The following is a 55,442-nucleotide window of genomic DNA, read 5'->3' as shown; positions in this document are numbered from 1 at the left end:
CAGCACCGACAAGCCGGACTTCAGGTGGGGCAGTAGGTAGGCCGCTGAGTCGTCCGCCGTGCGTGGTTGGTGACTGCGGAGCACCGACTCGTGGTGCCCGTGGGTGTAGGTGGGCCCGCGTTCGTCCGTCATGCCTGAAGCGTATCCGTGAATTCATAATATGAAATAAATATCTCACTATATGAGATCAATCCACTGGAACGTTGAGGATCGGACGGTCGACCGCGGCACCGGGGCCGTCGAAATGCCACCACTCCCCGGAGTACGGGGCCAGGCCGCCGTACTTCATGGCGTCCCGCAGCGCCGCCCGGTTCGCCTGGGCGTCTGCGCTGACCCCCTGGGTTGCGAAAGCGTTTGCGCGCGAGGAGAAATCATCGAAGTCGGTGCCCATGTCGGCCAGGCAGAGCCCCTCGGCGTGCAGCCCGGACGCGCACGGCTGCTGTGTCGTCGTCACCGTCACGTCCACTGAGCGCCCCGACTCGTGGCTGTGCGCATACTGCCCGGGCCGGGCGACCCACGCCGGGTTGGGCACGACGTTGAACATCTTGACTTGGACGTCGTGGGGCCGGTAGCAGTCCCAGAACACGAGCAGGTGCCCCTGCGGGCGCAGCGCCGTCGCGGCCGTCGCAAGTCCGGACGCCATCGACTGGTGCACCAGGCATCGGGCGTCGGACGGGTACAGCTGCGTGTGCGTGAAGTTGTTGGTGGTCGCGTAGCGCAGGTCGATGATGGCGTCGGGGACCGCGGTGCGGACGTCGACGAATCCGGCGTCGCGGGCCGCATCGCTCACCGGCGGGACATCTGGACTCGCCTGCGCGGTCCCGATCCCGGAGACCGCGACCGCTAGCGCAAGGATCGGCCGCAATACACGCATCTGGTCATTGTCGCCGTTGAACGCCCCCAGTCGCGTCATCTGCTACGAGATGTCGCCGTGGACATAGCGCTGCAGGTTCGGCGCCATAGCCGCCACCACCTCGTCCTCGGGCATTGATGCGATCGGCTCCATCTTCCAGACGCAGCGCAACAACGCGAAGCCGATCAGCTGGGTGGCGATCAACCCGCTGCGCCGCAGTCGTTCCTCCTCGTCGGCTCCCAGGGCGGGCCCGCCGATCAGGCCGCGCTCCACGATCAGCCGCAGCTTGTCGCGGGTCTTGTCTTCGGCGTCGTCTACGGCGCCTTGGGTCAGTTCGCGGCTGGGTCCATCGTGATCACTGACATCGTGCCCACGATCGAGCGCGCCGTGTACTGGCTGACGAAGGCGCACGAAAGCACCTGCCGTCACCAGTAGCGCCCCTAACACGGACAGGTATCGAACTTGATTCGGCGCATCCCTTTTGGAGTGCGAAATGTCAGCGGAGACTGCGATGGATCGGTTGATTATGCACGGCCAGGGGCGGGATCGAACCGCCGAGCTTGCGCATTTCATTGAAAGGACAACCCATGGCACTTACGTTGGACCAAGCCCGCTCGGTCTACGACCGGATCGGCCGCATGCAGGATTGGCAAGGGTTCTATGAAGACGCGACCACCGAACGGTTGGTGGCCGAGGCGGCCCTGGCTGGAGACCAGACGATTTTCGAGTTCGGCTGCGGCACTGGCCGGTTCGCTGCGCACCTGCTGGCCTCTTTGCCGGGCAGTGTTACTTACCTCGGCGTGGACATCAGCCCGGTCATGGTCGACCTAGCTACCCGTCGGCTCAGAGCCTGGGCTGATCGGGCCGAGGTGGTGCTGGTCGAGGGCACACTGCCGTTACCGGCTGATGACGGGTTCGCCGACCGCGTGATTTCCGCCTTCGTGTTCGACCTCCTCGACGTGCACTATGCCCGCGAAGTGCTTCGTGACCTGCGGCGCATCCTCTCCCCAGAAGGCCGGCTTTGCCTCGCCGGCCTCGCCCACGGCGAAGGTCAGCTCGAACGCGCAATATCACAAGTGTGGGGCGGCCTCTGGCGCGTGGCGCCGCGAGTGGTTGGCGGGTGTCGCCCTATCAGCCTGTCCACGCTGCTCGGCGACGAATGGCAGGTCCAGCATCACTCACGTGTGCATCGCTTCGGGCTCGTCACCGACGTCGTGATAGCGGCGCCCAATTCATGACAATCGTGAGCGCGTGGGCCCAGCGACGGGCACGAAGACGTGTGACGCGAAACTCTAGATTGGTGGCCAGGGGCGGGATCGAACCGCCGACCTTCCGCTTTTCAGGCGGACGCTCGTACCGACTGAGCTACCTGGCCGGAAGGCATGTAGTGCCTCGCCGAGTTGGCGACCCTGACGGGACTCGAACCCGCGACCTCCGCCGTGACAGGGCGGCGCGCTAACCAACTGCGCCACAGGGCCTTGCTGCTGCTCCGCGTCACCGCGTCGCGTACCCCCAACGGGATTCGAACCCGTGCTACCGCCGTGAAAGGGCGGCGTCCTAGGCCACTAGACGATGGGGGCCAGAACCGAATCACTCCGGGGTACTCGCAACATGGTTTCGTTAGGAGCCAAGTCAGCTTAGGTCACGGTGTGCCCAATCCTCAAACGAGCCGGGTTTGAGCCCCAAGTATCCTGAATCTCCGCGGCCCCTATAGCTCAGTTGGTAGAGCTACGGACTTTTAATCCGCAGGTCCTAGGTTCGAGTCCTAGTGGGGGCACCGAAGCGTTTTTTAGCCTCGGTCGATCGGCGCTCAGCGCCCGAGCACGGCGCTGCTGTAGGTGACATCGGCAAAGGCTTGGGCGACCTCGTCGTCAGAGTAGACAAAGCCGTTGGCCGCATGCAGTTCCGCGACGGTCTGCGACGACGTCCGCCAGCCGCGCCGGCTCAGGTGGTCGACGATATGGCTTCGCTCGCCGTGATACACGAGATCGTTGAAGTCAACCTCGAACCCGAGCTCACTCATCCGGTCGTGGTGCGCACGCCAGCGGGGGTCGGCGAAAATGGCGGTGTCGGGCACGAAGTCGAAGGCCAGTCGGCTGCCGGTGGCGCTCAGCGCGGTGATGTTGTCGAACAGCGCGTCCTGAGCCGCCTCGGGCAGGTACACCAACAGGCCCTCGGCGCTCCACGCCGACGGAGCCTGCGGATCGAATCCGGCGCTGCGCAACGCCGTGGCCCAGTCGTCGCGCAGGTCGACGGCGACGGTGCGCCGCTCGGCGGTCGGTTCGGCGCCCAGATCGTCCAGGGTCAGAGACTTGAACTCGATGACCTCCGGCATGTCGACCTCGTAGACAACGGTGCCCGCCGGCCACGGCAGGCGGTACGCGCGCGCGTCCAGCCCCGCCGCGAGGATCACCGCCTGGCCGATTCCGCTCCGCGTTGCGTCCAGGAAGAAGTCATCGTAAAACCTTGTGCGACAAGCCATCCCTCGCGCCATCCGGTGCGGATCGAACTCGGACGCCCCGCCGGCCGGAATCTCGCCGTTCACCAGACGGACGTAGACGTCGATCCCGACGGCACGCACCAGCGGCGCCGCGTAAGGGTCCTCGATCAGCTTCGCATCGGAGGACAGGGCACGCTGGGCGGCGACCATGGTCGCCGTAGCTCCCACGCTCGTCGCCAGATCCCAGCGATCACGATCGGTGCGCGCCATAGTGCTCCCTCATCCCGACCAAATTAAATAGACAATCTAGTCAGTATCACAGGGCGGATCGCCAAGGTCAGCGGGACTACCCTCCGGCCTATGACCGACTACGCCCAGCGGACGATCGACCTGGCCCGGCGCAACGTCACCGAGGGTGGTCGCCCGTTCGCGACCGTGATCGTCAAAGACGGCGAAGTCCTCGCCGAAAGCGCCAACAAAGTGGCACAGACGAGCGACCCGACCGCCCACGCGGAGATCCTGGCCATCCGGGAGGCGTGCGTGAAGCTGGGCACGGAGCACCTGGTCGACTGCACGATCTACGTGATGGCGCATCCGTGCCCGATGTGCCTCGGCTCGCTGTATTACTGCTCACCCAGGGAAGTCGTCTTTCTGATCACCCGCGAGGCCTACGAGCAGTACTACCTCGACGACCGCAAGTACTTCGAGGTGGCCACCTTCTACGACGAATTCGCCAAGAGCTGGGACCGGCGCCGCCTGCCCATGCGCTACCAACCGCAAGACGGTGCGGTGGAGGTGTACCGACTCTGGAACGAGCGAAACGGCGGTCAGCGCCGGTCGACCGTCGTCCCGTCACCCTGAGACGCAGCCGTTGGCAGCGACGCGAAACTTTAATACTGTTTGCGTATGCATGCAGATAGTGGCGAAGGCCGGTTGCCGGACGATCAGGTGAGTCTGGTGGTCGAGGTTTTCCGGATGCTGGCCGACGCCACCCGGGTGCAGGTGCTGTGGTCGCTGACCGACCGCGAGATGTCTGTCAACGAACTCGCCGAGCACGTCGGCAAGCCGGCGCCGTCGGTGTCCCAGCACCTGGCAAAGCTGCGGATGGCGCGGCTGGTCCGCACCCGCCGGGAGGGGACCACCATCTTCTACAGCCTCGAGAACGACCACGTCCGTCAGCTCGTCATTGACGCGGTGTTCAACGCCGAGCACGCGGGCCCGGGCGTGCCCGGTCATCACCGCAGGGACGGTCGACTGAAGGCCGTCGCGGTATCAGCGCCCCCACCGAGCCGGCGCGACAGCGGCACCAAGTGAACAAGGAAGCGGCACAACGCATTCGACCCAAGGAGACGCACCATGACCGAGCAGCACACCCACGACGCGCCCCACGCGCACGAACACGGGCACGGCGACGTCACTCACGCGCACGCGCACACCGCGCACGAGCATGACCACGTCCAGCACGAGCACTCCCACGCCCACGCCGACGGCACCGAGCACACCCATCAGCACGTGCACCAGGCGGGCCTAGAGGAGGTTCACGGTCATCCGCACTAGAGGGCACTAAAGCCGAGGGCAGTAGTGCTTTGGATCGCCGCGCAATTCCTGCGGCGGCAGATTGCGTGCCGGTGTCTGCGGCAGCGGCGCGTCGGGGGGGATGCGCCCGGATGCGCGGTCGAGGCCGGCGCGGGCCCGGGGGTGCTTGCGGTACCTGGGCGGTACAAACGCGAAGATCAGCCGCACCAGGTTGCCAAAGCGTCGGTGCAACCACTCGTCGCGGTCGGTCCACTCAAAGCCCAACCGTTCTCGAACGGCTGGGTGATACAAGCCGACTGTGAGCCAGACGAAGAACGGCCGCGACAGCTTGGTCAGGCCGCCCCACAGCCAATCCGGGAGCCACGGGGCGATCGGCAGCTTGTCATACATGGTCAGGTCGAGCACTGCCCGCGTCGCGTGATTGTCCTCTAACACGTTGCGGCACATGTGGTCCCAGTAGACCTGAAACTCTTCCCAGGTCTTTGGCACCGGACGCATGCTCATGCCGTACATCCGGTACCACTGAATGTGTTCGTCGAAGAGTTGGCGCTTTTCGGCTTCGGTCAGACCGCCGCCGAACCGTTCGGCCACCAGGATCGTGCCCATGAAGAACGTGGTGTGCGCCCAATAAAAGACGTCGGGATTGAGTGCGTGGTACCGACGCCCTTGGTCATCCACACCCTTGATGTCGATGTGGTAGTCGCGGACCTCGGCACCCGTCGTCGGAGCCCGGTCTCCGTCGAAGACCACCCCGCCGATCGGGTACAGCGACCGCATCACCCGCGGCAACGGTTCGGTGAAGAACGTCGAGTGTTGCTCCACAGCGGCGCCCAACTGCGGGTGCATGTTCTGCATGGATCCCGCGAACGGGCCCTGCAGCATGCCGCGCCAGTCGCCGAAGTACCGCCAGGTCAGGGATTCGGGGCCGAGCGGGACTGGAGGCGCGTCGTAACCGAGGGGCGACACCGGGCACCCGCCGGCCACAGCGGTGGCGCCCGAATCGTCGCGCGCGACGTCGCTGGTCAGCGGGCGGGGTCCGGACGTATGTTGAGTCACTATTGGATTCCTGTAGGTATATGCAAAACTGACTACATGCGTTGTCATTTCTAGCTTAGGAGTGGTGTGCAGTCCGGTCAACGACGGGGCCGGTGGACCGGCGTCCCCTTGGGGGATCGCCTGGCCCTGCGCCGCGACGACCTCATCGCCGCCGGTGTGCAATTGCTCGGCAGCGACAGTCGATCGGCGTTGACCGTGCGTGCCGTGTGCCGCAAGGCGGCGCTGACCGAACGCTACTTCTACGAAAGCTTCTCGGATCGTGACGAATTCGTGCGCGCGGTCTACGACGATGTGTGCACGCGCGCAATGAACACGCTCACCTGTGCAAATACCCCACGGGAAGCCGTCGAAAAGTTCGTCGAGCTGATGGTCGACGACCCGGTCCGTGGGCGCGTGCTGTTGCTGGCACCGGCGGTCGAGCCGGTATTGACGCGCTCGGGTGCGGAGTGGATGCCCAACTTCATCGAACTGCTGCAGCGCAAACTGTCGCGGATCGGCGATCCCGTGCTGCAGAAGATGATCGCCACCAGCCTGATCGGCGGCCTGTCGAGCCTGTTCACCGCGTACCTGAACGGGCAGCTCGGGGCGAGCCGCAAGCAATTCATCGACTACTGCGTCAACATGCTCTACATCACGGCCGCGCCGTATGTGCCGGCCCCGGATCTGGGCTAGCTGAGCGGCCGTTTAACGGCCGCAGCACGGCGGCAAACCTAGAGATTGGGCGTTCCACCCGGGCCGTCCCAAAGGTGGCATAGAACCGTTATGCGGCGCGCGGCCAGGCAGCTTGATGCTACCGAAGTGCACAGATATATTGACTGCAACCCGTCGACACAGATAACTGGAGGCCGTATGTCAGCCGAGCTGACAAACCTACAGCTGCTGCACGAACTTGAGCCGGTAGTTGAGAAATGCCTGAATCGGCACGAGAGCATGCATAAGGACTGGAACCCGCACGACTACATCCCGTGGTCGGACGGCAAGAACTTTTACGCGCTCGGCGGGCAGGATTGGGACCCCGAGCAGAGCAAGCTCAGCGATCTCGCCCAGGTGGCGATGGTGCAGAACCTGATGACGGAAGACAACCTGCCTTCCTATCACCGCGAGATCGCGATGAACTTCGGCCTGGACGGACCCTGGGGCCAGTGGGTCAACCGGTGGACCGCCGAGGAGAACCGGCACGGCATCGCGCTGCGCGACTACCTGGTGGTGACCCGCGCGGTCGACCCGGTCGAGCTGGAGAAGCTGCGCATCGAGGTAGTCAACCGGGGCTTCAGTCCCGGCCAGAACCAGCAGGTTCGAGCCGACCTGTTCGCCGAGAGCCTGTTCGACTCCGTCATCTACGTGACGTTCCAGGAGCTGGCCACCCGGATTTCGCACCGCAACACGGGCAAGGCGTGCAACGAGACGATCGCCGACCAGCTGCTGGCCAAGATCTCGGCCGACGAGAACCTGCACATGATCTTCTATCGCGATGTCAGCGAGGCCGGGTTCGAGATTGCGCCCAATCAGGCGATGAAAGAGCTACACAAGGTGCTGCGCAACTTCCAGATGCCGGGCTATCAGGTCCCGGAGTTCCGGCGCAAAGCCGTGTTCATCGCCGTCGGGGGGGTCTATGACCCCCGTATCCACCTCGACGACGTGGTCATGCCGGTGCTGAAGAAGTGGCGCATCTTCGAGCGCGAGGACTTCACCGGTGAGGCGGCGGAGATGCGCGACGACCTCGCCCTGCTGATCAAGGAACTCGAGCAGGCCTGCGAAAAGTTCGAGATATCGAAGCAGCGCCAACTCGACCGGGAAGCCCGCACGGGCAAGAAGACCACGGCGTTCGAGCTGCACCAGACCGCGGGCAAGCTGGCAATGAGCCGCCGGTAACCTGCCTTGCGCATCGGTCCCATCACGCTTGCCAGCCCGGTGGTGCTGGCCCCGATGGCGGGCGTGACCAACGTTGCCTTTCGGACCCTGTGTCGTGAACTGGAGCAGTCGAAGGTCGGCACGGTCAGCGGGCTCTATGTCTGCGAGATGGTGACGGCGCGCGCGCTCATCGAGCGGCACCCGGTCACCATGCACATGACCACCTTCGCGCCGGACGAGTCGCCACGCTCGTTGCAGCTCTACACGGTCGATCCGGCGACCACGTACGCCGCCGCCAAGATGATCGCCGACGAGGGCCTCGCCGACCACATCGACATGAATTTCGGCTGTCCGGTGCCCAAGGTCACCAAACGCGGCGGCGGTGCGGCGTTGCCCTACAAGCGGCGGCTGTTCGGGCAGATCGTCGCGGCGGCCGTGCGCGCAACCGAAGGCACCGACATCCCGGTGACCGTCAAATTCCGCATCGGCATCGACGACGAGCATCCGACGCACCTTGACGCCGGCCACATCGCCGAGATCGAGGGTGCCGCCGCGGTCGCGCTGCACGCCCGCACGGCGGCGCAGCGCTACTCCGGCACCGCCGATTGGGAGCAGATCGCGCTGCTCAAGCAACACGTGCGGACGATCCCGGTGCTGGGCAACGGTGACATCTACGACGCCAGCGACGCCCTGACGATGATGGCCAGCACCGGTTGCGACGGCGTCGTGATCGGCCGCGGGTGCCTGGGCCGGCCCTGGCTTTTCGCCGAACTGTCGGCCGCGTTCACCGACAGCCCGGCACCCACGCCGCCCACGTTGGGCGAGGTTGCCGACATCGTCCGCCGACACGGACAGCTGTTGACAGCGCACTTCGGCGAGGACAAGGGGATGCGCGACATCCGCAAGCACGTCGGCTGGTACCTGCACGGCTTCCCGGCCGGCTCGGAGCTCCGCCGAGCGCTGGCCATGGTCAAGACGCTCGACGAACTCGATTCGCTGCTAAGCCAATTGGACGGCACCGTGCCCTTCCCGGAGGCGGCGAGCGGCCCACGCGGCCGGCAGGGCTCACCGGCCCGGGTCGCGCTGCCCGAAGGCTGGCTCACCGACCCCGACGACTGCACCCTGCCGGCCGGCGCCGACGTGATGCACTCCGGCGGCTGATCGACCGCTCGAAATCGCGTCCGGACCGATAACTCAGTACGATGTGGACCTTGCTGCATTGCGCGTTCCTGCGGCGGATCGGTGACGCGCCGCCGCCCGAGCGCGACAAAGGAGTGCGACCCAAGGTGGCACGGGCCGCAGCGCTGAATAAGCCAAGCGCCTGGGCCGACGTTGCGCACAGATACGCTGACATCCGCATCAGAGCTTCGGAGGCCGGTAGGACATGAGTGACGCCGAGGACGACGCCACTCGCGACGCCCGACGCCCTGCGCTTGGCGCCGCCCCCTGGGAACGGTTCTCGGAGCCGCCGGCCGACTACAGTCGCCATCTCTGGCAACCCGAGACTGCCGTCGAGCCCATCCGCTGCCGCACAGCCGACGAGGAAGAATCCGGATCCCATACCGCGGGCGGAGTCAGCGTCGCCGACCTAATCGCGAAGCTCGGTGCCCCCACGACCGGCCGGTCCACGCACCGTCGTGCCGAGCCGGACGTCGAACCTGTCGAGGCCGAGCTGCCCGTTGAGCTGCGGGAAACCCAGGTGATCGAGGACCTGGCGTACTCGCTCGACGCGGTCTCGGAGCTCCCCGACCTCGATGCCGCCGACCACCCAAGCGGCCAGCAATCCGTATCGGGCGAAGCTCCTGACGCCCGGCGACGAACATCGCGGCGCCGCCGCCGGCCGATGCTGCTGGCCGCCCGCTCGGTGGCGGCTCTGCTCGCCGCGCTCACCCTGGCCATGACCGGCGGGGCGTGGCAATGGAGTACGTCGAAGAACGCCCGGCTCAACACCATCAGCGCCCTCGACCAGAACTCCGACGATATACGCGATCGCAACGGCCAATACGGGGACGAAGATTTTTTGATCGTCGGCCTTGACTCGCGCGCCGGCGACAACGCCAACATGGGTGCCGGCAACACCGACGACGCGGACGGCGCCCGGTCGGACACCGTGATGCTGGTCAACATCCCGGCCAACCGCAAGCGCGTGGTGGCGGTGTCGTTCCCGCGCGACCTGGCGATCACCCCGATGCAATGCGAGGCGTGGAACCCGGAGACGGGCAAATACGGGCCCCTGTACGACGCGAAGACCAAATCGTGGGGCCCGAAGATGGTCTACACCGAGACCAAACTGAACTCCGCATTCGCCTTCGGTGGCCCGAAGTGTCTGGTCAAAGAGATCCAGAAGCTGTCCGGTTTGAGCATCAACCGCTTCATCGCCGTCGACTTCGCCGGGTTCGCCAAAATGGTCGACGCTCTGGGCGGTGTGGAGGTGTGCTCGAAAACCGCGCTGCACGACTACGAGCTGGGCACGGTGCTCGACCACGGCGGCCGCCAAGTCCTGGACGGCTCGACAGCCCTGAATTACGTGCGAGCCCGCCAGGTCACGACAGAAACCAACGGGGATTACGGCCGCATCAAACGTCAGCAGCTGTTCCTGTCCTCGCTGCTGCGTTCGCTGATCTCCGAGGACACGCTGCTCAACCTGAACAAGCTCAACAATGTCGTCAACATGTTCATCAGCGACACCGTCGTCGACAACGTGCAGTCGAAGGACTTGATCCAACTCGGTCAGTCGTTGCAGGGCATGGCGGCCGGGCACGTCACCTTCGTCACCGTGCCGACCGGCATCACCGACCAGAACGGCGACGAACCGCCGCGCATGGCCGACATGCGGGCGCTGTTCGACGCCATCATCAACGACGATCCGCTCCCCGAGGAAAACGACCAGAACGCAAAGAATCTCGGGACCTACGACGACAAGTCGGGACAGACGAAGGCACCCGCCACCAAGAAGGCGCCGGCCCCCACCGCGGCCCCCGAGGCCCGCCACGAGCAGGTCACCACGACCACGCCGGGCGATGTCACGGTGCGGGTCTCCAATGCGACAACGCAGAGCGGCCTGGCGGCCACCGCAACCAGCCAGCTCAAGCGGGACGGCTTCAACGTGATGACGCCCGACGATTATCCGAGTTCGGTGAACACGACGACCGTGTTGTTCTCGCCCGGCAACGAGCAGGCGGCGGCGACCGTCGCATCCTCCTTCGCCAATGCGAAGGTGCAGCGAGTGTCCGGCTACGGGCAGGTCGTTCAGGTGGTGCTTGGGCCCGACTTCAAGTCCGTCGCCACTCCCCAACCGAGCGGCTCGTCGATCAGCCTGCAGATCGAACGCGGCTCGGGCAACGCCCCGGCCAAGCTGCCGGAGGACCTGACCGTCACCAACGCCGCCGACACCACCTGCGAGTAAGCGCATTTGGCGGCGCTCCACCGCACCTTTTCGCCGCCGAGAACGTAGGCTTGGCGATATGCGGACCGCCTACCATGAGCAGCTCTCGGAGTTATCCGAGCGGCTAGGCGAGATGTGCGGCCTGGCGGGCATCGCGATGGAGCGGGCCACCCAAGCCCTGCTGCAGGCCGATCTGGTGCTGGCCGAACAGGTGATCTCCGATCACGAGAAGATCGCCACCCTCAGCGCCCGCGCCGAGGAAAGCGCCTTCGTGCTGCTGGCCTTGCAGGCGCCGGTCGCCGGTGATCTGCGGTCCATCGTGAGCGCCATCCAGATGGTGGCCGACATCGACCGGATGGGCGCGCTGGCCCTGCACGTCGCCAAGATCGCCCGCCGCCGGCATCCCCAGCACGCGCTGCCCGAAGAGGTCAATGGTTACTTCGCCGAAATGGGCAGGGTGGCAGTCGAATTGGGGAACAGCGCGCAAGAAGTGGTGATGTCACGCGATCCGGAGAAAGCCGCCCGGATCCGCGAAGAGGACGACGCCATGGACGATCTGCACCGCCATCTGTTCTCGGTGCTGATGGACCGCGAATGGAAGTACGGCGTGGCGGCCGCCGTCGACGTGACACTCCTGGGCCGGTTCTACGAGCGCTTCGCCGACCACGCCGTCGAAGTGGCCAGGCGCGTCATCTTCCAGGCGACCGGCAGGCTGCCCGAAGAAGAAACGAAACCCGCCTCGCAGTAACCGAATGCACGGGCCGGCTAGCCGAAGCGGCCGGAGATGTAGTCCTCTGTCGCCTTCTGGCTCGGGTTGGAGAAAATCTTCTCGGTGTCGTCGACCTCGATCAACCGGCCCGGCTTTCCGACGGCTTCCAGGTTGAAGAACGCGGTGTAGTCGCTGACCCGCGCGGCCTGCTGCATGTTGTGGGTGACGATGACGATCGTGTAGTCCTGCTTCAGCTCGCTGATCAACTCCTCGATGGCCATCGTCGAGATCGGGTCCAGCGCGGAGCAGGGCTCGTCCATGAGCAGCACGTCGGGTTGCACGGCGATCGCCCGCGCGATGCACAAGCGTTGCTGCTGCCCGCCGGACAATCCGCCGCCGGGCCTGTCCAACCGGTCCTTGACCTCATCCCACAGGTTCGCGCCGCGTAGCGAGTATTCAGCGGTCTCGTCGAGTACCTTGCGATTGCGCACCCCCTGCAGCTTCAAACCGGCCACCACGTTGTCGCGAATCGACATGGCGGGGAACGGGTTCGGTCGCTGGAATACCATTCCGATCGCCCGGCGCACGCCGACCGGGTCGACCCCGGCGCCGTAGATGTCCTCGTCGTCGAGGAGAACGCTGCCCTCGACCCGGCCGCCGGGGACCACCTCATGCATCCGGTTGAGCGTGCGCAGCACCGTCGTCTTGCCGCAACCTGACGGGCCGATGAACGCGGTCACACTGCGGGGCAGGATCGACAGCGTCACATCCCCTACCGCGTGAAACGAACCGTAGTAGATGTTGACGGCTTTGAGGTCCAACCGCTTTGCCACTTAGTGCTCCTACCTATGACTTCCTGGCGCCAAGAAACTTCGCTATCACTCGGGCCCCGATGTTGATGGTGGCGATCACCAGGATGAGGGTTAGGGCGGCACCCCACAACCGATCCGTGGGGACCGGGTTTACACCGGCACCGGCGCTGGTCTGGTTGTACATCATGCCGGGTAACGTCCCCATGAATCCACTGAAGATGTCGAAGCTCATAGATTGCGAGTAACCGACGAGAATCAGCAACGGCGCCGTCTCGCCCATCACCCTGGCCACCGCCAGCATGATGCCCGTGACGATGCCCGAGACCTCGGTGGGAAGGACGACCCTGACGATCGTCTTCCACTTCGGGATGCCCAGCGCGTAACTGGCCTCGCGAAGGTCCACCGGAACGATCCGCAGCATTTCCTCGGTGGCTCGCACGATCACCGGGAGCATCAACAGGACGAGCGCGAGGGACACGGCGAACTCGGAGCGAGGAAGGCCCAACGTCGCCACGAACAGCGCGTAAATGAACAAGGCCGCCACGATCGAGGGCACTCCGCTCAGAACGTCCACCATGAACGTGGCCAGCCTGCCCAGCGGGGTGCCCCCGCCATACTCGGCCAGATAAATGGCGAGCATGAGGCCGATCGGGATGGAGATCAGCGCACATACCAATCCCTGCAACACGGTGCCGACGATCGCGTGATAGGCGCCGCCGCCGGCCACAAAGGCCGTCATGCCCGCTTGCGAGTGCGTCCACCAAACGGTGGACGTGACCGCCTTGACGCCCTTAGCGATCACCGAGTAGAGGACCAACAGCAAGGGTGTCACCGCAATCACCATCGACAGCGAAACCAGCGCCATCGCAACATGATTCGCGACCCGGCGGCGCCGGCTCGGCCGGGAGAGCGTGCGCGGCTTCAGCGGGCGGTCCAACATGGAGGTCATCGGCCGCCGCCCCATCTGGTTCTGGAGGCGGCGCCGCGCGCCAAGGCGTCGACCAGGAAGGTGAGCACGAAGAGCGCCAGACCCGCGGCGATGTAAGCGCCGGCCTTGTATTGGTCGTTGAATTGCGCCACCGTCCCCGCGATCTTGGTCGCGACGGTGGAGCCGCCGTCGAACAGCGACCAGCCGAACGCCGCCTGGGTTCCGCGCAAGATGATCAGCAGCGCGACCGTCTCGCCCATGGCCCGGCCGAGTCCCAGCACCGCTGCGCTGATGTATCCCGACCGCCCGAACGGCAGCACGATCGTCTTCACCACTTCCCAACGGGTGGCGCCGAGGGCCAGCGCGGCCTCGACCTCATCCTGTGGTGTCTGGATGAACACCTCGCGGGTCACGGCGGTGATGATCGGCAGGATCATCACCGCCAGGACGATGCCGCCGGTGAAGATGGTGCCGCCGCCCGCCACCGACGCGTTGCCATCGGCGAACAGGAAGCACCAGCCCAGGGAATGGTTCAGCCAGCTGGCCAGGGGTCGCAGCTGCGGCGCCAGCACATGCAGGCCCCACGCGCCATAAATGATGGATGGGACCCCGGCCAGCAGATCGACGGCGTAGGCCAGGGGGACGGCGACGCGCCGGGGCGAGTACTGCGTGATGAAGATCGCGACGCCCAGCGCGACGGGCATAGCCAGGAGCAACGCGAACGCCGACACGAACATGGTGACCTTCAGCAGATCGGAGATGCCGAAGTGCATGGCCGAGGTGTCGGTGGTGATCCAGTTGCCGCCATAGCTGAAAAAGTTCTCCCGATTGCGCTTCAGGGCCGGTATGGCCCGCAGCAGCAGGAATCCGCCGATGGCCCCGATGACGACGACGATCGACAAGCCGGAAGCCTTGGCCAGCCAACGGAAGGCCCGATCCCCGACGTGTGGGCGCGCATCTCCCCACGGGCTGATCGGAATCACCGACGCCTCCGGAAAGGGCGCGGCGACGGTCGCACCCGAACCGGCGTCGATCGGGTTTGGTGTGGTCACTGTGATCCCCTCACAGTTCTCCCCCTTGAGCGCGGGGCCACTTGGTCACTGCAAGGCGTTGATCGCGGCGACCAGTCGCTCCTTGACCTTATCGGGCAGCGGGATATAGCCGGCCGAGGGAAGATCGGTCTGCCCACTGCCGGCGGCCACCGTGAGGAACGACTTGATCGCGCCGGAAATGTCAGGGTCGGAGCCCTTCGAACACACGATCTCATACGTCGCCAGGACCAGCGGGTAGACGCTCGGCTCCTGCGAGCGGTACATCGAGTTGAGGTCCAGGACCAGGTCGTTGCCGTCGGCCACGAAGTTGGCCGCCTTCACCGCATTGCCGGCCGTCTCGTTGGTGAGCGGGACCGCGACGCCTTTATTGGTCGCGATACGGGCGTAGGGCATACCGCCCTGGTCGGCGAAGCCCTTCTCGACGTAACCGATGGCGCCCGGGGTGGCCCGCACGGCCTGGACGACGCCGGCCGACTTCATGGCCCCCTCGCCCACGCCGCCCTGAAACTCGGTGCCCACGCCTCTGGTCCAGCTCTGCGGCGCGGCGGCCGTCAGATATTTCTGCATGTTGTCGGTCGTTCCGGACGAGTCCGTCCGGTAAATCGGTGCGATCTTGGTATCGGGCAGCACGACGCCGGGGTTGAGGGCCGCCAGGATCGGGTCATTCCAGGCGGTGATCCGTCCGCTGAAAATCTTGGCCAACGCGTCACTGCTCACCACCAACGCCGGGACCCCGGCCAGGTTGTATACCAAGGCGATCGGCCCGAACACCAACGGCAAGTCCCACGCCGGGTTTCCTTCACACCTTGCGGCGGCGGGACCGATCTGGTCGGCGGCCAGCGGCGAGTCGGCGCCGGCGAAGTCGACATGGCCGGCGATGAACTGCTCGCGGCCGGCGCCCGAACCGGTCGGGTTGTATGACACGCTCTTGCCCGGGCAGTACTGCCCCCAGACCTGGTTGAACACCGACATCGCGTTTTGTTGAGCCGTCGAGCCTTCCGCCGTCAGCTTGTCCCTGCCGCTGCATCCCGCCGTGCCCGTCGGCCCGGAGACGGCCGCCGCCGACGCGCTGCGGCGGTTCTGGTCGCTGCCACAGCCGGTCAATGCGCCGCTACCGATTGCCACCGCCGCGGCCAGCACCGTCAGCGCTCTGCCACCACCCCTGTCGAGCCTCACCGATCTCGCTTCCTGCCCCCTACGGGCCCGCGCGTGCCCCGCCGGCCCTCTCCCAACAGGTTGCCAGGTCATCGCGAAAATATGCTTGGTCGCATCCCACGGCTTCGGGGCCGTCTGCATGGCGGTCAGTCGCGAGCGACCGCGTAGGCGGTGTCCACGCTGTAGGTGCTGAAGCCCAAGCGCTGGTAGGTGCGCACCGCGGCGACGTTGTCCGACTCCACATAGAGCAGCACGGTCGGTTCGGCCGCCCCGGCCAGCCGGCGCGCCAACGACTCGATACCGATGGCCGTCAGCATCTGCCCCAGGCCCCGCCCCTGCGTCGACGGGTCGACGCCCACGACGTAGACCTCCCCCAGGCCGGGTTGATCGGGATGCACCTTGGTCCAGTGGAAGCCGAGCAGCTTGCCCGGCTGACCGGTTTCGGACTCGTCGAACGCCAGGAACAGGCCTTCCGGGTCGAACCACGGTTCGTGGCGCCGCTCGGCCAGCTGCACTTCGGTCCAGCCGCCCTGTTCGGGATGGTCGGCGAAGGCGGCGTTGTTGACGCGCAGCAGCTCAGCGTCGTCTCCGGTGCCCGCGTAGGTGCGGACGCGTACGCCGGGGACGGGGCGGACCAAGTCGTGGATGTCACGCAGGGTGCGGCGCATCTGCAGCAGTTCGCGTACCGGGACCAAACCCAGCGCGTCGGCCGTGGCCCGGGCCGGCTCGAGAGTGCCGTGGGCCCAGAACCGGTTGCGTCCGCCGGTCTCGGCCAGGGCCGCACGCGCCAGCGCCGTCCCGAAGCCGTGCCGCCGAGCCCGCGGGTGCACCACGAGTTCCGCCATTGCGGCTTCTGCATCGCGCGTGAGATTGAGGTAGCCGATGGTCTCGTCCGTCTCGGCGATGAGCAGATGCCCGGTGCGATCGTGCGCGAGCTCGCGCAGGACCTGTTCACCGACCGGCGTCACTCCATCGAATTCCGTTGTCGCCGTGACGAGTTCACGGACTCCCCGCTGCTCGTCCGCGGTCAGCGTCGAGCGCCACTCGGGCGCGATCACTGACTGCGCAATGGGTCGCCCAGGTGTTCTTGCATTTCCTCGGAGTCGGACTCGACGTCCTCGGCGGCTTCGTCCCCACCCGGCTCCGCGATTGGGGCGCGGCCGCGTGCCGGCCGGACGGCCTTGTACCCCACGTTGCGGACGGTCCCGATCAACGCCTCGTACTCGGGCCCGAGTTTGGCGCGCAGCCGACGCACGTGCACATCCACCGTGCGGGTGCCCCCGAAGAAGTCGTATCCCCAGACTTCGTGCAGCAGCTGCGCGCGGGTGAAGACGCGTCCGGCGTGCTGGGCGAGGTACTTGAGCAACTCAAACTCTTTGTAGGTCAGGTCAAGCGGGCGGCCCCGCAATCTCGCGGTGTACGTGCCCTCGTCGATCACCAGCTCACCCAGGCTCACCTTGCCGGCGCTTTCCTGGTCGGCCAGCCCGCCGCGGCGCCCGACCACCAGCCGCAGCCTGGCGTCGATCTCGGCGGGCCCGGTGCCCGGCAGCAGAATCTCGTCCAGTCCCCAGTCGGCGCTGACCGCCACCAGACCACCTTCGCTCACGACCGCCAAGACGGGGACCGACCGGCCCGCGGTGCTCAACAGCCGGCAAAGGCCGCGGGCCGACGACAGGTCGGTGCGCGCGTCCACGAGCACGGCGTCCGCCGTCCCAGCCTCGAGCAACGAGGAGGGTTCCGCCGGTGCTGTCCGGACGGTGTGGGGAAGCAGCGATAGCGACGGCAGGACCGGGTCGGGATGCAGCTCCGAGGTCAGCAGTAATAGCTCCAACTAGCCCCTCCAGGTCGGGGGAACGGCATCTTCTCAGTTCGCAACGCAACGACGCGTTAGTTGCCAGTCCACCTAACGATAACTTGCCACCTGCCATTTTTCGTGGCGACGATGCAGTGTGAGCCCCGCCACCGGGGCGGTCCGGGACACGGCACGCAGGGGTCTACGCGACAATGTGCGGGTGCGCAAGGTCCTGATCGGGCTGGCGGCCGCGGCGATCGCCGTGGCCGCGGTTGTGCTCGGCGCCGTCGCCGTCGACTACGGGAGCAGCATCTACGCCGAATACCGGCTGTCCTCCAGCGTGCGCAAAGCGGCCAACCTGAGGTCCGACCCGTTCGTGGCGATCGTGGCTTTCCCATTCATCCCGCAGGCGATGCGCGACCACTACAACCAGGTGGAGATCAAGGCCAACGCCGTCGACCATGCAACGGTCGGCAAGGCCACCCTCGAAGCCACGATGTACTCGGTCGACCTGACCCACGCGTCTTGGCTGATCGGGCCCGATGCGAAGCTGCCGGTGGGCAAGCTGGAGAGCCGCATCATCATCAGCTCGACGCATCTGGGCCGCTATATGGGCATTAGTGACCTGATGGTCGAGGCGCCGCCGAAGGAGACCAACACCGCCACCGGCGGAGTCACCGCGTCGGGCATCTCCGACAGCCACGGGCTGGTGTTCAGCGGCACTCCGCACTCGGCCGACTTCGAGCACCGGGTCAGCGTTTCGGTGGACCTTTCCATCGCCCCCGACGACCAGTCGACGTTGGTGATCACACCGACCGGCGTGCTGACCGGGGCGGACACCGAGAATCAGGCCGTTCCGGACGACAAGCGGGATGCGGTGCTGCGGGCCTTCACCGCCAGGGTGCCCAACCAGCGGCTTCCGTTCGGGGTGGCGCCGAAGACGGAGGGCGCACGCGGCTCAGACGTGATCATCGAGGGCATCAGCCATGGAGCGATCGTGGATCTGAACGCCTTCAAGCAGTCATGACCCCGTCGTCGCCGACGGGTTGCGGTCCAGGCGGCAACCGCCGCTGATTTGATCACTGTCAGTCATTCGGTAAGCTTGCCGACGTGCTAGCCCGCATTGAGCCCCTGCTCACCCAACGCCGCACAGTCGATCTGTGCCGCACCGCGGGCTGTTGCTGTCGCTGTAGCTGCTGAGTCGCCGCGCACTTTCGCGTCGCACTCGGAGCAGTCCCGGAACGTTACCGTGGCTCGTCTCCCGTCGTTCGTTCCCTCAGCAACAGGCGAATCCAGGAGTAGTACCGTGCCGATCAGCAACACCACCACCACCCAGCCAGACACCGTCGACGTGCGCGGCCCTCGCTTTGCCGCGTGGGTTACCACCGCAGTCCTCGTCATCACGCTCATCGTGTCCGCCGCCAGCCCGCTGGCGGCGGCGGTCATTCTGGGGGTGCAGGGCATCATCTTCGCCATCGGCGCCGTCGGTGGCCCGCGCAAGCATCCTTACGGGCGGATATTCGCCCTCGTCGTGGCGCCCCGGCTCGGCCCCGTGACTGAACGCGAGCCGGTCGCACCGCTGAAGTTCGCCCAACTCGTCGGCCTGATCTTCGCGCTCGCGGGTGTCGTCGCGTTCACCGCGGGCGCCTTCTTGATCGGCGTCATCGCCGCCGCCGGGGCGCTCGTCGCCGCCTTTCTCAATGCCGCCTTCGGCATCTGCCTGGGTTGCCAGCTCTACCCACTGGTCGGGCGTTTCCGAAGCGCCGCGCGCACCACATGACCTGTTCATAGAAAGCGATCGAAAGGATCACCCGCATGGCACGCTCCGACGTCCTGGTCTCCGCGGACTGGGCCGAGAGCAATCTCGACGCAGCCGGCGTCGTCTTCGTCGAAGTCGACGAGGACACCAGCTCATACGACACCGGCCACATCCCGGGCGCGATCAGGCTGGACTGGCGTTCCGATCTGCAAGACCCGGTCAAGCGGGACTTCGTCGACGCGCAGCAATTCTCGAAGCTGCTCAGCGAACGTGGCGTCTCCAATGACGACACCGTGATCCTTTACGGCGGCAACAACAACTGGTTCGCCGCCTACGCCTACTGGTACTTCAAGCTGTACGGCCACGACAAGGTCAAGCTGCTCGACGGCGGCCGCAAGAAGTGGGAACTCGACGGTCGCGCGCTGTCCAGCGACGCGGTCAGCCGGCCGGCCACCTCGTACACCGCCGCCGCGCCGGACACCAGCATCCGGGCGTTCCGCGACGAGGTCATCGCGGCCATCAACGCCAAGAACCTGGTCGACGTGCGCTCGCCCGACGAGTTTTCCGGCAAGATCCTGGCGCCCGCGCATCTGCCGCAGGAGCAGAGCCAGCGGCCCGGCCACATTCCCGGGGCGATCAACGTGCCGTGGAGCAAGGCCGCCAACGAGGATGGCACCTTCAAATCCGACGAGGAACTGGCCAAGCTGTACGCCGATGCCGGACTGGACGGCACCAAGGAAACGATCGCGTACTGCCGCATCGGGGAGCGCTCGTCGCATACCTGGTTCGTGCTCCGGGAATTACTCGGCCACAAAAGCGTCAAGAACTACGACGGAAGTTGGACGGAATACGGCTCCCTGGTGGGTGCCCCGATTGAGTTGGGAAGCTGATATGTGCTCTGCCCCGAAACAAGGAGTGACGTTGCCCGCCAGCGTCGACTTGGAGAAGGAAACGGTGATCACCGGCCGGGTCGTGGACAGCGACGGCCAGGCGGTGGGTGGCGCGTTTGTCCGCTTGCTCGACTCGTCGGACGAGTTCACCGCCGAGGTCGTCGCGTCGGCGACGGGCGACTTCCGGTTCTTCGCGGCGCCGGGATCCTGGACGCTGCGTGCGTTGTCGGCCGCCGGCAACGGGAACGCCGTGGTGACCCCCTCGGGCGCGGGCGTCCACGAGGTGGACGTCAAGATCGCTTGAGACCCCGGCTGCCCTGACCGGGATGCCGCGCGGCGAATAGACTTGTCCCCGTGGTGCTCTTCTTCGAGATCATGCTGGTCGTGGCCGTCGTGGTGATCTCATGGTTCGCGCTGTACACGCTGTACCGGCTCATCACCGACGAATCGTGACTCGCGCCAGCGACGATCCAGAGCGCAGCGATGGGGTGGGGGTCCCTCCCGCTTGCGGGGGAGAGTGGCGCACGACTTCTGACGAACCTCTGGGTGCTCCGAGCTCCGGTGATCGCGCGGTGGCCGCCGCCGCTGAGCGCGCCAAGCTGACCGCCGGCCGCAACATTCCCGCCTTCGACGATCTGCCGTTTCCCGCCGACACCGCCAACTTGCGGGAAGGCGCCAACCTGAATGACGCGCTGCTGGCGCTGCTGCCGCTCGTTGGTGTGTGGCGCGGAGAAGGGGAGGGCCGCGGGCACGACGGCGATTACCGGTTCGGCCAGCAGATCGTGGTGTCGCACGACGGCGGTGATTACCTGAATTGGGAATCCCGCTCGTGGCGGATCAGCGACACGGGCGACTTCCAGGAACACGGGTTGCGCGAGACGGGCTTCTGGCGCTTTGTCAGCGATCCCGATGACCCCACCGAATCGCAGGCCATCGAGTTGCTGTTGGCCCACTCGGCCGGCTACGTGGAACTGTTCTACGGACGACCCCGTACCCAGTCGTCGTGGGAGTTGGTGACCGACGCGCTGGCCCGCTCCCGGTCGGGCGTGCTGGTCGGTGGCGCCAAACGGCTCTACGGGATCGTCGAAGGCGACCTGGCCTACGTCGAGGAACGGGTGGACGCCGACGCCGGCCTCGTTCCCCACCTTTCGGCACGGCTCTCGCGGTACGCCGGATAGCCGCCGACCTGTTGTCCGCCTGGGCAACTCGGCGGTGCGCACCGGCCCACAATCATTGCTTCCAGCCGGTCTTTTGCGTGTACTGTTCGACGTCCGAGCAGCCGATACCACGCGAAGGGAGATCGGCGGATGCGTCCCACGAGCGCACCCTCGCCCACCTTGCGCTGGGGCGTATCCGCAGTCGGTCTGCTGCTGATCGTCTATCTGGCGGTGCTGGACCTGTGGCCTTGGATCATCGACTCGCTGCCACCGAACCTCGCATGGTTCGGTCGGCCCGGGTCGATGGCCACGCTCGCAATCGTGGTGGCCGTGCTGATCGCGGCGTGCGTGCTGACCTTCCGCTCCGACCACAGCCACCGGGTGGTGGGTGTTTCGTTCACCGTGATCGCCGTCCTCGTCGGCATGAGCGCGATCCTCGGCCTCAGCTCGTACTGGGGATGCCACGACGCCAACCATCCGGCCTTCTTCACGCCGCTGATGGCGACGGCCAGTCTGGTCAAGGGCGGCACCGGTGACTTCTCGGTGAGCGGGCGAACCTGTCCGAGCCCGACGCCGGTCGGCCTGGAGCTGGCCCGCATCGCGGCACTGTCGGCGATCTTCACCGGGCTGGGCGGCGTCGCCGTGGGGGTTTTCCGCGCCCAGGTGGACCGGCTGCGGGCCAACCTGGCTGATTCCGTCACCGCCATCGTCGGCATCGACGGCGACACCCAGTCGATCATCAGCGCGGTCGCGCGCACCCTGGACCGGCGCGGCACGCTGGTCGTCATCACCGGCGCCAGCGACGACCGCGTACAGCGGGCACGCAGGCAGGGCGCCCGGGTGGTGTTGGTGGACTTCAACAACCCGTCCACCCTGGTATCGCTGCGGCTGTGGCGCCACCTGTCCCGCCTCTACCTCATGGCTCCCGACCCGGCCATCAACCTGATGTGGCTGGACCAGATCGGACGTCGGCTTGACGAGGTCGCCCACAAGCGGCGGTTGCCGCTGATCGTGCGGATGGACGACCCGTGGCTGGCCCAGGCCTGGCGCGCCCAGCAGCTCGGCGGGTCGGACACTCGGTGGGCGGCCGATGTGGTCGGCAAGTATGAGGTGACCGCGGGCAGGCTGCTCGACGGCATCATCGCAACCGGACGGATGAAGCGGGTATTCGTCTGCGGCACTTCACAATTGACCCTGGCGCTATGCGCCGACCTGACCCAACGCACCCTGGAACGCGACTTCTACACCCCGCCGGGCGCGGTGCCGTTGCCCGCGCTCACGCTGGTCGACACGGACGCCCCGGAGTACCTGGCGGATCACGAGTTCTACCGGCAGGAGGCCGGATTCGCCTCGGAGGGGCCGACCATCGAAGCCACGGCCGAGGCGCCGACGGTGCCGACCATGCTGAAGCTGGTCGGTGACGTCGACCCTGCAACGAGCGCCGTGATCTTCGTCGACTCCCATGCCGCGATGACCGCCGCGAGGCTGGCAGCCCGCTTCCCCGACATGCCCATCTACGCCTCGGACCTCAACACCAGCATCAGTGACGACTCGATTCAGGTCGTCGGCCGATTGCAGTCCTACTCCCTGGTGCTGGACACCCAGGACGGCCAGGTGCGGGACGCCTGGGAGCGCGCGGCCAGGTTGATCCACGAGCGGTACGTCTCGACGATCGACGCGGGGGCGCCACGATCTCCGGCCGCGTTGCCGTGGGCCAAGCTCAACGAGTTCTACCGCGGGTCCAACCGGCGGCAGGTGCGCAACGCGCTGTGGATGGTGGAACAGATCGCGGGGCACACCTGGAATACCTGGGGCAGCCCGCCCGCCCAGCTGTCCGGCAACGAGATGGCGAATCTGCCCCCCTTGGAACAGCTGGCCCTGATGGGCTTCGACCAGTATTCGGCGATGAGCATGGCCCGCGCCGAGCACGAGGATTGGTGCCGCTACTACCGTCGCAACGGGTGGAAATTCGGTTCCTTGCGCGACGATTCACGCAAGATCCACAACAAGCTGGTCGACTGGTCGGCGGTCGAGGCCGATTCGGAATTACTCGATGCCGCGGTGCGCAGCCTGGCCGCCACGTTGTGGAGCCTGCGCCAGCTTGGCTTCCGGTCGCGCCCGCTCTGGCGGTCCTTCACCCGGGTGGGCACGGTGGCCGCCGAACAACGAAGCGCCCCGTGGACATGGACCTCGGATTCGGGGCACACCATGCAGGCCGACGCCGGCGACTGGGCAATCCAGGAAGACGGCAGGGTGTGGTCGGTTCGCGACGACATCTTCCGCGATTCCTACGAGGCGGCCGGCGACGGGCGCTGGCAGCGAAGAGGACGGGTCCAGGCCCGTCCGGCCTACCCGGGCGAGACGGTAAACACCTTGGAAGGGCCGACAACCGCAGCGGAGGGCGACTGGGTCGTCCTGGGATCCACCGGCGAGCAGTGGCCGGTTCCCGGTCCCGAATTCGCGCGTCGCTACGCCGAATTCCACCCTCCCGAGGACGCTTCGGCGGTTGACGGCACCCCAGGTTGAGTTTCAGCCGTCACGGGCCGAACGGCGATGAATTTGCGCCGTCTGACACCGCCCGACACTGATACGGTATCGGCGCATGCCCAATAGCCGCATGCGCCGATTCCGCCGTTCGTTTGCTACGCCTCCCCGTAGGAGACCGTGATGCCCCTGTTCATCAGCTACTCGAGCCAAGACAGGGCGGCGGTCGACGCCCTGACTGGCGCGCTTCGGCGCGCGCAACAACAGGTTTGGTTCGACCAAGAGCTCGGCGGCGGCGAATCGTGGTGGAACAAGATCCTCGAGCAGGTCCGCTCGTGTGACGTGTTCGTCGTTGCGCTGTCCAACAACTGGTTGCAGTCCAAACCCAGCCAGGCCGAGTTGCGTTACGCGAGGGCGCTGAACCGGCCGATCCTTCCCGTGCGGATCGGTGACGTCGACAGCATGCGCGTGAATCCCCTTGCCGCGTTGCAGATCATCGACTACCGAGAACCGACCGTCGACGCCGGCATTCAACTCGTGACCGCGGTACACGCGCTGCAAAGCAAGCCGGTGCCCCTGCCGGACCCGCTGCCCGACGAGCCGCCGGTGCCGTTCGGGTACATCACCCGGTTGGGCGACACCCTCGCCGAAAAAGAGCTCAGCCCGCAGGCGCAGACCCAGCTTTTGATCGAACTCAGGCAGGGACTCGACGAGGATGGCGACGATCCCAGCGCCCGCGGCGACATCGGACAACTGTTGCGCATGCTGCGTCTGCGCCACGACGTCACCTACCGCACCCGCACCGAGATCGACAACGTGCTGGCCGAGATCGAGGCCAAGGACAGTTCGTCGGCGGCGGTGAACGAGAGCAAGTCGCAGGCACCGGCGGCGGCCGCAGCACAGCCCGACGCGGTGCCGGCCGGCGGTCCGTCCCCCAGGGCCGCCACACCCACCGAGGCGGGTGGGTCCAACAAGCGGCTGCTCATCATCGGCGGCGCCGCCGCGGCGGTGATCGCGGTGATCGCGATCGTCGTCGTATTCACCACGCAGGGCGGCAAGACCAAGCCCTCCCCCCAAGCGGGCGGAACCCCGAGTTCGGCTGCCCCCGGTGTCCCGGCGGCCGGGAACGCCTCGAAGCTGGACTCCTATCTGCTCGGCCCCGCCGATGTCGGCGCCGTCGTCGGCGACCCGAACCTGGTGGTGTCCGACAAGGCCGAGCAGCTGCGCAACTTCAGGCCGACGCTGTCCAACCCGGATTGCAAAGGCGTGTTCGAACCCATCGAAGAATCGGCCTACCAGGGGGCGGACGGTTACACCGGGCTCAGCGCCCAAGCCGTGCATAGCCCTGGCGAGAGCCAGCTGCACCGCATCTATGAAGCGGTCGTGCAGTTTTCGTCGCCGCAGAAGGCGACGGCATTCGTGCAGGCGTCCACGGACAGGTGGAAGGCATGCGCGGGGCAATCGATCACGTTGACCTTCAACGGCAAGTCCAGCGAATGGAAGTTCGGTGATGTCACGGGAACCGTGCCGAAAATCTTCCAGGAGCGGACGCAGGCAGACGGCACCCGGATCTGCCACCACGCGCTGCATGCGGTGTCCCGTGTGGTCGTCGACTTGTTGCTGTGCGGCCCCGACGCCGAGAACGGTCAGGCGGGCAAACTCGCGGGGCAGATAGCTGCGAAGGTGAGCCAGTAACCGCTCCAGACATGGAGCGGCCCCCGAGCAAGGCTCCTGGTTGGACAGACCGGAAGCTCGGGGGCCGGGTGACTGCGGGGAATTCGCCAGCGCGCGTATATCGCCAGCTCTTCGAAAGCCACTGCAGCTAGCGCGCAGCCACCTCACATGTCCATGAAGCTATCAATTTTCCGGACCACCTCCTTCCCTGTGTACGGCCGACCGTACCCGCGATTCCGCAAGCCGACAACACAATTCAGCGCCTAGCGATCGCTGACGATCGCCGAGTCGACCAGTGCGGCGAATTCGGCGGCCAACGGCGACCGGGGCAGTGGCCGACCGTCGAGCGTGTGCACGCGCGCGGCCAACGTCATACTCGAGACCAGCCAGATCCCTTGTGCTGCATGGAGATCGGCAAGCCGCAACGCTCGATAGTCGCAGTCGTATCCCTTGGCCCGCGCCACCTCGAAGAGCGCTTGCTGCGTGGTGCCACGCAAAATCGGATACCACGGCGGCGGTGTCAGCAGGCACAGGTTCCCGCCCGCCCCCGTCTCGTCATCGGCGGCGATCACCACCGTCGAGCGCGGTCCTTCCAGGATGTAGCCGTCCGAACTGACGAAGATCACGTCACCGGCGCCATGCCGGGCGGCATGGCGCAAAGCGGCCATGTTGACCGCGTAGGACAGCGTTTTGGCGCCGGCCAGCAGCCACGGCATCGCGTCGGCGCCGGCCGAGGGCAGTCCGCGGTCCAACGTCACCGCGGCCAGCCCCTCGCGCCGAACGGCCGTCACTCGTTCGGGGACGGCGGTGACCATCACATAGGCGGTCGGCGAAGTCCCGCCCTCCCGGCCGCGGCTGTAGATGAGGCGCATCGCGCCCTCATCGGCGGTGTCCGCGACCCACTGCCGGGTGGCCAGGTCGATCGCACCGCGCCAGCTCGGCAGGTCCGGCTCGGGCAGATCCATCAGCCTCGCCGATTGGGTCAGCCGCTGCAGATGGGACTCGACCAGACAGGGCCTGCCGTCGCGGACCAACAGCGTCTCGAAGATGCCGTCGCCGCGAACCGCCGCCAAGTCGTCGGCGTGCAGCAGGGGCGCGTCCGGCGGATGAATCGTGCCGTCCAGCGTGACGATCACACCGGTCTCGCCTGCCATGGAGGTAAAGCCTAGCTCGGGCTGTGCAACTGACCGCACGCTCGGCGGAGGGGTCCGTAGAGTTGACGTGTGAATCCAGTTCCTGCACCCGACGCCGGGCCGGACGCGGGCGCCGTCTGGCATTACGGCGATCCCCTGGGCGAACAGCGCGCGGCAGAAACCGCTGCGGTAGTTGTAGACCGCTCGCACCGCGCGGTGCTCACCCTGACCGGCAGTGATCGGCAGAAATGGCTCCACAGCATCTCCACCCAACACGTCAGCGACCTCCCGGAAGGCGCCAGCACGCAGAACCTCAGCCTCGACGGTCAGGGCCGCGTCGAGGATCACTGGGTCCAAACCGAACTCGGCGGCACCACCTACCTCGACACCGAGCCGTGGCGCGGCGAACCGTTGCTGGACTACCTGCGCAAGATGGTCTTCTGGTCGGACGTCACCCCGGCTGCCGCCGACATGGCGGTGCTTTCGCTGTTGGGCCCGCGCCTGTCCGACCGGGCCGTGCTCGACGCGCTCGGCGTGGACGCCCTGCCCGGCGAGCTGACGGCGGTCCCGGTGGCCGGCGGGGGGTTTGTGCGACGGATGCCGGGCGGCCCCGCCGGCCAGATCGAACTCGATTTGGTGGTCCCGCGCGGCGAGTCGGCCAACTGGCGGAAACGTTTGGTCCAGGCGGGGCTGCGGCCGGCGGGGGTATGGACCTACGAAGCGCACCGGGTGGTGGCGCTGCGCCCGCGGTTGGGCGTCGACACCGATGAGCGCACGATTCCGCATGAGGTGGGGTGGATCGGCGGCCCCGGCGAGGGGGCGGTCCACCTGGACAAGGGCTGCTATCGGGGCCAAGAGACCGTCGCGCGGGTGCACAACCTCGGTAAACCGCCCCGGATGTTGGTGCTGTTGCACCTCGACGGCTCGGTGGAGCGGCCCTCGACGGGTGATCCGGTGCTCGCCGGCGGTCGCACCGTCGGCCGCCTTGGCACCGTGGTGGACCACGTGGACCTCGGGCCCGTCGCCCTGGCGTTACTCAAGCGCGGGATCCCGGCCGACACGGAACTGGCGACCGGCCCGCAAGGTTCGGTGGCTGCGGTGATCGACGCCGATTCGCTGCCGCCCGCGGAACAGATCGGCGCGGGACGGCTGGCCGTTGAACGGTTGCGGGGCGGTGCGAGATAATCGTCGACAACGTCCGCCACAGCGGCAGGGGGCACCGACGCCCAACCGTAAGGCACGGTAAACTGTCGGCAGGACAATAACGACACCAGGAGATCGGAGCCGCCTGATTCGGGCCGCTCCGTTATTGCGCGAGGGGGTTCCCCCATGGGCCGCGGCCGGGCTAAGGCAAAGCAGACCAAGGTTGCTCGAGAACTCAAATACAGTTCTCCGCAGACCGACTTCCAGCGGCTTCAGCGCGAGCTGGCAGGGTCGGACGCCGCCGACTCCACCGAGCCGGAGGACGACGGTGTCGGCGACTCCTGGGAAGACAGCGACGACTGGCGTCGCTAATCACGTCGCTGTGCCGGTGCGGTTCGTTTCGGCACCGCGCTAGCCCGGCTCCCGCCTTCTAAAATCTCGGGTGCTGTCCAACCAGCTTTGCCCGTGGGCCCTGTTTACCGCCCTTGCAGACGGTCCCCAACGCCCAGCAGTCCAAGTGGCGTGCCGTCAAGATGGCCAAGGCGCGGTCGGTGTCCTCGGGCGCGACGATGGCGACCATGCCCACGCCCATGTTGAACGTCTTCTCCATCTCCTCGCGCGCCACCCGGCCACGCTGGGCGATCATGGCGAACACCGGTGCGGGTGTCCAGGTCCCGCGGTCGATTTCGGCGACCAGGCCGTGCGGGATGACGCGCTGCAGGTTGCCGGCCAGTCCGCCGCCGGTGACATGGCAGAACGTGCGGACATGGGTTTCGGCGGTCAATGCCAGGCAGTCTTTGGCGTAGATCCGAGTGGGTTCCAACAGCTCTTCGCCCAGGGTGCGGCCGAATTCCTCGACATAACCCGCCAGGTTCATCCGGTCGATCTCGAGCAACACCGAGCGGGCCAGGGAGTACCCGTTGGAATGCAGGCCGGAGGAGCCCATCGCGATGATGGTGTCGCCGGGCTTGACGCGATCGGGACCCAAGACGTCGTCGGCCTCGACGACGCCGATACCGGTCGCCGAGATGTCGTAGTGGTCCGGTTCCATCAGGCCGGGGTGCTCGGCGGTTTCCCCGCCCAGCAGCGCGCAGCCGGCCCGCACGCAGCCCTCGGCGATACCCGCCACGATGGCGCTGAGGCGTTCGGGCACCGTCCGGCCCACGGCGATGTAGTCCTGCAGGAACAGCGGCTCGGCGCCGCAGACCACGAGGTCGTCAACGACCATCGCGACCAGGTCCAGGCCGACCGTGTCGTGCTTGTCCATCGCCTGGGCGACGGCCAGCTTCGTTCCCACCCCGTCGGTGGACGCCGCGAGCAGCGGTTCGCGGTAGTCGTTGCGCAAAGCGAACAGCCCGGCGAACCCACCTAGGCCGCCCCGCACCTCGGGCCTGGTGGCCCTTGTCGCCAGGGGCTTGAACATTTCAACGGCGCGATCACCGGCCTCAATGTCCACCCCGGCTGACGCGTAGGTGATGCCGTGGCTGCCCGGGTTTCGTCCGGGGCTTTTTCCGGGATCCGTCATCGCGATAAAGGCTACCGGGCGCCGCCGACCGCCGTTATCAAACGTCCCGGAAGGGGCGCATCGAGCGTCCGTCAGTGGATGATTGGCACTTCGTCGGGCGCCAGATCATCGAGACCGGCTCCGCGCGCGGCGTTGGTGAGCATGTGCTCGATGACGTTCTTACCCAACGCCGTCTCCTCGGGCAGTTCGATCGGATACTTGCCGTCGAAGCAGGCGGTGCAGAGCCGCGACGCGGGTTGCTCGGATGCCGCGACCAGGCCGCGCAGCGAGATGTAGCCGAGGGTGTCCGCGCCGATGGCATGCCGCACGGCCTCGAGCATCTCCTCTTTGTCTTGCACGGCGTTGGCGATCAACTCGGCGGGCGACGGGAAGTCGATGCCATAGAAGCAGGGCCATTTCACCGGTGGCGACGCGATACGCACATGGACTTCGACCGCACCGGCCTCGCGCAGCATGCGCAACAGCGCGCGCTGGGTGTTCCCCCGCACGATCGAGTCGTCGACGACGATGAGCCGCTTGCCGCGGATGACCTCGCGAAGTGGGTTGAGCTTCAACCGGATACCGAGCTGGCGGATGGTCTGCGATGGCTGGATAAAAGTTCGCCCGACGTAGGCGTTCTTCATCAGGCCCTGCCCGTACGGAATGCCGGACTCCTGCGCGTATCCGACCGCGGCGGGGGTGCCCGACTCGGGAACCCCGATCACCAAGTCGGCGTCGACCGGGCATTCGCGGGCCAGCCGGCGACCGATCTCGACCCGGGTGGCGTGCACAGACCGGCCGGCGATGGTGCTGTCCGGGCGTGCCAGGTAGACGTACTCGAAGACGCAGCCCTTGGGGGTGGGGTTGGCGAAACGCGTGGAGCGCACCCCGTCGGCGTCGATCGCCAGCAGCTCTCCCGGCTCGATGTCGCGCACGAACGAGGCGCCGACGATGTCCAGGGCCGCCGTTTCGGATGCCACCACCCAGCCGCGGTCGAGCCGTCCGAGCGAAAGTGGCCGCACCCCATGCGGATCGCGGCAAGCGTACAACGTGTTCTCGTCCATGAAGGTCAGGCAAAACGCGCCGCGCACGGTTGGCAGCAGGTCCAGCGCCGCCTGCTCCAGGGTGGAGTCCGCCGCACCGTGAGCGAGCAGCGCGCCCAGGATGTCGGAGTCCGTCGTCGCCGGGGCGGGGGCGCGGCGGGCGATCAGGCCCGCGTCGCGCGCGCGGGCGGCGAGCTCGGCGGTGTTGACCAGATTTCCGTTGTGCCCCAGCGCGACGCCGGTGCCCGCGGCGGTGTTGCGGAATACCGGCTGCGCGTTCTCCCAGGTGGTGTCACCGGTGGTGGAGTAGCGGCAGTGCCCGATGGCGACGTGGCCCTGCATCGCCGCGAGCGTCTGCTCGTCGAACACCTGGCTGACCAAACCCAAGTCCTTGAAGACGAGGACCTGCGATCCGTCGGCTACGGCGATACCCGCGGCTTCCTGCCCGCGATGCTGCAGGGCGTACAAGCCGTAATAGGTGAGTTTTGCGACATCCTCGCCGGGGGCCCAAACCCCAAAGACACCACACTCTTCACGCGGCGAGTTCAGGTCCTGCTCGGGTTCCTGGACGGTCACGATTGGGCGGCTCCCTGGGGAACGGTTGGTGACGTAACGGAGTCTACGGGTCCGACGCCCGCGACTGCGAATCAACAGCGCGTGTTGGGCGGCGAAAATTCCCCGCCTAACCCTAAACCTGCAGTTCAGAGTTACTATTCAGCCGACATCGAACAAGGGCAGGCAGTGTTCGATCTCACCCGCCCGAGCGCCGGAAAGGCTCAGCGCGCCGGCGCCCTTCGCAGCTCGGAACGACAGCATCCCGGTGGCCAGCAGCAGCCACGTCCGCGGATCGGTCTCCACCACGTTGGGTGGCGTGCCTCGGGTGTGCCGGGGCCCGGCGACGCACTGCACCGCGACGAACGGCGGGATACGCACCTCGACGCTGGCGCCGGGTGCCAGGGCGGCCAGAGTGCGGGCGGTGAGTCGAACCGCCGCGGCAAGGCCTTCGCGGTCGGGCGGCGCCAGGGATTCGTCCCGCAGCCAGTCAGCCACCGCCAACACGGCCCGTCGGGTCTTTGCCGGATCGGCCTTTTCACGGGCGGCCATACCCTAGGGTCTCAAACTCATGGAGCGTCGTCGCTTGCGGCGCGGGCCACCGTACAAGACAGTCGGCCTCGTGGCGCTCACCATCATGGGGTTGGCCGGGTCGCTCCTCTACCTACAGTTCCGTGGCGAACTCACCCCGACGACGAAGCTAACAGTGGTCGCCACCCGGGCCGGACTGGTGATGGACCCGGGGTCCAAGGTCACCTACAACGGGGTCCAGATCGGCCGGGTGGCAAGCATCTCCGAGACCACCCGCGACGGCAAGCCGGCCGCCAAGGTGGTACTGGACATCACCCCCCGGTACATCAAGATGATCCCGGCCAACGTGGCGGCCGCCATCAAGGCGACCACCGTCTTCGGCAACAAATACGTCGCGTTGACCTCGCCGCCTCAGCCCACCGCCCAAGCGATCACACCGTCGACCGTGATCGACGCGAGGTCGGTCACGACCGAATTCAACACCGTGTTCGAGACGCTCATCTCGATCGCGGAGAAAGTCGATCCGGTCAAGGTGAATCTGACGCTGAGCGCGGCCGCGCAAGCCCTGACGGGATTGGGCGACAAGTTCGGCGCCTCTTTGGTGAACGGCAATTCGATCCTCGAGGACGTGAATCCCCAGATGCGCGAAGTCCGCGCCGATATCCGGCGGTTGGCCGCGCTCGGTGAGACGTACGCCAATGCCTCGCCGGACTTGTGGGATGCGCTCGACTACGCCGTGACGACGGCGCGTGCGCTCAACCGCCGGCAAGCCGACCTGGACGCGGCGCTGCTGGCCGCGGCCGGACTGGGCGGCACGGGCGCGGACGTTTTCGGCCGCGGCGGAACATACCTGGCGCGGGGAGCCGCCGATCTGGTCAGCTCCAGCCAGCTGCTCGACGAGTACAGTCCCGAAATCTTCTGCACCATACGCAATTTCAACGAAGTCGGGCCCAAGATCCACAACGCCCTTGGCGACAACGGCTACTCGCTCGGCGCCCACGCAGCGGGCGCGATCGCCGGGGCGCCCAATCCGTATATCTGGCCGGAGAACTTGCCCCGCACCAACGCCAGGGGCGGGCCCGGCGGCCTGCCGGGCTGTTGGCAGACGATCACCCGGCAGCTGTGGCCGGCGCCGTTCCTGGTGATGGACACCGGCGCGAGCATGGCTCCGTACAACCACTTCGAACTCGGCTCGCCACTTTTCCTCGAGCACGTATGGGGTCGCCAGCTGGGCGACTACACCATCAACCCGTGATGCCGCGCGCTCAGCGCGGCGATCGCGCCGGCCTCGTTGATGGCCAAGTGCACCAGCATGGGCGCGGCCAGGCTGCCGGAACGATCTGCCAGCCAACCGAACAGCCAGCCCGCGATGCCGGTCACCAGCACAGTGCCCAGCACCGGCTCGCCGGCCGCCCGCGCATCCGCGATATGGGAGAGCCCAAAGCTTGCCGCTTGCAACAACCTTCCACCCGGCCTGCCCCACGCCCCCGAACCGACGGCGGTCAGCGCCGCACGGAACGCAGCCTCTTCGGCCCAGACGGTCCCGACCGGAATGCGAAGCAGGAGCCAGGCAGGTGCCGATCCGGGTGTCTCCCGGTGCGCCATCGATGCCCGCACCAACGGCACCGCCGTCGTCGCGCCGATCACGCTCGCCGCCGCCGCACCGGTCGCCGAACCCAACCGCAGCCCCGCCCACAGCTGCGGTGGAGACAAACCCAACGGCGCGCGCGTCATCAGCACCAGCAGGCCGGCCGCACCGCCCTGCACCGCGGCCCGCCACGCCGTGGGCAGTCGCGGGCCGACGAAGCTCCAGCCAACCAGTGCGGCGGCCAAAGAGAACGCACCTGCCCGGCGAAAACCGTTGTGGTACATCAAGGTTCGTCGCTACAGCTCATCCGAAGAGGCGCGGCAGCACCGCCTCGGACGTCTCGCGCAGTTCCTCCAGCGACACGGTGAACAGGCCCTGCACCTCCACCGCATCCGAGGCCTGATCGACGACGCCGATGCGCTCCGCGGGCAGCCCCCGCGCCTCGCACATCGCCCGGAACCGGCTCTCCTCGGTGCGCGGCACCGCCACCAGGACCCGGCCCGCCGATTCGGAGAACAACGTGACGAACGGATCGGCACCTTCGGGAAGCACGATGCGGCAACCGGTTTCGCCCGTCAGGGCCGCCTCCACGATGGCCTGCGCGAGCCCGCCTTCGGACAGGTCGTGCGCCGCGGACACCAGTCCGTCGCGGGAGGCCGCGCTCAGCACTTCGGCCAACAGCTTTTCGCGCGCCAGGTCGACCGCGGGCGGCAATCCGCCCAGGTGATCGGCGGTCACCTGCGCCCAGACGGAACCGTCCAATTCGTCGCGCGTATCGCCCAGCAGGATCAGCGTCTCGCCCGGTTCGCGGCCCAGGCCGGTTGGGATGCGCCGGCCGACATCGTCGAGCACACCGAGCACGCCGACCACCGGCGTGGGCAGAATCGCCGCCGACCCGGTCTGGTTGTAGAAGCTGACGTTGCCGCCGGTCACCGGAATGCCAAGGGCCACACAACCATCGGCCAGCCCCCGCACGGCCTGCGAGAACTGCCACATCACCCCGGGATCTTCCGGGGAGCCGAAGTTGAGGCAGTTGGTCACTGCCACCGGCGTCGCGCCGGTGACGGCGACGTTGCGGTAGGCCTCGGCCAGCGCGAGTTGGGCGCCGGCATAGGGATCGAGCAGCGTGTAGCGCCCCGACGCGTCGGTCGAGAGCGCGATGCCGCGGCCGGTGGTTTCGTCGACGCGCAGCACGCCGCCGTCGGCGTGTTCGGCCAGCACGGTGTTGCCGCGTACGTAGCGGTCGTACTGCTCGGTGATGAAGGCCCGGCTGCACAGATGCGGACTGCCCAGCAGCGCAAGCAAAATCGCGCGCAACTCCTCCCCCGTCGCCGGCCGCGGCAGGCTCGTCGACCGGTCCGCGTTCAGGGCGTCCTGCGAGTCCGGCCGCGCGACGGGCCGCTGGTACACAGGCCCCTCGTGCGCCACCGTGCGCGGCGGCACATCGACGACCGTCTCGCCGCGCCAGGTGATCCGCAACCGGTCACCGTCGGCGACCTCGCCGATCACCGTGGCCAGCACCTCCCATTTACGGCAAACCGCCAGGAACGCGTCGACGTTCTCCGGCGCCACCACCGCGCACATCCGCTCCTGCGACTCGCTGCAGAGCACCTCCGCGGGCGTCATGTCCTTGGCCCGCAACGGGACGGCGTCGAGCTCGATCGCCATCCCGCCGTCCCCGGCCGATGCTAATTCCGAAGTCGCGCAGGATAATCCGGCGCCGCCGAGGTCCTGGATGCCGATCACCAGGCCGCCCGCGTAGAGCTCGAGGCAGCACTCGATGAGCACCTTTTCCATGAAGGGGTCCCCCACTTGCACCGAGGGCAGCTTTTTGCGGGATCCTTCGCTGTCGAAGGTTTCCGACGCCAACACCGACACCCCGCCGATGCCGTCGAGGCCGGTGCGCGCGCCGAACAGGATGATCTTGTTTCCGGTGCCCGAGGCGAACGCCAGGTGCAGGTCCTCCTGGCGTAACACCCCCACGCACAGAGCGTTGACCAACGGATTGCCGGCGTAGCAGGCGTCGAAGACGGTCTCGCCGCCGATGTTGGGCAACCCGAGCGAGTTGCCGTAGCCGCCGATCCCGCGGACCACCCCGTCGACCACCCTGCGGGTGTCCGGCGCGTCGGCGGCACCGAACCGAAGCTGGTCCATCACCGCGACCGGCCGTGCGCCCATCGCCATGATGTCGCGGACGATGCCGCCGACGCCGGTCGCCGCACCCTGGTAGGGCTCCACGTAGGACGGGTGGTTGTGCGATTCCACTTTGAAGGTGACGGCCCAGCCATCGCCGATGTCGACCACGCCGGCGTTTTCGCCGATGCCGGCCAGCATGCCGGCGCGCATGTCATCGGTGGTGGTCTCACCGAAGTAGCGCAGGTGGATCTTGGACGATTTGTACGAGCAGTGCTCGCTCCACATCACCGAGTACATCGCCAGCTCGGTGTCGGTGGGTCTGCGGCCCAGGATCTCACGAATCCGCTGGTACTCGTCGTCTTTGAGACCGAGCTCGGCGAACGGCTGCGGCTGGTCGGGGCTGTTAGCGGCGTGCTCGACGGTGTCGATCGCCTGGGTGCGGGCGCTCGTCCCGGAGACAGTCACGCCAGACAGTCTAGGGCCGCGCTGCCGTTGCCGTCGGGCCGCTGCGGGGGCTATTGACCGACCACGCAGAAGACGTTGCCCTCGGGGTCGGCGAGCACCACCCAGCGGAAATTGTCGCCGAATTTGTGCCGGCCGACCTCGGTGGCCCCGGCGGATGTCAGCCGGGACACCTCGGCATCAACGTCGGCGGCACCGAAGTCGAGATGCACGCGGTTCTTCCCGGGCGTGGGGTCGGGCACCTTTTGGAATCCGAGCCGGGGTCCTTCCGACAAGCTGACCGCGGTGAACTCGTCGGCGAGCAGTTCCTGCGTCGTACCGCCGAACTGCTCGGCCCACCAAGCGGCCAGCTGCGCGGGGTCGCGGCAGTCGAAAGTGATCATCTCCACGTTGAGCGCCATACCGCCAGACCCTAGGCCTCACAAGGGCCAGGCGGAAGTAACGCGTTGGATTTCGCCATGGGCGGACAACCGTGCTCACGACGAGACGGCGCTGCGAAAAGTTACGCAGGCACTTGTAACTTTCCGCGCCGCCGACCCGTCCTTGGATTACGGGTTGCCGGTGGGCGTCGGTTACAAGTCCGGCGGCGCCCCGGCACGGCCGATTCCAATTCACCGCAACGGAATACACACCAAGGAGAAGTGATGTCCAACCCGAGCCCGCCTCGCTGGCTGAAACCGATGAACAAGCTCATGATCGCGATGCAAAAGCTCGGCGTACCCACGGGACCTCCCATGGTCTTGACTGTGCCGGGCCGCAAAACCGGTCGGCCGCGCAGCACGCCGATGACACCGTTCACGCTCGACGGACAGCTTTTTGCCGTGGCGGGATTCCCCGGTGCCGATTGGGCACGGAATGCGCGGGCCGCCGGGGCCGGGACGCTCCGTAAGGGCCGAAAGGTGCGGCGCGTCAGGATAACCGAGCTGACCGCCGAGCAGGCCCGCCCGGTGTTGCGGGAATATCCGATCGAGGTGCCGGTCGGTGTGGGCTTCCTGAAGCGCTCGGGCCTGGTGCGCCAAGGCAACCCCGAAGAGGTCGAGGCGCTGGCCGGCCGGATCGCCGTGTTCCGCTTAGACCCGATTCCGGTGAGCTAGCGCGTAGCGATTCCCCCATCGGTCGACCATCGTAGGAAGCCACCAGCATGTACACCGCATACCTTGTCGTGACGATAAGCGCCATAGCCCTCGACGGATTTTCGGGTGTGAGTGCGCTTGTCCACTTCGCGCCCATCATTCCGCCCATGCGCCGGGCCGGGGTGCCGCTGTCCTGGCTGAGGTTTCCCATCGGCACTTTAAAAACCCTTGGGGCCCTTGGGCTTATCACCGGCCTGTGGATTCCTGGAATCGGCGTCGCGGCGGCAGCCGGGCTAACCATCTTTTTCATCTGCGCGATGTACACCCACGTACTCGCCAACGATATTTCCGGCCAGTTCGCTTTCGCCGGGTTCCTGCTCGCCCTCAACGCGGCGACCTTTGCACTCACCCTGATCGCCCACCCCGCCGGCGTTTAGGCCGCAGAACCTCGGAACGCCCCTGGCGAAAGGAACGCGCTCATCGCCGCGGAGTACGCAGCCACGTCATGAGCGCCCATCAATTCGCGCGCAGAGTGCATCGCCAGCTGCGCGGCGCCGATGTCGACGGTGGGTATGCCGGTCCGGGCCGCCGCCAGCGGCCCGATCGTGGACCCACAGGGCAGGTCGGCGCGGTGCTCGTAACGCTGCAGGGCGACCCCGGCCTGCTCGCAGGCCAGCGCGAAAGCCGCGGCCGTGCGACCGTCGGTGGCATAGCGCAGGTTCGGGTGCACTTTGAGCACCGGTCCGGCGTTGACCTCGATGAGGTGGCCGGGCTCGTGCCGCTCCGGATAGTTGGGGTGGGTGGCGTGTGCCATGTCCGCCGAGGCCAGCAAGGACTCGGGCAGCCGGCGCAGGAAGTCTTCGCGGGAGCCGCCGGCGGCGAGCACGATGCGCTCGAGGACGGTGCCCAGCAGGTTCGACTGCGCGCCGTGATCGGAAGACGAACCGACTTCCTCGTGGTCGAAGACCACCAGCACGGGCACAAAGCCCGACGGCTTGGCGGCCAGCAGCGCCTCCATGCCCGCATAGCAACTGGCCTGGTTGTCCAGCCGGGGAGCACTCAGCAGGTCGCCATCGGCACCAAACACGGTGGATCGGGTGAGGTCATGAGTCATCAGGTCGGCGGCCAGCACGGCGGCCGGCGCAACCCCGGCGCGCTCCGCGACGAAGTCGATGAACGATTTCGTTTCGGCGCCGACGCCCCAGACCGCGTTGACGTGTCGCTGCGGGTCCAGCGTCAGCGATTTCCGGTCCTCGGCCAAGTGAATGGCCAGCTGCGGAACCCGAAGGATCGGCTCGTCTATCCGGACCAGCCGGTGCTCTATCCCCGTGGCCTGATCGCTGGAGTGAACCGATAACCGTCCGCTGACGCCCAGGTCGCGGTCGAGCCAGGAGTTGAGCCACGCTCCGCCGTACGGTTCCAGCGCCACCACCCGCCAACCGGCGACCAGCCGATCGGGATGCTGCTTAACCCGGAGGTTGGGGCTATCGGTGTGTGCGCCGATGATCCGGAACGGGCCGTCGGCCCCGTCGGAATTCCAGGCGACCAGTGAGCCGGCTCGCACCGCGAAGTAGCGACCGCGTTCGCCCGGCCAGCGTTTGGTCTCGCTCAGTTCGGTGTACCCGGCATCGATCAGTCGCGCCGCCACCGTGGCGCAGGCGTGGAACGGCGACGGAGAAGCGTCGATGAAATCGCAGAGGCCTGCGGCGCTGGCCGACATGTTCAACATCATGGCTGTCGGCGCTCGCCGTCGCCACGCTAGGTCCCATTGCATGGCTCTCCCCCGCAAGCGGGGGGCCCCCCAACCGCGCCCTTCCGGCGCTCGCCGTCGCCACGCTAGGCCCCATTGCGCGGCTCTCCCCCGCAAGCGGGGGGACCCCCAACCGCGCCCTTCCGGCGCTCGCCGTCGCCACGCTAGGCCCCACTGCGCGGCTCCTTGCTCGCGCCCTTCCGGCGCTCGCCGTCGCCACGCTAGGTCCCATTGCGCGGCTCCTTGCTCGCGCCCTTCCGGCGCTCGCCGTCGCCACGCTAGGGTCGCCCATGTGCCTCCCGTCCAGCCACAGCCGATCCTCGAGCCGTTGACGCCTGCGGCGGTCTTCCTGGTAGTGACCATCGACGACGGCGGAGAAGCGACGGTGCACGACGCGCTGCCCGACATTTCCGGGCTGGTGCGCGCGATCGGCTTCCGCGACCCGCCGAAACGGTTGTCAGCCATCGCCTCCGTCGGCTCGCGAGCATGGGATCGCTTGTTTTCCGGCCCGCGTCCCGCCGAGTTGCACCCGTTCGTAGGACTGATAGGCCCGCGGCACACCGCTCCGGCCACGCCCGGGGACCTGTTGTTCCACATCCGGGCCGAGAGCTTGGACGTGTGTTTCGAATTGGCCGACCGCATCCTGCGGTCGATGGCGGGTGCCGTCACCGTCGTCGACGAGGTGCACGGATTCCGCTACTTCGACAACCGCGACCTGTTGGGCTTCGTCGACGGCACCGAAAACCCCGACGGCCCGTTGGCCGTCAGCGCCACCACCATCGGCGCCGAGGATCCCGAGTTCGAGGGCTCATGCTACGTGCACGTGCAGAAGTATCTGCATGAAATGTCTTCGTGGAACGCGCTGTCGGTCGCCCAGCAGGAGCTGGTGATCGGCCGCACCAAGCTGGAGAACCTCGAACTCGACGACGACGAAAAGCCGGCCAACTCCCACATCGCCCTCAACGTCATCACCGACGACGACGGCACCGAGCTGAAGATCGTGCGGCACAACATGCCGTTCGGCGAACTCGGCAAGGGCGAGTACGGGACCTATTTCATCGGCTATTCCCGCACGCCCCAGGTCACGGAACAAATGCTGCGCAACATGTTTCTCGGGGATCCGCCCGGAAACACGGACCAGATCCTCGAGTTCTCCACCGCGGTCACCGGTGGCTTGTTCTTCTCGCCCACTGTGGACTTTCTAGATGACCCACCGCCGCTGCCCGCAGCGCCGGTGACGGAAACGTCTGTCGCACAAGACGGCTCACTCTCGATTGGCAGCTTGAAAGGAACCACTTCATGAACAACCTCTATCGCGACCTGGCACCCGTCACCGAAGCCGCTTGGGACGAAATCGAAACGGAGGCGACCCGAACATTCAAACGCCATGTCGCCGGACGCCGGGTGGTCGACGTCAGCGGGCCCGGCGGCCCGGTCACCGCGGCGGTCAGCACCGGCCGCTTGACCGACGTGGCGTCACCGTCCGACGGCGTGGAGGCTCACTTGCGGGCGAGCAAACCCCTTGTCCGGCTACGGGTTCCGTTCACCCTCTCGCGTTACGAGATCGACAATGTCGAGCGTGGTGCGCAGGACTCCGACTGGGACCCGGTCAAGGAGGCTGCCAAGAAGTTGGCGTTCGTGGAAGACCGGGCGATCTTCGAGGGCTACGCCGCCGCATCGATCGAGGGCATCCGCGCCGCCAGCTCGAACAAGCCGTTGACCTTGCCGGCCGATCCTCGCGAAATCCCGGATGTCATCACCCAGGCGATCTCCGAATTGCGGCTGGCCGGGGTCGACGGCCCCTACTCGGTGTTGCTGTCCGCCGACGTCTATACGAAGGTCAGCGAGACCACCGAGCACGGATATCCGATCCTCGAGCACATCGACCGGCTGGTTCCGGGAGACATCATCTGGGCGCCGGCCATCGATGGCGCTTTCGTGCTGACCACCCGAGGCGGCGACTTCGATCTACAGCTCGGGACCGACGTGTCGATCGGCTACACGAGCCATGATGCGGACACGGTGCAGCTGTATCTGCAGGAGACGCTGACATTCCTGTGCTACACCGCCGAGGCGGCGGTCCCGCTGACCTCCCAGGAATAAATGTCGACGGGTGGCTGCTGACGGGGAGACAAGTGAACCTTTCTGCAGGAGGCAGGATCCGATGGCAGCAACACAGGCCGACTCCACTGCGCTGGTGACCGGAGCCACTTCCGGCATCGGCCGCGAAATCGCCCTGAAACTCGCGGAACGCGGGGTCGAGGTCGTGGTACACGGCCGCGATGCCGAACGTGGCGCGAAGACGGTGCGCGAGATCGAAAATGCTGGCGGTAGGGCGCGTTTCGTCGCTGCGGATCTCAGTGATGGCGACGACGTGCGCCGCTTGGCGACCGAGGCGGGCCCGGTCGACATATTGGTCAACAACGCAGGCATCTACAAATTCGGCGCAACCGTAGAGACCGACGACGCGACGTTCGATGAGCACGTGAATGTAAACCTGCGCGCCCCTTACATTCTGGTCCAGCAACTCGTACCGGGAATGATCGAGCGCGGTGGCGGCACGGTGGTCAACGTGAGTACGGTCGCGGCCTCGGTGCCGGCGAGCGGTGCGGGTATCTACGGCGCCAGCAAGGCCGGCCTAGAGTTGCTGACCCGCGTCTGGGCGGATGAATTCGGCGCGTCGGGCGTGCGGGTGAACGCGATCGCGCCAGGGCCAACCGACACTCCCGGTGTGGCGGTCTTACCGGGCGTGTTGGACACGGTGGCGGCCAGCACCGCGATCGGCCGGCCCGCCGCGCCGAGTGAAATCGCGAGCGCGGTCATCTTCCTAAGCTCTCCCGACGCCAGTTATGTCAACGGCGCTGTGGTGCCCGTGAGCGGCGGCCAACGCGCGATCGCCGCCTGACGCAACGGTTTTCGCTATAGGTCGAGCACCAGCTCGCTCTCCGGGGCCGCTGAGCAGATGAGTACGGTCCCCTGCTCGGGCGGCTCTAGTGGCGGCTGCACGTAACTGGTCCTGCCAGCGACAACGCCGGTGACGCACACATGACACACGCCGCTCCGGCAGGAGAACCGAGTGGGCACGTCGCAAGCTTCGGCGAGCTCGAGGATGCTCCCGAATCGGGATGACCAGTTGACCGTTAGGCCGCTGCGCGCGAAGGTGATCAACGGGCCCGTTCCCACAAGTCCCTCCGGCGGGTGCGGTGGCGTACGAGGGGCGCCCTCGACGATGCCCGGATTGATCGACGGCAGGGCGCCGAATAGCTCGCTGTGGATCCGCTCAGGGGTCAGGCCCTCCGCGGTGAGTGCGTCCCGCATGTCGCTCATGAATTGGGTTGGGCCGCAGAGGTACGCAGTGGCGTTAGCCGGGATACCCAGCGCCGCGAGCGCCGACCGGCCCAACCGCCCCTGTGTGTGCGTATAGAACACCGACTGCCGCGCGCGCGGCAACGACTCGATCAAGCTTGCGACTTCGGCTGCGAACGCTTGTGTTTGGCGACTGCGGGTGGTGTGCAGCCACCAGATCTCGCGGGGGCTGCGGACCGCCGCGAGCGCATGCAACATCGCCAAGACCGGGGTGATCCCGATTCCCGCCGAAAGCAGCAGGACTGGGCCGTCACCCTCGGTGAGGTGAAACGCGCCTCGCGGGGCGGCGACCTCGACGATTGAGCCCGCTTCGACGTGCTCGTGCAACCATCGGCTCGCCAGACCTTGCTCTTCACGTTTGACGCTGATCCGGTAGTGCCCGGCGGCGGGGTTGCCCGAAAGGGAGTAACTGCGCAGCGGCGCTGGCCCACCCGCGCCGGGGATCCGCACCGTCAGGTATTGCCCGGGGAGCGGCGGCGGGAGGGCGGCATGGTCGTCGGCCTCCAGCCAAAGGGACCTCACCTGTGAGCTTTCCCGGCGTATTGCGCTGACACGCAAGGGACGAAAGCCCTCCCACGCCGGCTGCGCTTGGGCTGTGGGCTCCTGCTCCGCTGCCAGCATGTCCCGGAACGACTGCTGCCAGCCGGGGCTGAGCGCGGGGACGTCGACGACCTTGCGGAGCCGGTCGGGGTCGCGGTTCGGCAGATAGAGGAGCGCGTCGACGTCGGCGACGCTGAGCTCGTGTCGACCACGGCGGGTACGCACGATGTCATCACCCGCGCGGACCTCCCCCTCGGTGATCACCCGAAAGTAGAATCCCGGCCGATGTTGGGCGACAAGCAGGTTCGGCATCCTGGGTTCGTTCAGGCGCATTCCCACCCGGAAGCAGGTGACGCGGGGCTGGGTTACCTCGAACTCGGCTTCACCGATCCGGTAGCGGTCCCCGATGCATACATCGGCGTCGGGCAGCCCGGTGATCGTGAAGTTCTCCCCGAAGTGGCCTGGCGCGAGGTCGTCGCGACCAAGGTAGCTCTTCCAGAAGTCGTATGACTCGATTTGGTACACCATCACGGCACGCTGTTCACCGCCATGGCCGCCGAGATCACCCTGGCCGTCGCCGTCAACGTTGAGGCGCCGAACCATGATCGGCCCCGCGACCGGCGCTTTCCATATCCCCGTGTACACGGTCTTGTCATGCCACTGAACGTTCTTGGGCATGCCGACGTTCACCGAAATCAGCTTGCCCACTACGTCACCTCCGGACTTCGCCAGTGGGATGGCCGGCCCAGAATATGCCGCCCTGGGCCGGAGGGCAACAGGAGGCAGGGCTGTTGCGCCGAGCCGCTCTCGTGCATAATGGGACGCACAACCCAGAATGCGGGCGCGGTGAGATCGGAGATGTCCGCCCAGCGCGTGATGTTCGAAAGGGCGAAACTGAGGAGGGATTGTCATGCCGGCTGTGCATCATCGTTACGCCACCGTCGACGGTCGCCGGCTCTTCTTCCGCGAAGGAGGCGCTCCGACCGCTCCCGCGCTGGTGCTGCTGCACGGTTTTCCGACCAGCTCCTACATGTTTCGGCAGCTGCTTCCGGCGCTCGCCGACGACTACCACGTCATCGCGCCGGATCACCTGGGCTTCGGGCTTTCCGACGCGCCGTCCGTGCAGGAGTTCGACTACACCTTCGACGCACTGACCGACCTCACTGCCGGGTTGCTGCGCGCGCTCGGCATCGGCAGATACGCCGTTTACGTGCAGGATTACGGCGCGCCGATCGGCTGGCGGCTGGCGCTGCGCGACCCGGCGGCGATCACCGCGATCATCACCCAGAACGGCAACGGCTACGACGCGGGATTCATCGACAGCTTCTGGGACATCGTGCGCGCCTACCAACGCGAACAAACGCCTGACGCGGAGGCCGCGGTACGGCAATTCCTAACGCTCGATGCCACGCGCTGGCAGTACGTCACCGGCGTTCCCGACGAGACCCTCGTCGACCCGGAATCGTGGCATCATGACTACGCGCTCATATCCCGCCCGGGCAACGACCTGGTGCAGCTGAAACTGTTGCGGGACTATGCCACCAACGCGCCGCTGTACCCACGCCTGCACGAATACTTTCGCGCCGGCCAGGTGCCGTTGCTGGCGGTCTGGGGTCGCGGCGACGAGATCTTCGGTCCGGCCGGTGCCGAGGCGTTCGCCGACGACCTGCCGGACGCCGAGATCCACCTGCTCGAGGGCGGACACTTCCTGCTGGAATCTGCACTGGACGACGTCGCCGCGCTGATCCGCGGCTTCCTCGCCAAGGTTGAGATGCCCGCCTGACCGGTCCGGATTCAATGGGTTGGATATCCCATAGTTCGCGAGGCCCGCGGGTTAGCCTGACGCGATGGCCCATTCCGATGTTCAGGACGAACAACGGCTGACCGCCAAGGGGCGTGCCACCCGGGACCGCATCGTGGAAGCGGCCGCCCAGCTGATCGTCACCGAGGGCCTGTCCGCGGCGAATCTGGAAAACGTCCGCAGGGCGGCATCGGTCAGCGGTTCGCAGCTTGCCCACTATTTCGCCGACAAGAGCGCTCTGATTCGCGCAGTTCTGAGGCGTCAGATCGGGGTGGTTCTCGACTTTCACCGGCAGCCCAAGCTGGGGGGTCTGGCTTCCTTCGACGACTTCGAGCGGTGGATCGGCCTCAACATGCGATACCTCAGGCGCATAGGATATTTCGGCACACCCACCTACCACGCGCTTGCCGCCCAGCTGGCGAAGTCCGACGACGCGACGCGCGAAACGCTGGCGGCGGGCTACTGGCAGTGGGTCGAGCTGCTCCAGGCAGCGATGCAGCGGATGAAAGATGCCGGCGTCTTGGTCACCGACGCCGACCCGCGACGATTGGCGATGGTCGTCGTCGCCGCCCATCAGGGCGGGGGCACCTTGGCCTTCACCTACCGGGCGGAGTGGCCGCACGCCGACGCGATTCGCTTCGCGGTCAACTACCTACGCAGCTTCGCCACCGATCCCGCCGAACGGGCACCCCGCCCCGCCCGGCGTCCCCGGGGCCGCCGAAGGACCGTCACGTGAGTGACGACAGCCCAGCACGATTCACCCGCAAGGGGCTGGCGACTCGCGCGCGCATCGTTGAAACAGCCGCCCGGCTGATGTTCGAGCGCGGCGTCGCCAACACGAGCATCGAGCAGGTACGGCGCGCGGCGGGAGTGGGCGGCTCGCAGATCGCGCACTACTTCCGGAACAAGCGCGATCTCACCCGCCAGGTCGTTGCCACCCGCCGCGACGACGTGCGGGCATTCCACACCCAGCCACCGCTGGGCGGCTTGGACAGCATCGAGGCCCTGCAGGCATGGGCCGATGCGTGCGTCGCCGACATCGACGCCGTGTACCGCATCGGCGGTTGCGTCTACGGCTCCTTGGCGGGCGAGCTGATCGACGCCGACTACGAGATACACGACGATCTCTCCGCCGGCTATGACGAGTGGATCGACCTGTTTCAGGCCGGCCTCACGGCCATGCGCCGACGCGGCGAGCTGCGCTCCGGCGCGGACCCGCGGCACTTGGCGGTGTCGCTGGTTGTCGCGCATCAAGGCGGTGCGATGTTGACGTACGCCATGGGCAATCCGGAACCACTGGAGACCGCGGTCAATGCCGCCGTCGATTACGTCCGCTCGTTCACGACACCCGTACGCAAGGGCCGAACCAAATCAAAACGCACCTCTGGACAGATTGGGACGAATAGCCCATAATAACTGGGTCAGCTGGCCCATTATGTGCGCGAACCCTCACGTCGGTTTCGCATCTCCGGATTCGTTGGGGTGGCCAGGAATTGGGAGGGAGCGGCACGTGTCCACCACCGATGCACCCCAGCTGCCAACCGCCCCCGCGATGGTGCGCGAGCAGCCTGGCGGGGAAACGATGCGCGCGATCATCCTGAACGGGTTCGGCGGTCTGGACACGCTGGTCTACGCCGACATTCCGAAGCCGCGGCCCAAGGACGGCGAAGTGGTGATCGCAGTCAAGGCCTTCGGTGTCAACCACGCCGAGATGCACATGCGTCGCGGGGAATGGGCCGAAGCCGCGGAAGTCAGCGGCATCGAGTGCGTCGGCGTCGTCGACTCCTGCCCGGGCGGCGAATTCCCCGTGGGCGCCAAGGTGGCGGCGTTGATGGGCGGTCTGGGCCGAACCATCAACGGCAGCTACGCGCAGTACACCCGCGTGCGGGCCGCGAACGTCGCCCTGATTGAATCCGAGTTGCCGTGGCCGGACTTGGCCGCGCTGCCCGAAACCTACGCGGTCGCTTGGACATGCCTGTTCCGCAACCTCAACCTCAAAGCCGGCCAGACGCTGGTGTTGCGGGGCGCGACATCGTCGTTGGGCCAGGCCGCACTGAAGATGGCCGTCGCCGCCGGCGCGCGCGTCATCGCCACCGCGCGGCATCGGGGCCGGTTTCCCAGGCTGGAGGAGCTGGGTGCGTCCCGCGTCGAATTGGAAAGCGGCGGCCTGGCCGAGCACCTCCCCGAGACCAAGCAGGTCGACGCGGTCCTGGACCTGGTCGGCAACAGCACCATCCTGGACTCCCTCGACATGCTCCGGCGCGGCGGAACAGCCTGCCTGGCGGGCTGGCTGGGCGGGCTCGACCCCATTGGGGATTTCAATCCGTTGCAGCGTATGGCGAGCGGCGTGAACTGGAACTTTTTCGGCAGCTTCGTCTTTGGGACACCGGGATTCCCACTGTCGGACGTCCCCCTGCAAGACGTCGCGCGGCAGGTCGCGCAGGGCGCCCTGGAGGCCAAGCCGTCTCGCGTGTTCTCCTTCGACGAGATACATGAGGCGCACCGCGTGATGGAAGCGGGCGAAGCGGGCGGCAAGATGGTCGTCGTGGTGCAGTGACCCTTCTTCGTTGCTCAGGGGGGTTGGTGAAAGGAGGGGATGACGATGGGGCTGGCATGGCAGCAGGGTCCACTGGCCACGGGATCAGTCGGGCACTTCCTGACTGAGCAGCCGTTGCCGGCGCGGCTGTTGTACGCCGAGCCGCTGCGCAGGCGCATGCGAGTTCGGCTTGCGGACAAGTGGATCGCCGACAGCCAGGACGTGATCCTGTTGCACGAGCCGGGCCGTTATCCGGTCGCCTACTTCCCGCGCGGCGATATCGAGGCCGGAGTCCTGCTGGCCGAGGACCGGCTGACGCAGCATAAAGACCTGGGCGACACACAGTGGTTCACCATCAAAGTGGCGGCGCGAGAGGCGAGCCATGCCGCGTGGCAACACACCGCACTCCCACCTCACGCCTCGATACTCGACGGGCGCCTGGCGTTCGCGTGGCGCGCCATGGACGCTTTTTACGAAGAGGACGACCGAATCGTCGGGCATGCCACGGACGCCTATCACCGGATCGATATCCGTTCCACATCACGGCATCTCATTGTCTGCGACGGCGACCGGGTGATTGCCGACACTAAGCGCCCGCTAGCTTTATACGAATCCGGGTTTGCGCCACGCTGGTACGTTCCACGCGAAGATATCGACGAATCTGGCCTCGAACTCGTTGATACGCAGACCTTCTGCCCCTACAAGGGCATCTGCTCCTACTACGATATCGGCGGCTGCAAGCGCGCGGCGTGGTCCTATCTGAACGCCTGGCCTGAGGTGACGCGGGTTACTGGCTTGGTGTCATTCGAACCGGACAAGATCGACGTCTACCTCGATGGCGAACAGCTGCAGCTCGAGCCCGGCCAGACCGTCATCCCGCACGGCGTCGACCGCGGGCTCGACACAGACGAGGTCTTGGCGAGATCCGGATCGGAAGTCTCCACATCGCGGAAGATTGAGGCCTAACCATGCCCACACCGTCCGTCCTGGTTTTCGACGTCAACGAGACGCTGGTCGATATCGATTCTCTGGCACCGCTGTTCACCGATTTGTTCGGTGATGAGCGGGTGCTTCGCGAGTGGTTCGCCCAGCTGATCATGTACTCGATGTCCGCGACGTTGGCGGACAGCTACGTGAACTTCTCCACGCTCGCCCAAGGCGTGCTGCGCATGGTCGGCGATATCCACCGCGTCGACGTCTCCGACGATGATCTGCACCGCCTGAAGACCGGCCTGCTCACCATGCCCGCGCACCCGGATGCGGCGGAAGGGCTCGCGAAGCTGCGAGACAACGGCTTTCGCCTTGTCACCCTGACCAATTCACCGCCCAACCCGGATGGGCCGACGGCGCTGCAGAGTGCCGGGGTGGGCGAATTCTTCGAACGACAACTGAGCGTCGATGCCTGCCGCGCCTTCAAGCCGGCGCCCGCCGTGGACCGATACGCGTGCGAGACGCTTGGGGTGGCACCGGCCGACTGCATGATGGTGGCCGCGCACGTGTGGGACACCCTCGGCGCCCAGAAGGTCGGTTTCAGCGCTGCGCTCATTACCCGGCCCGGCAATCCGCCGCTGCCGGTCGACGGGCTGCCCCAGCCAAACCTCATGGTGAGTGACATGCGGGAGCTTGCCGAGAAACTCATCGGCAACTGAGAGACGCACCGGGAGGGCCGCCGGCAATGGCAGCAGACACAATGGACTACGACGTCATCGTTCTCGGCGCCGGGCCGATCGGCCAGAATGCTGCGGAACGTGCCCGGGCGGCGGGCCTGAGCGTCGCGCTGGTCGAACGTGAACTCGTGGGCGGCGAGTGTTCTTATTGGGCCTGCGTGCCGAGTAAGGCCTTGCTCCGCCCGGTAATCGCCGTCTCGGAAGCCCGCCACGTCGACGGCGCGCGCGAGGCGGTCAGCGGCCCCATCAATGCTGCCGGAGTCTTCGGCCGCCGCAACCGCTATGTCAGCGACTGGGACGATAGTGGCCAGGCCGACTGGGTGAATCAAATCGGCGCAACCCTGGTACGCGGCCATGGCCGGTTGGATGGCGCCCGACGAGTCGGCGTCACCGCTTCCGACGGTGCGACGTCCGTATTGACCGCACGGCACGCGGTCGTGGTCTGCACCGGAAGCCGGCCCGTCCTCCCCGACTTGCCCGGAATCGACGAAGCCAGGCCGTGGACCAACCGCCAAGCCACCGACAGCAGCAACGTCCCCGAGCGGCTCGCGGTGGTGGGCGCCGGCGGCGTGGGCGTCGAAATGGCAACCGCGTGGCAAGGATTGGGATCCCAGGTGACCCTCCTCGCGCGAGGTCCGGGCCTGCTGCCAAGGATGGAATCCTTCGTTGGCGAGCTCGTCGGCCGGGGTCTCGCCGATGCGGGCGTGGACGTGCGCGTCGGCGTATCGGTCCGCGCGCTGCGCCGGCCCGACGGCGGAGTGGTGACCCTCGAATTGGACGATGGCTCCGAAATAGAAGTCAGCGAAGTGCTTTTCGCGACGGGCCGGGCACCGCTCACCGACGACATCGGCCTGCAGACCGTCGGCCTGACACCTGGCAGCTGGCTCGACGTCGACGACACCTGCCGGGTGGGGGCCATTCGGGACGGTTGGCTCTACGCGGCGGGCGACGTCAATCATCGGGCCTTGCTGACCCATCAGGGCAAGTACCAGGGCCGCGTTGCTGGAGCGGCGATCGGAGCGCGCGCGGCGGGTACCCCGTTGGACACCGCACCGTGGGGCCGGCATGCAACCACCGCCGACCATTACGCCGTGCCGCAGGCCTTCTTCACCAATCCCGAAGCCGCCGCGGTCGGCCTGACGGCCCGGCAGGCCGAGCGCGCCGGGCACCGGGTACGGGCGGTCGACGTGCAGATCGGCGACGTGGTGATGGGGGCCAAGCTTTATGCCGACGGGTACACAGGCCGGGCGCGGATGGTGGTGGACCTCGATCGCGGGCACTTGCTCGGGGTCACGCTGGTTGGGCCCGGGGTCACCGAAATGCTGCACTCCGCCACCATCGCGGTCGCCGGCCAGGTGCCCATCGACCGGTTGTGGCACGCCGTGCCCTGCTTCCCAACCGTCAGCGAGGTGTGGCTGCGGCTCCTCGAGGCGTATCGGGATGCCTCGGACCATAATTGACGCATGGCCACCGCAGACGGATTCCATCCGGATTTCGACGAAACAACACCGGAAGCCACCCACAATCGGGTGCACCACGTCAAGGCATCCGACATCAGCTCCGATACCGCGCAATCGGACGGACTCCGTCGCTTCGCCGCGCTGAGCGGCGCGTCGGTCGGAGCCGAAAAGCTGTGGATGGGCGAGACACACGCAATGCCGTCGACCGTCTCGTCGAACCACCATCACGGCGACTCGGAGACCGCCATCTACGTGCGCAGCGGCCACCCGGAATTCGTCTTTCACGACGGAGCCCAGGAGGTGCGCATCTCGACTTCGCCCGGGGACTACGTTTTCATCCCGCCCCATCTGCCGCACCGCGAGGAAAACCCGGACCCGACCACCCCGGCAGAGGTCGTCATCGCGCGCAGCACCCAAGAGGCGGTCGTGGTGAACCTGCCGGCGTTGTATCCCCTTCAGTAGACGGCGATTTCGACCAGATTTCCGTCGACGTCGCGGCAATAGTGCGAGGTCATCGGTCCGAGGGCTCCGGTCCTGGTTAACGGTCCCGCGATGATCTGAACTCCACGGTCGGCGAGGTGGGCGCGGACCTCGTCCGGGCTGCTGAGCGTGATGAAGCACAAGTCCTCGGAACCGGCCGCTTCGACCGACGCGGTGGCCCACTCGGGGTCACCGGCCAGCGCCCCGACGGGCCGCAGGTTGAGTTTCTGGCCACCGAAGCGCAGAGCGATCCGGCCGGACGGCCCAAACCTCTCTCGCCGCATGCCCAGAACCCGCTCGTACCACTCGGCGGTGGCCTCGACGTCCTTGCAGTTCAGCACGACATGGTCGATCCGTTCCACCGCGAATCCCACGTCTGCCTCCTGTCGTATGCAACTGAAAAGCGCTCGGCGCCAGAGTAATCCGACTATGGCCGCCGGTGTGAGCGACACCGAAGCGGCAGGCGACCTTTACGCCCTACGCACCAGACGTTTTAATACGTCTTATGACCATCCGGTCGCTCGACCTCGAGTCCGCCGATCTGCGAGTCAGGCGCGGCAGCGTGCCCGCGAGCACCCAGCTCGCCGAAGCCCTCAAGGCCGCGATCATCAAGCAGCGCCTGCCCCGCGGCGGCCGCCTGCCCAGCGAGCGGGAGCTGATCGACCGCTCGGGCCTGAGCCGGGTAACCGTGCGTGCGGCGGTCGGACTGCTGGAGCGGCAGGGCTGGCTGGTTCGGCGCCAGGGCCTGGGCACCTTCGTGTCCAACCCGGTAAGACAAGAATTGGGCTCGGGCGTGCGCACGATCACCGAGGTCCTGGCGAACTCCGGGATCACTCCGCACGTCGACGTGCTGTCCCATCGCATTGAAGAGCCCCCGCAACGTGTCGCCGAAATGCTGGGTTTGTCCAAAGCACTGTGCATCTACCGACGCTTCCGCGACGGGGACGTACCGCTGGCACTGATGATCGCCTACCTACCGCCGAGACTCGGCAAGGCCGTCGAACCGCTGCTGTCGAGCGTGCCGGACACTCAACCCGCACGGGCGATGGAAAGCACGTACACGATGTGGGAGCGGCGACTGGGCATCCCCGTCGCCCGGGCCACTTATGAGATCCACGCGGCGGGGGCCTCCGTCGAGGTGGCCGGCGCGTTGAATCTGCCCTTGGGCTCCCCCGTGCTTGTGCTCGAACGCGTCAGCTACGGCACTGACGACAAGCCGCTGGAAGTGGTGGAGTTCCACTATCGCCCCGAGCGGTACCGGTTTTCGGTGACGCTGCCGCGGACCATGCCTGCGCCAGGTGCGGGGATTGTCGAGCGGCCCTGAACGCCTGACGTTGGCCTACCGCGAGCTACTGCCGCACTGCCCGGTTGCTCAGCCAATTCTCAACAGATTCTTCGCCGGCTCCTGGCTTGTCTCCCAGGATCCGCAAAGCCACTGCCCGCAGCATGTTGTCATGACGTACGAGCCCACGTGCGCGAACCTGGTCGAACGTTACCTGCGCGCCCGCGGGCGACGCTATTTCCGCGGCCACCACGATGGTGAATATTTCTTCGTCACCAGCGCCCGCGCGTCCGCCGCGAGGCGCCTGCACGTCCACCTCGAGATCTCGCCCGAGCATGGCGATGTGCTGATCATTCGGGCGACTCCGGACTGCTTCTTCCCCGCCACCGACCGCCCCTGGCTGGTGCACTTCTCCGACACCTGGAACCGCCAGGAACGCGAAGTCACCGCGATCGTGCACGGCTCTTCCGATCCGCAGCGGATCGGCGTGGTGGCGCGCAGGTCGCACTGGATCCGGCAGAACGTTTCCTTCGAGGATTTCGCTGCCTTCGTCGACCGCACCATCGCGGACGCGACCGACCTCTTCGACGACTTGAGCCCCGCCGTCGAACTGTCGACGGCACATCCGTTGCTGCGCGACGCAGGCTGATTCTCGCGCCCACGCTGCCGCTCGCCCCGGCGCCGCGCGAGCCGCGGAGGTCCGAAACCACAGCGACAAGAGCTTCTTGGGCGTCAGCCCGCGCTGTCAGCAAACGAATATGGCATTCTCCTAATTAGAGAGTATGATATGTCAGCCAGGGACTCAGGTTTGAGATCTACGTCACACCGGCAATCAATAGCAGACGTCAAGAAGACAGCAGCGGGGAGCCATGAAGGGCAGCGGTGTTGAGGCGGCCGACAACCACGAGACCGCCAAGTGGGATCCGGCCTTTACCGAGCAGGTGAGCAAGGCCCTCGGGCCGGTGATCAAGCGGTGGTATCGGGCCGAAGTGCGCAATCTCGACAACTTCCCGGCGTCCGGCGGAGCGTTGGTGGTGTCCAACCACTCGGGGGGCATGCTGACACCGGACGTGTTGATCTTCTCCCCGGCGTTCTACCAAAAGTTCGGCTACGACCGGCCCGTCTACACGCTGGGCCACTACGGCCTGTTCATGGGCCCCCTGGACGCCTGGCTGCGCCGCCTCGGGGTCATCGAGGCCAGCCGCGAAAACGCCGCCGCCGCACTGCATTCCGGCGCCGTGGTACTAGTCTTTCCGGGGGGTGACTACGACTCCTACCGACCCACCTTCAGCGCCAACTCCATCGACTTCAACGGCCGAACCGGCTACGTGCGGACCGCCATCGAGGCCGGGGTGCCGATCGTGCCCACCGTCTCGATCGGGGGCCAGGAGACCCAACTCTTCTTGACCCGCGGCAACTGGCTGGCGCGCAAGCTGGGGCTGACGAAAGCGCGCATGGACATCTTGCCGGTGAGCTTCGGTTTCCCGTTCGGGCTGAGCGTCATCTTCCCGCCGAACCTGCCGCTACCCGCGAAGATCGTCACCGAGGTGCTCGAACCGATCGACGTCACCGCCCAGTTCGGCCACGACCCCGACATCGACGAGGTCGACGCGCACGTGCGCGGGGTCATGGAATCGGCGCTCAAGCGACTGGCCGGTCAGCGCCGGCTCCCCATCCTCGGCTGACCGACAGCATTCGATGGCTTGGAGCTGGACCACATGCGAAAGGCGCCACAGCACAGGCCGATTCCGAACACGCGGGGGCGGGAAAAGCGGGGTGGCGAGTGAAAAGACTCAACGGCATGGACGCGATGCTGCTGTACAGCGAGACGCCCAACCTGCACACGCACACCTTGAAAGTGGCGGTCATCGACCCCGGCGACTCCGATTTCGATTTCGAGGCGTTCCGCCGTCATGTGCGCCGGCGCCTGCACCTACTGGAACCGTTGCGCTACAAGCTCGTCGACATTCCCTGGCAGCTTCATCACCCGATGTGGCAGGAGGACTGCGAGGTGGACCTCGACTACCATCTGCGGCGGGTGCAGGTGCCCACGCCGGGCGGTCGGCGCGAACTCGACGAGGTGATCGGCCAGGTCGCCTCGACCCCGTTGGACCGCGGCCGCCCGCTGTGGGAGTTTCATTTCGCCGAAGGGCTGGCCGGGGGGCAGTTCGCCCTGGTCGGCAAGATCCATCACGCGCTGGCCGACGGGTGGCGTCGGTCAACCTGCTGTCCCGCGCCATCGATGTGCACGGGCCGACGGGCGACGTTACCGACGAGCGCGATAACGACGAAGCCGGCGTGACCGCCTCGACCGCCGACCTGCTGCGCGCGGCCGCGCGCGACCACGCCCGACAGATCGCCGAGCTGCCGGGGCTGATCAGGGATGCCACCACCGGGCTGACGCGGGTCCGCCGCCGCGCCAAGGAACGCGGTGACCACCCGGATCTGGCCGGCGCCTTTGACGCACCCCCGACATTCCTGAACCACGTCGTGTCGCCGCAGCGGCGGTTCGCGAGCGTGACGTTGCCGCTGGCCGAGGTCAAGGCGACGGCCCAGGCGCTGGGCATCACCGTCAACGACCTGATACTGGCGACGGCCGCCGGCGGTCTCCGCACGCTGTTGCTGGCCTATGACGGCGCGGCCGACCGGCCGATCATCGCGTCGGTACCGACGGCCACCGACAAGTCGGACCGCATTACCGGCAATGAGATCAGTGGTCTGATGATTTCGTTGCCGGTACACATCCCCGATCCAGCCGAGCGCGCTCGGCTGGTCGCACTCGCGACCCGAATTGCCAAGGAAGACCACGAGATCCTCGGCCCGCAGCTCTACGGGCGGCTGATGGCCTATCTGCCGACCGCGGTCGCCCCCGCCGCGTTCCGGTGGCTGGGGCGCCGGGACGCGCCGAACAAGCTGATGAATGTCGCGGTCTCCAGCGTGGTGGGCCCGCGTGAACGCGGCCACTTCGGCGGCGCGGCGGTCAGCGAGATTTACTCGACCGGCGTGTTATCGCCGGGGGCCCCTGTCAATATCACCGTGTGGAGCTACGTCGACCAGCTTGGCGTCGCCGTCCTCACCGACGACCAGACATTCGACGACCCGCACGAAGCGACGGACGCCATCAGCGCAGAGTTCGCCGAATTGCGTTTAGCCGCAAAGATTTTCGCTCAGGCCGCGAGCACCGCGTCCAGCGCTGAATAAAACAGGCCCAAGCCGTCGTCGGAGGGGCCCGTCAACGCTTCGATGGCGTGTTCGGGATGTGGCATCAGCCCCACGACACGGCCGTTGGCGGAGCTGATGCCGGCGATGTCATGCAGGGAGCCGTTGGGGTTGTCGAGGTAGCGGAACACCACCCGGCCCTCCCCTTCCAGCTCTTCGAGCACGTCGTCGGGGGCCACGTAGCGGCCCTCGCCGGACTTCAGCGGCACCAACAGCTCAGCGCCCCACTCGAAACGCGACGTCCAGGCCGTCGAGATCGACGCCACCCGCAGCCACACGTCACGGCAGACGAAGTGCAGACCGACGTTGCGGGTCAGGGCCCCGGGCAACAGCCCGGCCTCGCAGAGCACCTGAAAACCATTGCAAATACCCAACACTGGCATGCCGCGCTGCGCGGCGGCCACCACCTCGCCCATCACGGGGGCGAACCTGGCGATTGCCCCCGCCCGCAGGTAGTCACCATAGGAGAAACCTCCGGGCACCACCACGGCGTCGACGCCGCCCGGGCGGCACGGCATGTCGGCACCGAGGCGGTCAGCCTGTGGCATGCCGACGCCGATCTCAAGGGCGTCGACGCCGGCGTGGTGCCAGGAGGTTTCTCCTATGGTGACTACCTGCTGGCGGGGGCAATGCCCAGGTTCGC

General features: G+C 66.8%; 57 protein-coding genes, 4 tRNA genes and 4 pseudogenes (1 of these 65 running past the window's edge). 40 read left to right on the top strand and 25 right to left on the bottom strand.

Features of this window, described 5'->3' with window-relative positions:
* The 3 genes and pseudogenes from A5678_RS03420 to A5678_RS03410 all read right to left on the bottom strand — a co-directional run.
* Nucleotides 1-132: the 5' portion of a class I SAM-dependent methyltransferase gene (locus tag A5678_RS03420; protein ID WP_068038417.1), read on the bottom strand. It extends 681 nt beyond the left edge of the window; the window shows 132 of its 813 coding nt (coding positions 1-132); the start codon lies at nt 130-132; its stop codon lies beyond the left edge, outside the window.
* A gap of 55 nt (nt 133-187) precedes the next feature.
* On the bottom strand, nt 188-874 hold the full coding sequence (locus A5678_RS03415) for a M15 family metallopeptidase (RefSeq protein WP_068038795.1): 687 nt from the start codon (nt 872-874) through the stop codon (nt 188-190).
* Between the two features lie 42 nt (nt 875-916).
* Nucleotides 917-1,159, bottom strand: a pseudogene (locus A5678_RS03410) (TetR/AcrR family transcriptional regulator); the annotation flags it as partial.
* An 18-nt stretch (nt 1,160-1,177) separates the two neighbouring features.
* On the opposite strand from A5678_RS03410, the gene A5678_RS28285 reads away from it, so the two are divergent.
* Entirely contained in the window at nt 1,178-1,288 is a 111-nt protein-coding gene (locus tag A5678_RS28285; protein ID WP_368664888.1) for a hypothetical protein, read from the top strand.
* A 164-nt stretch (nt 1,289-1,452) separates the two neighbouring features.
* A complete protein-coding gene (locus A5678_RS03405; protein WP_231983567.1) occupies nt 1,453-2,091 on the top strand; it encodes a class I SAM-dependent methyltransferase in 639 nt (212 codons plus the stop codon).
* 60 nt (nt 2,092-2,151) lie between these two features.
* On the opposite strand, the gene A5678_RS03400 is transcribed toward A5678_RS03405, so the two are convergent.
* The 3 genes from A5678_RS03400 to A5678_RS03390 all read right to left on the bottom strand — a co-directional run bounded on the left by A5678_RS03400 (nt 2,152) and on the right by A5678_RS03390 (nt 2,433).
* Nucleotides 2,152-2,228: transfer RNA gene (locus A5678_RS03400), tRNA-Phe, on the bottom strand.
* Between the two features lie 26 nt (nt 2,229-2,254).
* Nucleotides 2,255-2,331: transfer RNA gene (locus A5678_RS03395), tRNA-Asp, on the bottom strand.
* A gap of 29 nt (nt 2,332-2,360) precedes the next feature.
* Nucleotides 2,361-2,433: transfer RNA gene (locus A5678_RS03390), tRNA-Glu, on the bottom strand.
* 124 nt (nt 2,434-2,557) lie between these two features.
* Here A5678_RS03390 and A5678_RS03385 point away from each other — a divergent pair.
* Nucleotides 2,558-2,630 (top strand) — tRNA-Lys (locus A5678_RS03385).
* Between the two features lie 33 nt (nt 2,631-2,663).
* Here the strand turns inward: A5678_RS03385 and A5678_RS03380 are convergent.
* Nucleotides 2,664-3,563: a class I SAM-dependent methyltransferase gene (locus A5678_RS03380; protein WP_068038412.1), complete on the bottom strand. Its 900-nt coding sequence runs from the start codon at nt 3,561-3,563 to the stop codon at nt 2,664-2,666.
* Nucleotides 3,564-3,653: 90 nt separating this feature from the next.
* On the opposite strand from A5678_RS03380, the gene A5678_RS03375 reads away from it, so the two are divergent.
* The 3 genes from A5678_RS03375 to A5678_RS03365 are packed head-to-tail and all read left to right on the top strand — an operon-like array spanning nt 3,654 to nt 4,850.
* Nucleotides 3,654-4,154, top strand: a complete 501-nt coding sequence (locus A5678_RS03375) for a nucleoside deaminase (RefSeq protein WP_068038409.1) — start codon at nt 3,654-3,656, stop codon at nt 4,152-4,154.
* Between the two features lie 45 nt (nt 4,155-4,199).
* Nucleotides 4,200-4,607 (top strand): metalloregulator ArsR/SmtB family transcription factor, encoded by a 408-nt coding sequence (locus tag A5678_RS03370; RefSeq protein ID WP_068038406.1) that lies wholly within the window; start codon nt 4,200-4,202, stop codon nt 4,605-4,607.
* Between the two features lie 42 nt (nt 4,608-4,649).
* Nucleotides 4,650-4,850 carry a zinc transporter Slc39a7 gene (locus A5678_RS03365; RefSeq protein ID WP_068038404.1) on the top strand — a complete coding sequence of 67 codons (201 nt, stop codon included), beginning with the start codon at nt 4,650-4,652 and terminating at the stop codon, nt 4,848-4,850.
* Between the two features lie 6 nt (nt 4,851-4,856).
* On the opposite strand, the gene A5678_RS03360 is transcribed toward A5678_RS03365, so the two are convergent.
* The gene (locus A5678_RS03360) at nt 4,857-5,885 is read right to left on the bottom strand and encodes an oxygenase MpaB family protein (protein ID WP_068038400.1); all 1,029 of its coding nucleotides are present in this window, start codon (nt 5,883-5,885) and stop codon (nt 4,857-4,859) included.
* A gap of 66 nt (nt 5,886-5,951) precedes the next feature.
* Between A5678_RS03360 and A5678_RS03355 the strand changes: the two genes are divergently transcribed.
* From A5678_RS03355 to phoU, 5 genes are all read left to right on the top strand, one after another.
* Entirely contained in the window at nt 5,952-6,557 is a 606-nt protein-coding gene (locus A5678_RS03355) for a TetR/AcrR family transcriptional regulator (protein WP_068038397.1), read from the top strand.
* A gap of 177 nt (nt 6,558-6,734) precedes the next feature.
* On the top strand, nt 6,735-7,757 hold the full coding sequence (locus tag A5678_RS03350) for an acyl-ACP desaturase (RefSeq protein ID WP_068038393.1): 1,023 nt from the start codon (nt 6,735-6,737) through the stop codon (nt 7,755-7,757).
* 6 nt (nt 7,758-7,763) lie between these two features.
* Complete coding sequence (dusB, locus tag A5678_RS03345) at nt 7,764-8,897, top strand: tRNA dihydrouridine synthase DusB (RefSeq protein WP_068038390.1); 1,134 nt, start codon at nt 7,764-7,766, stop codon at nt 8,895-8,897.
* Nucleotides 8,898-9,120: 223 nt separating this feature from the next.
* Nucleotides 9,121-11,142, top strand: coding sequence for an LCP family protein (locus tag A5678_RS03340; protein ID WP_068038387.1), 2,022 nt, complete (start codon nt 9,121-9,123; stop codon nt 11,140-11,142).
* 58 nt (nt 11,143-11,200) lie between these two features.
* Nucleotides 11,201-11,869, top strand: a complete 669-nt coding sequence (gene phoU / locus A5678_RS03335; RefSeq protein ID WP_068038384.1) for a phosphate signaling complex protein PhoU — start codon at nt 11,201-11,203, stop codon at nt 11,867-11,869.
* Between the two features lie 17 nt (nt 11,870-11,886).
* Here phoU and pstB read toward each other — a convergent pair whose 3' ends face one another.
* From pstB to A5678_RS03305, 6 genes are all read right to left on the bottom strand, one after another.
* On the bottom strand, nt 11,887-12,663 hold the full coding sequence (pstB, locus tag A5678_RS03330) for a phosphate ABC transporter ATP-binding protein PstB (protein WP_046186002.1): 777 nt from the start codon (nt 12,661-12,663) through the stop codon (nt 11,887-11,889).
* A 13-nt stretch (nt 12,664-12,676) separates the two neighbouring features.
* Nucleotides 12,677-13,591 carry a phosphate ABC transporter permease PstA gene (gene pstA / locus A5678_RS03325; protein WP_068038792.1) on the bottom strand — a complete coding sequence of 305 codons (915 nt, stop codon included), beginning with the start codon at nt 13,589-13,591 and terminating at the stop codon, nt 12,677-12,679.
* Nucleotides 13,588-14,628 (bottom strand): phosphate ABC transporter permease subunit PstC, encoded by a 1,041-nt coding sequence (pstC, locus tag A5678_RS03320; protein WP_068038380.1) that lies wholly within the window; start codon nt 14,626-14,628, stop codon nt 13,588-13,590. The genes pstA and pstC overlap by 4 nt, the downstream gene beginning before the upstream one ends.
* 39 nt (nt 14,629-14,667) lie before the next feature.
* Nucleotides 14,668-15,798 carry a phosphate ABC transporter substrate-binding protein PstS gene (pstS, locus tag A5678_RS03315; protein ID WP_068038377.1) on the bottom strand — a complete coding sequence of 377 codons (1,131 nt, stop codon included), beginning with the start codon at nt 15,796-15,798 and terminating at the stop codon, nt 14,668-14,670.
* Between the two features lie 125 nt (nt 15,799-15,923).
* Nucleotides 15,924-16,835, bottom strand: coding sequence for a mycothiol synthase (gene mshD, locus A5678_RS03310; protein ID WP_068038374.1), 912 nt, complete (start codon nt 16,833-16,835; stop codon nt 15,924-15,926).
* Complete coding sequence (locus A5678_RS03305; protein WP_068038370.1) at nt 16,832-17,608, bottom strand: response regulator transcription factor; 777 nt, start codon at nt 17,606-17,608, stop codon at nt 16,832-16,834. Before A5678_RS03305 ends, mshD begins: the two co-directional genes overlap by 4 nt.
* 175 nt (nt 17,609-17,783) lie before the next feature.
* Here A5678_RS03305 and lmeA point away from each other — a divergent pair, with 175 nt between their 5' ends.
* The 8 genes from lmeA (at nt 17,784) to A5678_RS03270 (ending at nt 25,554) form a co-directional block, all read left to right on the top strand.
* Nucleotides 17,784-18,596 carry a mannan chain length control protein LmeA gene (lmeA, locus tag A5678_RS03300; protein WP_068038367.1) on the top strand — a complete coding sequence of 271 codons (813 nt, stop codon included), beginning with the start codon at nt 17,784-17,786 and terminating at the stop codon, nt 18,594-18,596.
* Nucleotides 18,597-18,679: 83 nt separating this feature from the next.
* Nucleotides 18,680-18,769, top strand: a complete 90-nt coding sequence (locus A5678_RS28280; RefSeq protein ID WP_368664887.1) for an Ms5788A family Cys-rich leader peptide — start codon at nt 18,680-18,682, stop codon at nt 18,767-18,769.
* A gap of 106 nt (nt 18,770-18,875) precedes the next feature.
* Entirely contained in the window at nt 18,876-19,349 is a 474-nt protein-coding gene (locus tag A5678_RS03295; protein ID WP_068038366.1) for a DUF4395 domain-containing protein, read from the top strand.
* A gap of 35 nt (nt 19,350-19,384) precedes the next feature.
* Nucleotides 19,385-20,218: a sulfurtransferase gene (locus A5678_RS03290; protein ID WP_068038361.1), complete on the top strand. Its 834-nt coding sequence runs from the start codon at nt 19,385-19,387 to the stop codon at nt 20,216-20,218.
* 1 nt (nt 20,219) lies between these two features.
* A complete protein-coding gene (locus A5678_RS03285; protein WP_068038358.1) occupies nt 20,220-20,522 on the top strand; it encodes a DUF1416 domain-containing protein in 303 nt (100 codons plus the stop codon).
* Nucleotides 20,523-20,667: 145 nt separating this feature from the next.
* The gene (locus tag A5678_RS03280) at nt 20,668-21,396 is read left to right on the top strand and encodes an FABP family protein (RefSeq protein WP_231983566.1); all 729 of its coding nucleotides are present in this window, start codon (nt 20,668-20,670) and stop codon (nt 21,394-21,396) included.
* A 129-nt stretch (nt 21,397-21,525) separates the two neighbouring features.
* A complete protein-coding gene (locus A5678_RS03275; RefSeq protein ID WP_068038355.1) occupies nt 21,526-23,901 on the top strand; it encodes a hypothetical protein in 2,376 nt (791 codons plus the stop codon).
* 141 nt (nt 23,902-24,042) lie between these two features.
* Nucleotides 24,043-25,554 carry a sensor domain-containing protein gene (locus tag A5678_RS03270; RefSeq protein WP_068038352.1) on the top strand — a complete coding sequence of 504 codons (1,512 nt, stop codon included), beginning with the start codon at nt 24,043-24,045 and terminating at the stop codon, nt 25,552-25,554.
* Nucleotides 25,555-25,796: 242 nt separating this feature from the next.
* Here the strand turns inward: A5678_RS03270 and A5678_RS03265 are convergent, their stop codons facing one another.
* Nucleotides 25,797-26,669, bottom strand: a complete 873-nt coding sequence (locus A5678_RS03265) for an aminodeoxychorismate lyase (RefSeq protein WP_156746748.1) — start codon at nt 26,667-26,669, stop codon at nt 25,797-25,799.
* A gap of 87 nt (nt 26,670-26,756) precedes the next feature.
* Between A5678_RS03265 and A5678_RS03260 the strand changes: the two genes are divergently transcribed.
* Both A5678_RS03260 and A5678_RS03255 read left to right on the top strand, forming a co-directional pair.
* Nucleotides 26,757-27,851 carry a folate-binding protein YgfZ gene (locus A5678_RS03260; protein ID WP_068038347.1) on the top strand — a complete coding sequence of 365 codons (1,095 nt, stop codon included), beginning with the start codon at nt 26,757-26,759 and terminating at the stop codon, nt 27,849-27,851.
* A gap of 144 nt (nt 27,852-27,995) precedes the next feature.
* Entirely contained in the window at nt 27,996-28,181 is a 186-nt protein-coding gene (locus A5678_RS03255) for a DUF3073 domain-containing protein (RefSeq protein WP_068038344.1), read from the top strand.
* 58 nt (nt 28,182-28,239) lie between these two features.
* Here the strand turns inward: A5678_RS03255 and purM are convergent, their stop codons facing one another.
* From purM to A5678_RS03240, 3 genes are all read right to left on the bottom strand, one after another.
* Nucleotides 28,240-29,334 carry a phosphoribosylformylglycinamidine cyclo-ligase gene (purM, locus tag A5678_RS03250; protein WP_068038341.1) on the bottom strand — a complete coding sequence of 365 codons (1,095 nt, stop codon included), beginning with the start codon at nt 29,332-29,334 and terminating at the stop codon, nt 28,240-28,242.
* 71 nt (nt 29,335-29,405) lie between these two features.
* Entirely contained in the window at nt 29,406-30,932 is a 1,527-nt protein-coding gene (purF, locus tag A5678_RS03245) for an amidophosphoribosyltransferase (protein WP_068038338.1), read from the bottom strand.
* Between the two features lie 138 nt (nt 30,933-31,070).
* Nucleotides 31,071-31,460, bottom strand: a complete 390-nt coding sequence (locus tag A5678_RS03240; protein ID WP_068038335.1) for a sterol carrier family protein — start codon at nt 31,458-31,460, stop codon at nt 31,071-31,073.
* Nucleotides 31,461-31,479: 19 nt separating this feature from the next.
* On the opposite strand from A5678_RS03240, the gene A5678_RS03235 reads away from it, so the two are divergent.
* A complete protein-coding gene (locus tag A5678_RS03235; protein ID WP_068038331.1) occupies nt 31,480-32,694 on the top strand; it encodes an MCE family protein in 1,215 nt (404 codons plus the stop codon).
* Here the strand turns inward: A5678_RS03235 and A5678_RS03230 are convergent.
* The 3 genes from A5678_RS03230 to A5678_RS03220 are packed head-to-tail and all read right to left on the bottom strand — an operon-like array spanning nt 32,676 to nt 36,026.
* Nucleotides 32,676-33,311, bottom strand: coding sequence for a CPBP family intramembrane glutamic endopeptidase (locus A5678_RS03230; protein ID WP_068038329.1), 636 nt, complete (start codon nt 33,309-33,311; stop codon nt 32,676-32,678). The genes A5678_RS03235 and A5678_RS03230 overlap by 19 nt on opposite strands.
* A gap of 19 nt (nt 33,312-33,330) precedes the next feature.
* Nucleotides 33,331-35,628: a phosphoribosylformylglycinamidine synthase subunit PurL gene (purL, locus tag A5678_RS03225; protein ID WP_068038325.1), complete on the bottom strand. Its 2,298-nt coding sequence runs from the start codon at nt 35,626-35,628 to the stop codon at nt 33,331-33,333.
* A 50-nt stretch (nt 35,629-35,678) separates the two neighbouring features.
* Nucleotides 35,679-36,026, bottom strand: a complete 348-nt coding sequence (locus A5678_RS03220) for a VOC family protein (RefSeq protein WP_068038322.1) — start codon at nt 36,024-36,026, stop codon at nt 35,679-35,681.
* Between the two features lie 243 nt (nt 36,027-36,269).
* On the opposite strand from A5678_RS03220, the gene A5678_RS03215 reads away from it, so the two are divergent.
* Together A5678_RS03215 and A5678_RS03210 are read left to right on the top strand one after the other, a co-directional pair.
* Nucleotides 36,270-36,719, top strand: coding sequence for a nitroreductase family deazaflavin-dependent oxidoreductase (locus A5678_RS03215; protein ID WP_068038319.1), 450 nt, complete (start codon nt 36,270-36,272; stop codon nt 36,717-36,719).
* Between the two features lie 47 nt (nt 36,720-36,766).
* Nucleotides 36,767-37,135 (top strand): DoxX family protein, encoded by a 369-nt coding sequence (locus tag A5678_RS03210; RefSeq protein ID WP_068038316.1) that lies wholly within the window; start codon nt 36,767-36,769, stop codon nt 37,133-37,135.
* Here the strand turns inward: A5678_RS03210 and A5678_RS03205 are convergent.
* Complete coding sequence (locus tag A5678_RS03205; RefSeq protein ID WP_197502020.1) at nt 37,132-38,418, bottom strand: M18 family aminopeptidase; 1,287 nt, start codon at nt 38,416-38,418, stop codon at nt 37,132-37,134. The two genes, A5678_RS03210 and A5678_RS03205, sit on opposite strands and share 4 nt — an antisense overlap.
* 322 nt (nt 38,419-38,740) lie before the next feature.
* Here A5678_RS03205 and A5678_RS03200 point away from each other — a divergent pair, with 322 nt between their 5' ends.
* The 3 genes from A5678_RS03200 (at nt 38,741) to A5678_RS03190 (ending at nt 41,353) form a co-directional block, all read left to right on the top strand.
* Entirely contained in the window at nt 38,741-39,751 is a 1,011-nt protein-coding gene (locus A5678_RS03200) for a Dyp-type peroxidase (RefSeq protein WP_068038311.1), read from the top strand.
* Nucleotides 39,748-40,551, top strand: coding sequence for a family 1 encapsulin nanocompartment shell protein (locus tag A5678_RS03195; protein ID WP_068038308.1), 804 nt, complete (start codon nt 39,748-39,750; stop codon nt 40,549-40,551). Before A5678_RS03200 ends, A5678_RS03195 begins: the two co-directional genes overlap by 4 nt.
* Nucleotides 40,552-40,612: 61 nt before the next feature.
* A complete protein-coding gene (locus A5678_RS03190) occupies nt 40,613-41,353 on the top strand; it encodes an SDR family NAD(P)-dependent oxidoreductase (RefSeq protein WP_068038305.1) in 741 nt (246 codons plus the stop codon).
* Between the two features lie 14 nt (nt 41,354-41,367).
* Here the strand turns inward: A5678_RS03190 and A5678_RS03185 are convergent, their stop codons facing one another.
* Nucleotides 41,368-43,062 carry an MOSC and FAD-binding oxidoreductase domain-containing protein gene (locus A5678_RS03185; RefSeq protein WP_068038302.1) on the bottom strand — a complete coding sequence of 565 codons (1,695 nt, stop codon included), beginning with the start codon at nt 43,060-43,062 and terminating at the stop codon, nt 41,368-41,370.
* A gap of 202 nt (nt 43,063-43,264) precedes the next feature.
* Here A5678_RS03185 and A5678_RS03180 point away from each other — a divergent pair, with 202 nt between their 5' ends.
* From A5678_RS03180 to A5678_RS03145, 8 genes are all read left to right on the top strand, one after another.
* Entirely contained in the window at nt 43,265-44,137 is an 873-nt protein-coding gene (locus A5678_RS03180; protein WP_068038299.1) for an alpha/beta fold hydrolase, read from the top strand.
* A gap of 64 nt (nt 44,138-44,201) precedes the next feature.
* Nucleotides 44,202-44,891, top strand: a complete 690-nt coding sequence (locus tag A5678_RS27445; RefSeq protein ID WP_068038296.1) for a TetR/AcrR family transcriptional regulator — start codon at nt 44,202-44,204, stop codon at nt 44,889-44,891.
* Nucleotides 44,888-45,568 (top strand): TetR/AcrR family transcriptional regulator, encoded by a 681-nt coding sequence (locus A5678_RS27440; RefSeq protein ID WP_068038293.1) that lies wholly within the window; start codon nt 44,888-44,890, stop codon nt 45,566-45,568. Before A5678_RS27445 ends, A5678_RS27440 begins: the two co-directional genes overlap by 4 nt.
* Nucleotides 45,569-45,665: 97 nt before the next feature.
* Complete coding sequence (locus A5678_RS03165) at nt 45,666-46,712, top strand: zinc-binding alcohol dehydrogenase family protein (RefSeq protein WP_068038290.1); 1,047 nt, start codon at nt 45,666-45,668, stop codon at nt 46,710-46,712.
* Nucleotides 46,713-46,757: 45 nt separating this feature from the next.
* Nucleotides 46,758-47,657: a DUF427 domain-containing protein gene (locus A5678_RS03160; protein WP_068038786.1), complete on the top strand. Its 900-nt coding sequence runs from the start codon at nt 46,758-46,760 to the stop codon at nt 47,655-47,657.
* Nucleotides 47,658-47,659: 2 nt separating this feature from the next.
* A complete protein-coding gene (locus tag A5678_RS03155) occupies nt 47,660-48,340 on the top strand; it encodes a haloacid dehalogenase type II (RefSeq protein WP_068038287.1) in 681 nt (226 codons plus the stop codon).
* Between the two features lie 26 nt (nt 48,341-48,366).
* Complete coding sequence (locus A5678_RS03150; RefSeq protein WP_068038285.1) at nt 48,367-49,818, top strand: NAD(P)/FAD-dependent oxidoreductase; 1,452 nt, start codon at nt 48,367-48,369, stop codon at nt 49,816-49,818.
* 3 nt (nt 49,819-49,821) lie between these two features.
* The gene (locus tag A5678_RS03145) at nt 49,822-50,280 is read left to right on the top strand and encodes a cupin domain-containing protein (protein ID WP_068038282.1); all 459 of its coding nucleotides are present in this window, start codon (nt 49,822-49,824) and stop codon (nt 50,278-50,280) included.
* Here the strand turns inward: A5678_RS03145 and A5678_RS03140 are convergent.
* A complete protein-coding gene (locus A5678_RS03140; RefSeq protein ID WP_068038280.1) occupies nt 50,274-50,672 on the bottom strand; it encodes a VOC family protein in 399 nt (132 codons plus the stop codon). The two genes, A5678_RS03145 and A5678_RS03140, sit on opposite strands and share 7 nt — an antisense overlap.
* A gap of 131 nt (nt 50,673-50,803) precedes the next feature.
* Between A5678_RS03140 and A5678_RS03135 the strand changes: the two genes are divergently transcribed.
* From A5678_RS03135 to A5678_RS03120, 4 genes and pseudogenes are all read left to right on the top strand, one after another.
* Nucleotides 50,804-51,622 (top strand): GntR family transcriptional regulator, encoded by an 819-nt coding sequence (locus tag A5678_RS03135; protein ID WP_068038277.1) that lies wholly within the window; start codon nt 50,804-50,806, stop codon nt 51,620-51,622.
* A 130-nt stretch (nt 51,623-51,752) separates the two neighbouring features.
* Nucleotides 51,753-52,229, top strand: coding sequence for a YbjN domain-containing protein (locus tag A5678_RS03130; protein WP_068038274.1), 477 nt, complete (start codon nt 51,753-51,755; stop codon nt 52,227-52,229).
* Between the two features lie 220 nt (nt 52,230-52,449).
* Nucleotides 52,450-53,265 (top strand): lysophospholipid acyltransferase family protein, encoded by an 816-nt coding sequence (locus A5678_RS03125; protein WP_068038270.1) that lies wholly within the window; start codon nt 52,450-52,452, stop codon nt 53,263-53,265.
* Nucleotides 53,266-53,363: 98 nt separating this feature from the next.
* A pseudogene (locus A5678_RS03120) lies at nt 53,364-54,781 on the top strand (wax ester/triacylglycerol synthase family O-acyltransferase).
* On the opposite strand, the pseudogene purQ reads toward A5678_RS03120, so the two are convergent.
* Nucleotides 54,748-55,299 (bottom strand): annotated as a pseudogene (purQ, locus tag A5678_RS03115) (phosphoribosylformylglycinamidine synthase subunit PurQ); the annotation flags it as partial. The pseudogenes A5678_RS03120 and purQ overlap by 34 nt on opposite strands.
* Between purQ and A5678_RS26960 the strand changes: the two are divergent.
* Nucleotides 55,261-55,442, top strand: a pseudogene (locus A5678_RS26960) (hypothetical protein); the annotation flags it as partial. The pseudogenes purQ and A5678_RS26960 sit on opposite strands and share 39 nt — an antisense overlap.

Source organism: Mycobacterium sp. E2733 (assembly GCF_001667585.1).
GTDB lineage: Bacteria > Actinomycetota > Actinomycetes > Mycobacteriales > Mycobacteriaceae > Mycobacterium.
Note: the sequence above shows the minus strand (reverse complement) of the source record. Positions and strands in the feature narration are given on the sequence as shown.

What these genes read in the sequence shown, in the direction of transcription:
- A5678_RS03415 (WP_068038795.1), bottom strand. Translation starts at nt 874, where the DNA reads ATGCGTGTATTGCGGCCGATCCTTGCGCTAGCGGTCGCGGTCTCCGGG.
- A5678_RS03380 (WP_068038412.1), bottom strand. Translation starts at nt 3,563, where the DNA reads ATGGCGCGCACCGATCGTGATCGCTGGGATCTGGCGACGAGCGTGGGA.
- A5678_RS03375 (WP_068038409.1), top strand. Translation starts at nt 3,654, where the DNA reads ATGACCGACTACGCCCAGCGGACGATCGACCTGGCCCGGCGCAACGTC.
- A5678_RS03370 (WP_068038406.1), top strand. Translation starts at nt 4,200, where the DNA reads ATGCATGCAGATAGTGGCGAAGGCCGGTTGCCGGACGATCAGGTGAGT.
- A5678_RS03365 (WP_068038404.1), top strand. Translation starts at nt 4,650, where the DNA reads ATGACCGAGCAGCACACCCACGACGCGCCCCACGCGCACGAACACGGG.
- A5678_RS03350 (WP_068038393.1), top strand. Translation starts at nt 6,735, where the DNA reads ATGTCAGCCGAGCTGACAAACCTACAGCTGCTGCACGAACTTGAGCCG.
- A5678_RS03340 (WP_068038387.1), top strand. Translation starts at nt 9,121, where the DNA reads ATGAGTGACGCCGAGGACGACGCCACTCGCGACGCCCGACGCCCTGCG.
- phoU (WP_068038384.1), top strand. Translation starts at nt 11,201, where the DNA reads ATGCGGACCGCCTACCATGAGCAGCTCTCGGAGTTATCCGAGCGGCTA.
- pstA (WP_068038792.1), bottom strand. Translation starts at nt 13,591, where the DNA reads ATGACCTCCATGTTGGACCGCCCGCTGAAGCCGCGCACGCTCTCCCGG.
- A5678_RS03290 (WP_068038361.1), top strand. Translation starts at nt 19,385, where the DNA reads ATGGCACGCTCCGACGTCCTGGTCTCCGCGGACTGGGCCGAGAGCAAT.
- A5678_RS03285 (WP_068038358.1), top strand. Translation starts at nt 20,220, where the DNA reads ATGTGCTCTGCCCCGAAACAAGGAGTGACGTTGCCCGCCAGCGTCGAC.
- A5678_RS03275 (WP_068038355.1), top strand. Translation starts at nt 21,526, where the DNA reads ATGCGTCCCACGAGCGCACCCTCGCCCACCTTGCGCTGGGGCGTATCC.
- A5678_RS03270 (WP_068038352.1), top strand. Translation starts at nt 24,043, where the DNA reads ATGCCCCTGTTCATCAGCTACTCGAGCCAAGACAGGGCGGCGGTCGAC.
- A5678_RS03255 (WP_068038344.1), top strand. Translation starts at nt 27,996, where the DNA reads ATGGGCCGCGGCCGGGCTAAGGCAAAGCAGACCAAGGTTGCTCGAGAA.
- purM (WP_068038341.1), bottom strand. Translation starts at nt 29,334, where the DNA reads ATGACGGATCCCGGAAAAAGCCCCGGACGAAACCCGGGCAGCCACGGC.
- A5678_RS03240 (WP_068038335.1), bottom strand. Translation starts at nt 31,460, where the DNA reads ATGGCCGCCCGTGAAAAGGCCGATCCGGCAAAGACCCGACGGGCCGTG.
- A5678_RS03235 (WP_068038331.1), top strand. Translation starts at nt 31,480, where the DNA reads ATGGAGCGTCGTCGCTTGCGGCGCGGGCCACCGTACAAGACAGTCGGC.
- A5678_RS03230 (WP_068038329.1), bottom strand. Translation starts at nt 33,311, where the DNA reads ATGTACCACAACGGTTTTCGCCGGGCAGGTGCGTTCTCTTTGGCCGCC.
- A5678_RS03220 (WP_068038322.1), bottom strand. Translation starts at nt 36,026, where the DNA reads ATGGCGCTCAACGTGGAGATGATCACTTTCGACTGCCGCGACCCCGCG.
- A5678_RS03215 (WP_068038319.1), top strand. Translation starts at nt 36,270, where the DNA reads ATGTCCAACCCGAGCCCGCCTCGCTGGCTGAAACCGATGAACAAGCTC.
- A5678_RS03210 (WP_068038316.1), top strand. Translation starts at nt 36,767, where the DNA reads ATGTACACCGCATACCTTGTCGTGACGATAAGCGCCATAGCCCTCGAC.
- A5678_RS03205 (WP_197502020.1), bottom strand. Translation starts at nt 38,418, where the DNA reads ATGTCGGCCAGCGCCGCAGGCCTCTGCGATTTCATCGACGCTTCTCCG.
- A5678_RS03195 (WP_068038308.1), top strand. Translation starts at nt 39,748, where the DNA reads ATGAACAACCTCTATCGCGACCTGGCACCCGTCACCGAAGCCGCTTGG.
- A5678_RS03190 (WP_068038305.1), top strand. Translation starts at nt 40,613, where the DNA reads ATGGCAGCAACACAGGCCGACTCCACTGCGCTGGTGACCGGAGCCACT.
- A5678_RS03180 (WP_068038299.1), top strand. Translation starts at nt 43,265, where the DNA reads ATGCCGGCTGTGCATCATCGTTACGCCACCGTCGACGGTCGCCGGCTC.
- A5678_RS27445 (WP_068038296.1), top strand. Translation starts at nt 44,202, where the DNA reads ATGGCCCATTCCGATGTTCAGGACGAACAACGGCTGACCGCCAAGGGG.
- A5678_RS03160 (WP_068038786.1), top strand. Translation starts at nt 46,758, where the DNA reads ATGGGGCTGGCATGGCAGCAGGGTCCACTGGCCACGGGATCAGTCGGG.
- A5678_RS03155 (WP_068038287.1), top strand. Translation starts at nt 47,660, where the DNA reads ATGCCCACACCGTCCGTCCTGGTTTTCGACGTCAACGAGACGCTGGTC.
- A5678_RS03150 (WP_068038285.1), top strand. Translation starts at nt 48,367, where the DNA reads ATGGCAGCAGACACAATGGACTACGACGTCATCGTTCTCGGCGCCGGG.
- A5678_RS03145 (WP_068038282.1), top strand. Translation starts at nt 49,822, where the DNA reads ATGGCCACCGCAGACGGATTCCATCCGGATTTCGACGAAACAACACCG.
- A5678_RS03135 (WP_068038277.1), top strand. Translation starts at nt 50,804, where the DNA reads ATGACCATCCGGTCGCTCGACCTCGAGTCCGCCGATCTGCGAGTCAGG.
- A5678_RS03130 (WP_068038274.1), top strand. Translation starts at nt 51,753, where the DNA reads ATGACGTACGAGCCCACGTGCGCGAACCTGGTCGAACGTTACCTGCGC.
- A5678_RS03125 (WP_068038270.1), top strand. Translation starts at nt 52,450, where the DNA reads ATGAAGGGCAGCGGTGTTGAGGCGGCCGACAACCACGAGACCGCCAAG.